The organism is Pseudocitrobacter sp. RIT415 (assembly GCF_003057695.2).
Classification (GTDB): domain Bacteria; phylum Pseudomonadota; class Gammaproteobacteria; order Enterobacterales; family Enterobacteriaceae; genus Pseudocitrobacter; species Pseudocitrobacter faecalis.
Map to the genome: position 1 here is coordinate 57,672 of NZ_QBJC02000015.1, position 56,596 is coordinate 114,267.

The 56,596-nt window shown below is 54.4% G+C and carries 57 protein-coding genes (2 of these 57 only partly in view); 26 read left to right on the forward strand and 31 right to left on the reverse strand.

Annotated features, from left to right (window positions below; genetic code table 11):
- Together DBY68_RS15315 and DBY68_RS15320 are read right to left on the reverse strand one after the other, a co-directional pair.
- Window positions 1-406, reverse strand: partial view of an N-acetylmuramoyl-L-alanine amidase gene (locus tag DBY68_RS15315; RefSeq protein ID WP_108474623.1) — the start only. 425 nt of this gene lie to the left of the window's left edge; 406 of the gene's 831 nt are visible here — the first part of the coding sequence; its start codon is at window positions 404-406; its stop codon lies beyond the left edge, outside the window.
- The gene (locus DBY68_RS15320) at window positions 403-726 is read right to left on the reverse strand and encodes a heavy metal-binding domain-containing protein (RefSeq protein ID WP_108474624.1); all 324 of its coding nucleotides are present in this window, start codon (window positions 724-726) and stop codon (window positions 403-405) included. Before DBY68_RS15320 ends, DBY68_RS15315 begins: the two co-directional genes overlap by 4 nt.
- 306 nt (window positions 727-1,032) lie before the next feature.
- Here DBY68_RS15320 and DBY68_RS15325 point away from each other — a divergent pair, with 306 nt between their 5' ends.
- The 6 genes from DBY68_RS15325 to artJ all read left to right on the forward strand — a co-directional run bounded on the left by DBY68_RS15325 (window position 1,033) and on the right by artJ (window position 5,695).
- Entirely contained in the window at window positions 1,033-1,548 is a 516-nt protein-coding gene (locus DBY68_RS15325) for a lipoprotein (protein WP_108474625.1), read from the forward strand.
- A 362-nt stretch (window positions 1,549-1,910) separates the two neighbouring features.
- A complete protein-coding gene (gene artP / locus DBY68_RS15330; protein ID WP_108474626.1) occupies window positions 1,911-2,639 on the forward strand; it encodes an arginine ABC transporter ATP-binding protein ArtP in 729 nt (242 codons plus the stop codon).
- A gap of 20 nt (window positions 2,640-2,659) precedes the next feature.
- Window positions 2,660-3,391, forward strand: a complete 732-nt coding sequence (artI, locus tag DBY68_RS15335) for an arginine ABC transporter substrate-binding protein ArtI (RefSeq protein WP_041686492.1) — start codon at window positions 2,660-2,662, stop codon at window positions 3,389-3,391.
- Between the two features lie 6 nt (window positions 3,392-3,397).
- Complete coding sequence (gene artQ, locus DBY68_RS15340) at window positions 3,398-4,114, forward strand: arginine ABC transporter permease ArtQ (protein WP_108474627.1); 717 nt, start codon at window positions 3,398-3,400, stop codon at window positions 4,112-4,114.
- Window positions 4,114-4,782, forward strand: coding sequence for an arginine ABC transporter permease ArtM (gene artM, locus DBY68_RS15345; protein WP_108474628.1), 669 nt, complete (start codon window positions 4,114-4,116; stop codon window positions 4,780-4,782). The genes artQ and artM overlap by 1 nt, the downstream gene beginning before the upstream one ends.
- 181 nt (window positions 4,783-4,963) lie before the next feature.
- Complete coding sequence (artJ, locus tag DBY68_RS15350; RefSeq protein ID WP_108474629.1) at window positions 4,964-5,695, forward strand: arginine ABC transporter substrate-binding protein ArtJ; 732 nt, start codon at window positions 4,964-4,966, stop codon at window positions 5,693-5,695.
- A 37-nt stretch (window positions 5,696-5,732) separates the two neighbouring features.
- Here the strand turns inward: artJ and DBY68_RS15355 are convergent, their stop codons facing one another.
- From DBY68_RS15355 to DBY68_RS15410, 12 genes are all read right to left on the reverse strand, one after another.
- Window positions 5,733-7,211, reverse strand: a complete 1,479-nt coding sequence (locus tag DBY68_RS15355) for an ATP-binding protein (protein WP_108474630.1) — start codon at window positions 7,209-7,211, stop codon at window positions 5,733-5,735.
- Window positions 7,208-7,915 carry a response regulator transcription factor gene (locus tag DBY68_RS15360; protein WP_108474631.1) on the reverse strand — a complete coding sequence of 236 codons (708 nt, stop codon included), beginning with the start codon at window positions 7,913-7,915 and terminating at the stop codon, window positions 7,208-7,210. Before DBY68_RS15360 ends, DBY68_RS15355 begins: the two co-directional genes overlap by 4 nt.
- A 73-nt stretch (window positions 7,916-7,988) precedes the next feature.
- On the reverse strand, window positions 7,989-9,122 hold the full coding sequence (gene rlmC, locus DBY68_RS15365; protein WP_108474632.1) for a 23S rRNA (uracil(747)-C(5))-methyltransferase RlmC: 1,134 nt from the start codon (window positions 9,120-9,122) through the stop codon (window positions 7,989-7,991).
- 42 nt (window positions 9,123-9,164) lie between these two features.
- A complete protein-coding gene (locus DBY68_RS15370) occupies window positions 9,165-9,689 on the reverse strand; it encodes a YbjO family protein (protein ID WP_108474633.1) in 525 nt (174 codons plus the stop codon).
- A 21-nt stretch (window positions 9,690-9,710) separates the two neighbouring features.
- Window positions 9,711-10,556: a putrescine ABC transporter permease PotI gene (potI, locus tag DBY68_RS15375; RefSeq protein WP_108474634.1), complete on the reverse strand. Its 846-nt coding sequence runs from the start codon at window positions 10,554-10,556 to the stop codon at window positions 9,711-9,713.
- Window positions 10,553-11,506, reverse strand: coding sequence for a putrescine ABC transporter permease PotH (gene potH / locus DBY68_RS15380; RefSeq protein WP_108474635.1), 954 nt, complete (start codon window positions 11,504-11,506; stop codon window positions 10,553-10,555). The genes potI and potH overlap by 4 nt, the downstream gene beginning before the upstream one ends.
- A gap of 9 nt (window positions 11,507-11,515) precedes the next feature.
- Window positions 11,516-12,649, reverse strand: coding sequence for a putrescine ABC transporter ATP-binding subunit PotG (gene potG / locus DBY68_RS15385; protein WP_108474636.1), 1,134 nt, complete (start codon window positions 12,647-12,649; stop codon window positions 11,516-11,518).
- Window positions 12,650-12,751: 102 nt separating this feature from the next.
- Window positions 12,752-13,864, reverse strand: a complete 1,113-nt coding sequence (gene potF, locus DBY68_RS15390) for a spermidine/putrescine ABC transporter substrate-binding protein PotF (protein ID WP_108474637.1) — start codon at window positions 13,862-13,864, stop codon at window positions 12,752-12,754.
- 406 nt (window positions 13,865-14,270) lie between these two features.
- The gene (locus DBY68_RS15395; protein ID WP_108474638.1) at window positions 14,271-14,753 is read right to left on the reverse strand and encodes a YbjN domain-containing protein; all 483 of its coding nucleotides are present in this window, start codon (window positions 14,751-14,753) and stop codon (window positions 14,271-14,273) included.
- A gap of 118 nt (window positions 14,754-14,871) precedes the next feature.
- Complete coding sequence (gene rimK, locus DBY68_RS15400; RefSeq protein ID WP_108474639.1) at window positions 14,872-15,774, reverse strand: 30S ribosomal protein S6--L-glutamate ligase; 903 nt, start codon at window positions 15,772-15,774, stop codon at window positions 14,872-14,874.
- A 163-nt stretch (window positions 15,775-15,937) separates the two neighbouring features.
- On the reverse strand, window positions 15,938-16,660 hold the full coding sequence (gene nfsA, locus DBY68_RS15405) for an oxygen-insensitive NADPH nitroreductase (protein WP_108474640.1): 723 nt from the start codon (window positions 16,658-16,660) through the stop codon (window positions 15,938-15,940).
- Window positions 16,644-16,934, reverse strand: coding sequence for a DUF1418 family protein (locus DBY68_RS15410; protein ID WP_108474641.1), 291 nt, complete (start codon window positions 16,932-16,934; stop codon window positions 16,644-16,646). The genes nfsA and DBY68_RS15410 overlap by 17 nt, the downstream gene beginning before the upstream one ends.
- A 182-nt stretch (window positions 16,935-17,116) precedes the next feature.
- Here DBY68_RS15410 and DBY68_RS15415 point away from each other — a divergent pair, with 182 nt between their 5' ends.
- Window positions 17,117-17,380, forward strand: a complete 264-nt coding sequence (locus DBY68_RS15415) for a GrxA family glutaredoxin (RefSeq protein ID WP_015965155.1) — start codon at window positions 17,117-17,119, stop codon at window positions 17,378-17,380.
- Here DBY68_RS15415 and DBY68_RS15420 read toward each other — a convergent pair.
- Window positions 17,377-17,784 carry an inner membrane protein YbjM gene (locus DBY68_RS15420; protein WP_108474642.1) on the reverse strand — a complete coding sequence of 136 codons (408 nt, stop codon included), beginning with the start codon at window positions 17,782-17,784 and terminating at the stop codon, window positions 17,377-17,379. The two genes, DBY68_RS15415 and DBY68_RS15420, sit on opposite strands and share 4 nt — an antisense overlap.
- A gap of 274 nt (window positions 17,785-18,058) precedes the next feature.
- Here DBY68_RS15420 and DBY68_RS15425 point away from each other — a divergent pair, with 274 nt between their 5' ends.
- Window positions 18,059-19,744, forward strand: coding sequence for an aspartate:alanine antiporter (locus DBY68_RS15425; RefSeq protein WP_108474643.1), 1,686 nt, complete (start codon window positions 18,059-18,061; stop codon window positions 19,742-19,744).
- Window positions 19,745-19,904: 160 nt separating this feature from the next.
- Here DBY68_RS15425 and DBY68_RS15430 read toward each other — a convergent pair whose 3' ends face one another.
- Entirely contained in the window at window positions 19,905-20,453 is a 549-nt protein-coding gene (locus DBY68_RS15430; RefSeq protein ID WP_108474644.1) for a TetR family transcriptional regulator, read from the reverse strand.
- A 117-nt stretch (window positions 20,454-20,570) separates the two neighbouring features.
- Between DBY68_RS15430 and DBY68_RS15435 the strand changes: the two genes are divergently transcribed.
- Window positions 20,571-21,737: an MFS transporter gene (locus DBY68_RS15435; protein WP_108474681.1), complete on the forward strand. Its 1,167-nt coding sequence runs from the start codon at window positions 20,571-20,573 to the stop codon at window positions 21,735-21,737.
- Entirely contained in the window at window positions 21,734-22,546 is an 813-nt protein-coding gene (locus DBY68_RS15440) for a Cof-type HAD-IIB family hydrolase (RefSeq protein ID WP_108474645.1), read from the forward strand. The genes DBY68_RS15435 and DBY68_RS15440 overlap by 4 nt, the downstream gene beginning before the upstream one ends.
- Window positions 22,547-22,580: 34 nt before the next feature.
- Here the strand turns inward: DBY68_RS15440 and DBY68_RS15445 are convergent, their stop codons facing one another.
- Window positions 22,581-23,816: an MFS transporter gene (locus DBY68_RS15445; protein WP_108474682.1), complete on the reverse strand. Its 1,236-nt coding sequence runs from the start codon at window positions 23,814-23,816 to the stop codon at window positions 22,581-22,583.
- A gap of 267 nt (window positions 23,817-24,083) precedes the next feature.
- Between DBY68_RS15445 and ybjG the strand changes: the two genes are divergently transcribed.
- Window positions 24,084-24,692: an undecaprenyl-diphosphate phosphatase gene (ybjG, locus tag DBY68_RS15450; protein ID WP_108474646.1), complete on the forward strand. Its 609-nt coding sequence runs from the start codon at window positions 24,084-24,086 to the stop codon at window positions 24,690-24,692.
- A 69-nt stretch (window positions 24,693-24,761) separates the two neighbouring features.
- Window positions 24,762-25,520: a DNA-binding transcriptional repressor DeoR gene (gene deoR / locus DBY68_RS15455; RefSeq protein WP_108474647.1), complete on the forward strand. Its 759-nt coding sequence runs from the start codon at window positions 24,762-24,764 to the stop codon at window positions 25,518-25,520.
- Window positions 25,521-25,590: 70 nt separating this feature from the next.
- Here the strand turns inward: deoR and DBY68_RS15460 are convergent, their stop codons facing one another.
- The 3 genes from DBY68_RS15460 to dacC form a co-directional block, all read right to left on the reverse strand.
- Window positions 25,591-25,803: a hypothetical protein gene (locus tag DBY68_RS15460; protein WP_108474648.1), complete on the reverse strand. Its 213-nt coding sequence runs from the start codon at window positions 25,801-25,803 to the stop codon at window positions 25,591-25,593.
- Window positions 25,800-26,012, reverse strand: a complete 213-nt coding sequence (locus DBY68_RS15465; RefSeq protein ID WP_108474649.1) for a DUF4177 domain-containing protein — start codon at window positions 26,010-26,012, stop codon at window positions 25,800-25,802. Before DBY68_RS15465 ends, DBY68_RS15460 begins: the two co-directional genes overlap by 4 nt.
- 279 nt (window positions 26,013-26,291) lie before the next feature.
- The gene (gene dacC, locus DBY68_RS15470) at window positions 26,292-27,494 is read right to left on the reverse strand and encodes a serine-type D-Ala-D-Ala carboxypeptidase (protein WP_108474683.1); all 1,203 of its coding nucleotides are present in this window, start codon (window positions 27,492-27,494) and stop codon (window positions 26,292-26,294) included.
- 240 nt (window positions 27,495-27,734) lie between these two features.
- On the opposite strand from dacC, the gene DBY68_RS15475 reads away from it, so the two are divergent.
- Window positions 27,735-28,361 (forward strand): glutathione S-transferase family protein, encoded by a 627-nt coding sequence (locus tag DBY68_RS15475; protein WP_108474650.1) that lies wholly within the window; start codon window positions 27,735-27,737, stop codon window positions 28,359-28,361.
- 6 nt (window positions 28,362-28,367) lie between these two features.
- Here the strand turns inward: DBY68_RS15475 and DBY68_RS15480 are convergent, their stop codons facing one another.
- Window positions 28,368-29,378 (reverse strand): LacI family DNA-binding transcriptional regulator, encoded by a 1,011-nt coding sequence (locus DBY68_RS15480; RefSeq protein WP_108474651.1) that lies wholly within the window; start codon window positions 29,376-29,378, stop codon window positions 28,368-28,370.
- A 142-nt stretch (window positions 29,379-29,520) separates the two neighbouring features.
- Here DBY68_RS15480 and DBY68_RS15485 point away from each other — a divergent pair, with 142 nt between their 5' ends.
- Window positions 29,521-30,609: a cellulase family glycosylhydrolase gene (locus tag DBY68_RS15485; RefSeq protein WP_108474652.1), complete on the forward strand. Its 1,089-nt coding sequence runs from the start codon at window positions 29,521-29,523 to the stop codon at window positions 30,607-30,609.
- Between the two features lie 24 nt (window positions 30,610-30,633).
- Window positions 30,634-31,923 carry an ABC transporter substrate-binding protein gene (locus tag DBY68_RS15490; RefSeq protein WP_108474653.1) on the forward strand — a complete coding sequence of 430 codons (1,290 nt, stop codon included), beginning with the start codon at window positions 30,634-30,636 and terminating at the stop codon, window positions 31,921-31,923.
- On the opposite strand, the gene DBY68_RS15495 is transcribed toward DBY68_RS15490, so the two are convergent.
- Window positions 31,920-33,032 carry a PQQ-dependent sugar dehydrogenase gene (locus DBY68_RS15495; protein ID WP_108474654.1) on the reverse strand — a complete coding sequence of 371 codons (1,113 nt, stop codon included), beginning with the start codon at window positions 33,030-33,032 and terminating at the stop codon, window positions 31,920-31,922. The two genes, DBY68_RS15490 and DBY68_RS15495, sit on opposite strands and share 4 nt — an antisense overlap.
- Before the next feature lie 107 nt (window positions 33,033-33,139).
- Window positions 33,140-33,514: a biofilm formation regulator BssR gene (locus DBY68_RS15500; protein ID WP_229837678.1), complete on the reverse strand. Its 375-nt coding sequence runs from the start codon at window positions 33,512-33,514 to the stop codon at window positions 33,140-33,142.
- Window positions 33,515-33,751: 237 nt separating this feature from the next.
- On the opposite strand from DBY68_RS15500, the gene rimO reads away from it, so the two are divergent.
- The 3 genes from rimO to DBY68_RS15515 all read left to right on the forward strand — a co-directional run bounded on the left by rimO (window position 33,752) and on the right by DBY68_RS15515 (window position 36,344).
- Window positions 33,752-35,059 carry a 30S ribosomal protein S12 methylthiotransferase RimO gene (gene rimO / locus DBY68_RS15505; RefSeq protein WP_108474656.1) on the forward strand — a complete coding sequence of 436 codons (1,308 nt, stop codon included), beginning with the start codon at window positions 33,752-33,754 and terminating at the stop codon, window positions 35,057-35,059.
- Between the two features lie 217 nt (window positions 35,060-35,276).
- Entirely contained in the window at window positions 35,277-35,759 is a 483-nt protein-coding gene (locus DBY68_RS15510; protein ID WP_108474657.1) for a cold shock domain-containing protein, read from the forward strand.
- Between the two features lie 45 nt (window positions 35,760-35,804).
- Complete coding sequence (locus DBY68_RS15515; RefSeq protein WP_108474658.1) at window positions 35,805-36,344, forward strand: DUF2058 domain-containing protein; 540 nt, start codon at window positions 35,805-35,807, stop codon at window positions 36,342-36,344.
- A gap of 116 nt (window positions 36,345-36,460) precedes the next feature.
- On the opposite strand, the gene DBY68_RS15520 is transcribed toward DBY68_RS15515, so the two are convergent.
- From DBY68_RS15520 to iaaA, 6 genes are all read right to left on the reverse strand, one after another.
- Entirely contained in the window at window positions 36,461-37,696 is a 1,236-nt protein-coding gene (locus DBY68_RS15520) for a hypothetical protein (protein WP_108474659.1), read from the reverse strand.
- A 418-nt stretch (window positions 37,697-38,114) separates the two neighbouring features.
- Complete coding sequence (gene gsiD, locus DBY68_RS15525; RefSeq protein WP_108474660.1) at window positions 38,115-39,026, reverse strand: glutathione ABC transporter permease GsiD; 912 nt, start codon at window positions 39,024-39,026, stop codon at window positions 38,115-38,117.
- Window positions 39,027-39,947, reverse strand: coding sequence for a glutathione ABC transporter permease GsiC (gsiC, locus tag DBY68_RS15530; protein WP_015965178.1), 921 nt, complete (start codon window positions 39,945-39,947; stop codon window positions 39,027-39,029).
- Window positions 39,948-39,987: 40 nt separating this feature from the next.
- A complete protein-coding gene (gsiB, locus tag DBY68_RS15535; RefSeq protein ID WP_108474661.1) occupies window positions 39,988-41,526 on the reverse strand; it encodes a glutathione ABC transporter substrate-binding protein GsiB in 1,539 nt (512 codons plus the stop codon).
- A 32-nt stretch (window positions 41,527-41,558) separates the two neighbouring features.
- Complete coding sequence (gene gsiA / locus DBY68_RS15540; RefSeq protein WP_108474662.1) at window positions 41,559-43,406, reverse strand: glutathione ABC transporter ATP-binding protein GsiA; 1,848 nt, start codon at window positions 43,404-43,406, stop codon at window positions 41,559-41,561.
- An 11-nt stretch (window positions 43,407-43,417) separates the two neighbouring features.
- Window positions 43,418-44,356, reverse strand: a complete 939-nt coding sequence (gene iaaA, locus DBY68_RS15545; protein ID WP_108474663.1) for a beta-aspartyl-peptidase — start codon at window positions 44,354-44,356, stop codon at window positions 43,418-43,420.
- Between the two features lie 163 nt (window positions 44,357-44,519).
- Between iaaA and moeA the strand changes: the two genes are divergently transcribed.
- The gene (moeA, locus tag DBY68_RS15550; RefSeq protein WP_108474664.1) at window positions 44,520-45,755 is read left to right on the forward strand and encodes a molybdopterin molybdotransferase MoeA; all 1,236 of its coding nucleotides are present in this window, start codon (window positions 44,520-44,522) and stop codon (window positions 45,753-45,755) included.
- A complete protein-coding gene (gene moeB / locus DBY68_RS15555) occupies window positions 45,755-46,504 on the forward strand; it encodes a molybdopterin-synthase adenylyltransferase MoeB (RefSeq protein ID WP_108474665.1) in 750 nt (249 codons plus the stop codon). The genes moeA and moeB overlap by 1 nt, the downstream gene beginning before the upstream one ends.
- A gap of 88 nt (window positions 46,505-46,592) precedes the next feature.
- Here moeB and fsa read toward each other — a convergent pair whose 3' ends face one another.
- The gene (gene fsa, locus DBY68_RS15560; RefSeq protein ID WP_108474666.1) at window positions 46,593-47,255 is read right to left on the reverse strand and encodes a fructose-6-phosphate aldolase; all 663 of its coding nucleotides are present in this window, start codon (window positions 47,253-47,255) and stop codon (window positions 46,593-46,595) included.
- A 133-nt stretch (window positions 47,256-47,388) separates the two neighbouring features.
- Between fsa and DBY68_RS15565 the strand changes: the two genes are divergently transcribed.
- From DBY68_RS15565 to DBY68_RS15585, 5 genes are all read left to right on the forward strand, one after another.
- A complete protein-coding gene (locus tag DBY68_RS15565) occupies window positions 47,389-48,288 on the forward strand; it encodes a glycyl-radical enzyme activating protein (protein WP_108474667.1) in 900 nt (299 codons plus the stop codon).
- Window positions 48,289-48,292: 4 nt separating this feature from the next.
- Complete coding sequence (locus DBY68_RS15570; protein ID WP_108474668.1) at window positions 48,293-50,725, forward strand: formate C-acetyltransferase/glycerol dehydratase family glycyl radical enzyme; 2,433 nt, start codon at window positions 48,293-48,295, stop codon at window positions 50,723-50,725.
- Window positions 50,726-50,956: 231 nt separating this feature from the next.
- Window positions 50,957-51,859 carry an Rpn family recombination-promoting nuclease/putative transposase gene (locus tag DBY68_RS15575; protein ID WP_108474669.1) on the forward strand — a complete coding sequence of 301 codons (903 nt, stop codon included), beginning with the start codon at window positions 50,957-50,959 and terminating at the stop codon, window positions 51,857-51,859.
- 96 nt (window positions 51,860-51,955) lie between these two features.
- Window positions 51,956-52,771 (forward strand): Cof-type HAD-IIB family hydrolase, encoded by an 816-nt coding sequence (locus DBY68_RS15580; protein ID WP_108474670.1) that lies wholly within the window; start codon window positions 51,956-51,958, stop codon window positions 52,769-52,771.
- A gap of 161 nt (window positions 52,772-52,932) precedes the next feature.
- Window positions 52,933-54,198 (forward strand): DUF1479 domain-containing protein, encoded by a 1,266-nt coding sequence (locus tag DBY68_RS15585; protein WP_108474671.1) that lies wholly within the window; start codon window positions 52,933-52,935, stop codon window positions 54,196-54,198.
- Here DBY68_RS15585 and DBY68_RS15590 read toward each other — a convergent pair.
- On the reverse strand, window positions 54,165-55,268 hold the full coding sequence (locus tag DBY68_RS15590) for a LacI family DNA-binding transcriptional regulator (RefSeq protein WP_146745467.1): 1,104 nt from the start codon (window positions 55,266-55,268) through the stop codon (window positions 54,165-54,167). The genes DBY68_RS15585 and DBY68_RS15590 overlap by 34 nt on opposite strands.
- 299 nt (window positions 55,269-55,567) lie before the next feature.
- On the opposite strand from DBY68_RS15590, the gene DBY68_RS15595 reads away from it, so the two are divergent.
- Window positions 55,568-56,596: the 5' portion of an MFS transporter gene (locus DBY68_RS15595; RefSeq protein ID WP_108474672.1), read on the forward strand. 273 nt of this gene lie beyond the right edge of the window; only the first 1,029 of its 1,302 coding nucleotides appear in the window; the start codon lies at window positions 55,568-55,570; its stop codon lies off the right edge, out of view.

Genomic DNA, 56,596 nt, shown 5'->3' on the forward strand with positions numbered 1-56,596 from the left:
GCGCAAAATGTTTTACGTTCCCCGTTTTCTGCCAGCCACGATTCTCAAGCTCAATGCCGACAGAAGTGTCGTTTATCCGCGTCGCTCCGCGCCAGAAGCTGATACCGGCATGCCACGCCAGTTTATCTTCCGGCACTAACTGCCAGATGCGCGGTTTGCCGTTGTGAATTGGTGGTACATCAGGAATGAGATAATGCGAACTGACGTGTTTATCCGTGAGCGTCGCCAGCGAGACGTCAAAGTCGTCCGCCGTGTAGTGAATAACCAGCACTTTTACACGCGGATACGCAGCCTGCGCCGGATGGCGGGTATCAAGCTGATACCCGGTTTTATCTATTACGCCCTTTTCGCCCGCACAGCCCACCAGCAGCCCCGCGAGTAAAGCCAGCGTCAGGAAGCGTTTCATCGGCGCGTTTTCACCGCCGTGCCGCTGACGCTCACCATTAACATACTGCTATCTTTGCCGACGGTTTCATAATCAATGTCGATACCTACCACAGCGTCAGCGCCCAGCGCTTTTGCTTGCTCACCGAGCTCCTGAAAGGCGATTTCACGCGCTTTACGCAGCTCTTTTTCATAGGCACCGGAACGACCGCCCACGATGTCGCGAATGCCGGCGAAGAAATCGCGGAAAATATTGGCGCCGAGAATCGCTTCACCAGTGACCACGCCGCAATATTCCACAATGGTCTGGCCTTCCAGCGTCGGGGTGGTTGAGAATTGCATCGTTGTACTCCTTCTTTTAACGTTCAATGCCTTAGCGTCAATCACGCACTGCCATTATCGGGCTGATACGCTATGCTTGGAAAGGGATTATACACGTCATCCTTCACGCTACCTCTGCGTTGGCTGCGGCCGTTCACCCCGGTCACTTACTCATGTAAGCTCCCGGGGATTCACTCCCTTGCCGCCTTGATGTAACTTGAAGGATTTAGTGTAAACATCATAATCGTATACACAAATCCTTCAGACTGCATCGGACAAACGACACGTTTGAAGGAGGATGTGTTGAGCTGCTTAAAAGGAAAAATTATGCGCTACTCCACTCTTGCACTCCTCCTCCCTGGCGTCATGCTGCTGAGCGCCTGTACTACCGTGACGCCAGCCTTTAAAGATATCGGTACACGAAGCGGGCCCTGCGTGGAAGGCGGGCCGGACGCCGTGGCACAAAAGTTTTACGATTATCGCATTCAGCATCGCAATAATGACCTTACGGCGCTTCGCCCGTACCTGAGCGACGATCTGGCGAAATTGCTCAACGACAGCCGCAGCGATGCCAGCCACAGCGCCCTGTTGCAGTCCGATCCGTTCTCAAGCCGCACCACGCCGGCAGACAGTGCTACCGTCGCCAGCGCTTCCACCATTCCGAATACCGATGCGCGCAATATTCCTCTGCGCGTCAGCCTCAAACAGGGTACGCAAAGCTGGCAGGATGAAGTGCTGATGATCCGCGAAGGCCAGTGCTGGGCGGTTGATGATGTGCGTTACCTTGGCGGCAGCGTGCACGCACCAGCCGGAACGCTGCGCCAGTCGCTTGAAAAACGCTAACCTTCCCGGACATCAATCATCACTTGGGTAAATTGTCTGGCATTCCGTGAGGAATGCCGACATTTCTGCCTCCCGCCTCGCCCACCCAACATTTTGTGCTAACTTTAAGTGTAACGCTGGTTTATATTTAAGTTTTAACGCACAAATATTGCATAACTATTCTGTCAAAGGTACTATTTGCGGCCTCAATTGCTGAAAACCTTCGAGAATATAGCAACATTTTCGTTACATAATGAGCGGGCAAAGCCGGGTTGAGCAGAAGGTTATTCTGCCTAAGCCTTTGGATACCGCAGCAACTGAGTGAGCCGCTGAACGAACGTTCAGGGTAAGTACCTACAGCTAACGCATCTTGACGAGTATCGATGAGCATTAAATTAAACGGCATTAACTGCTTCTACGGCGCACACCAGGCGCTGTTCGACATCACGCTTGAGTGCCCGCAGGGTGAAACGCTGGTGCTGCTGGGCCCAAGCGGCGCGGGTAAGAGCTCGCTGCTGCGCGTGCTGAATCTCCTTGAGATGCCGCGCTCCGGCACGCTGAACATCGCCGGTAATCATTTTGATTTCGCCAAAGCGCCGTCGGATAAAGCCATTCGCGAACTGCGCCAAAACGTCGGCATGGTGTTCCAGCAGTACAACCTCTGGCCGCATCTCACTGTCGTGCAAAACCTGATTGAAGCGCCCTGCCGCGTGCTGGGGCTGAGCAAAGAAAGCGCGATGGCGCGCGCCGAGAAACTTCTCGAACGTTTACGCCTGAAGCCGTACAGCGATCGTTATCCGCTGCACCTTTCGGGTGGTCAGCAACAGCGTGTGGCGATTGCCCGTGCGCTGATGATGGAACCGCAGGTTCTGCTGTTTGATGAACCGACCGCGGCTCTCGACCCGGAAATCACCGCCCAGATCGTCAGCATCATTCGCGAACTGGCGGAAACCAACATTACACAGGTGATCGTCACCCACGAAGTGGAAGTGGCGCGTAAAACCGCCAGCCGCGTGGTGTACATGGAAAACGGCCATATCGTCGAACAGGGCGATAACAGCTGCTTTGCCCAGCCACAGACTGAAGCGTTTAAGAATTACCTTTCTCACTGAAGAGACCCGGGACAATGACCATGAAAAAAGTACTGATTGCCGCACTGCTCGCAAGCGTAAGCCTCTCTGCTGGCGCTGCTCAGACTATCCGTTTCGCGACCGAAGCATCCTACCCTCCGTTCGAATCGATGGATGCAAACAACAAGATTGTTGGTTTTGACGTCGACCTGGCGAATGCGCTGTGTAAAGAGATCGATGCTACCTGCACTTTCTCCAACCAGTCCTTCGACAGCCTGATCCCAAGCCTGAAATTCCGCCGCGTTGACGCGGTCATGGCTGGGATGGACATCACGCCAGAACGTGAAAAACAGGTTCTCTTTACCACCCCGTATTACGACAACTCGGCGCTGTTTATCGGCCAGCAGGGTAAAGTCGCCAGCATTGATGCGCTGAAAGGCAAGAAAGTGGGCGTGCAGAATGGCACAACTCACCAGAAATTCATCATGGATAAACACCCGGAAATCACCACCGTGCCGTACGACAGCTATCAGAATGCGAAGCTTGATCTGCAAAACGGTCGTATTGATGCGGTCTTCGGTGACTCTGCCGTCGTAAACGAGTGGCTGAAAGCCAACGACAAACTGGCGGCTATCGGCGATAAAGTGACGGATAAAGACTACTTCGGCACCGGACTTGGCATTGCCGTTCGTCAGGGCAACACCGAGCTGCAGCAGAAATTCAACGCAGCCCTGGAAAAAGTGAAAAAAGATGGCACTTATCAAACCATCTACAGCAAATGGTTCCAGAAGTAAGATCTGATGAACGAATTTTTTCCGTTAGCAAGCGCCGCCGGGATGACCGTCGGCCTTGCCGTTTGTGCACTGGTCATTGGGCTGGCGCTGGCGATGTTCTTCGCAGTATGGGAGTCAGCAAAATGGCGTCCTGTCGCGTGGGTGGGCTCCGCTATCGTGACCATTTTGCGTGGGCTGCCGGAGATTCTGGTGGTTCTGTTTATCTATTTCGGTTCCTCACAGCTACTGCTGATGCTCTCGGATGGCTTCACGCTTAACCTTGGCGTGGTGCAAATTCCGGTGCAGATGCAGATCGAAAATTTCGACGTTAGCCCGTTCCTGTGCGGCGTGATTGCATTGTCGCTGCTTTATGCAGCCTATGCCTCGCAAACCCTGCGCGGTGCGCTGAAAGCGGTGCCGATTGGCCAATGGGAATCGGGCCAGGCGCTGGGGCTGTCGAAAACAGCCATTTTCTTCCGTCTGGTGATGCCGCAGATGTGGCGTCATGCGCTGCCGGGGCTCGGTAACCAGTGGCTGGTGCTGCTGAAAGATACCGCGCTGGTGTCGCTGATTAGCGTGAACGATTTAATGCTGCAAACCAAAAGTATCGCCACGCGTACGCAGGAGCCGTTTACCTGGTACATCGTTGCGGCGGCGATTTATCTGGTGATCACGCTGCTCAGCCAGTACATCCTCAAACGCATTGACCTGCGTACCACTCGCTTCGAACGGAGACCAGGCTAATGCTCGAGTATTTACCGGAACTGATGAAAGGGCTGCACACCAGCCTGACGCTGACCGTAGCGTCAATTGCCGTTGCGCTGATCCTGTCACTGATTTTTACTATCATTCTGACGCTGAAAACGCCGTTGCTGGTCTGGATTGTGCGCGGTTATATCACGCTGTTTACCGGCACGCCGCTGCTGGTGCAGATCTTCCTGATTTACTACGGCCCGGGCCAGTTCCCGTCGTTGCAGGATTATCCGGCCCTGTGGCATTTGCTCTCTGAACCGTGGCTGTGCGCGTTAATCGCCCTGTCGCTGAACAGCGCCGCGTATACCACACAGTTGTTCTACGGGGCGATTCGCGCCATTCCTGATGGGCAGTGGCAATCCTGTAGCGCGCTGGGAATGAGTAAGAAAGATACGCTGGCCATTCTGCTGCCGTACGCGCTGAAACGTGCCCTCTCTTCCTACTCGAACGAAGTGGTGCTGGTCTTCAAAAGTACGTCTCTGGCCTATACCATCACGCTGATGGAAGTGATGGGCCACGGTCAGTTGCTCTATGGCCGCACCTACGATGTAATGGTCTTTGGCGCGGCGGGCGTTGTCTATCTTATCGTCAACGGTCTGTTGACGCTGCTGATGCGTCTGATAGAGCGTAAAGCGCTGGTATTCGAGCGCAGAAACTGATGACGATGATTGCATAAAGGCACAATCATAGAGCGGACAACCTGATAAGTTGTCCGCTTTTTTTTATAACCAATAAAATAAAAAATCATTTTTATTGCATATAAATTCAAGAACAGGCAGGATATATTCATGCCACACGCAGGGCAGCATCTTTTAATTTTGACAGACGGGAGCCTTACCGATGAAAAAGTTAGTTCTGGCCGCATTACTTGCCACCTTCGCCGCTGGCGCCAGCGCCGCAGATAAAATCAACTTTGGCGTTTCCGCAACCTACCCACCGTTTGAGTCGATGGATGCCAGCAATCAGATTGTCGGCTTTGATATCGATCTTGCGAAAGCGTTGTGCAAACAGATGCAGGCAGAGTGCACCTTCACTAACCACGCGTTTGACAGCCTGATCCCGGCGCTAAAATTCAAAAAATATGACGCCGTGATTTCCGGAATGGATATCACCCCGGAACGTAGCAAGCAGGTGGCGTTCACCGAACCATACTACGCTAACTCTGCGCTGGTGATCGCGAAGAAAGATACCTATAAAACCTTCGCTGACCTGAAAGGCAAACGCATCGGGATGGAAAACGGCACCACCCACCAGAAATACCTGATGGATAAGCATCCTGAAGTGAAAACCGTGGCCTATGACAGCTACCAGAACGCGATTATCGACCTGAAAAATGGCCGTATCGATGGCGTATTTGGTGATACCGCGGTAGTGAACGAGTGGCTGAAAACCAACCCGCAACTGGGTGCGGCAACTGAGAAAGTGACCGATCCGCAATACTTTGGCACGGGCCTTGGCATCGCGGTTCGTCCGGATAACAAAGCCCTGCTGGAAAAACTGAACGGCGCGCTGAAAGCGATTAAAGCTGATGGTACCTATCAGAAAATCAGCAATCAGTGGTTCCCTGAGTAAGTGCTCTTCGCCGGATGGCTGCTACGCCATCCGGTAATCACCGCCCACACGGAAGCCAAAAACGAAAACACGCCCCGCCCGTCGATTCCTCCAGCCCGATTCCCCCACCGTGCAGCTCCAGCATTTTTTTGACGATCAGCAAACCTAACCCACCACGCTTCTCGCGCGTCGCCTGCTGACTGAGCGCCGAAGGTCGCACGAAAAGCTGTTCCCGCACCGCTGCGTCGATACCCGGCCCGCTGTCGGCTACTTCCATCTGCAACCGTTCCTCCTGCTGCCAGATCTTCAGGCGGATTGTTCCCCCCGGCGGCGTATGACGAATCGCATTATCGAGCAAATTGGTCACCACACGCTCCACCATCGAGAGATCGGCGTTGATCAGCGGCAAATGCGCAGGGATCTCCGTCTGTAAGGTGATTTTGCGCGTCTCAAGGGAGAGATCGAATTTCTGCACCACATCGGAAACCAGTTCGCTCAGGGCGAAACGCTCCCGCTGGGGTTTAATTGCCCCATGTTCCAGCCGGGCCAGCTCAAACAATTCCTGCGAGAGGTGACGCACTTTGTGCCCCTGACGCAGGGCGATTTCCAGATAATGCCGGGATTCTTCCGACGTCAGCGTAGCGGCTTTCATTGACAGGGTTTCGAGATAACCGAGGAGCGACGTAAGCGGCGTGCGCAGGTCATGGGAAATATTGGCGATAAACTCGCGGCGCTGGCGATCGCTGTCGGCCAGTTCATCCCACTGAGAGGCTATTTTGCGCGCCAGCTCGATGAACGTATTGCGCAGCAACGCCACTTCATCGCCCGGCTCATCGACCGTCGGCTGGGCGGCAAGATGTTTAATCGCGCTAATGCTGTCCTGATCGATGCGGCTGGCCTCGCGCGTTAAGGCATTCACCGGGCGCGTCACCCACTGACGCACCAGCACCGCCACCAGTACTCCAACGGCAGCGACTAACAACATCGCCCACAGCAGCGTGCTCCACAGGGTTTTATGCCAGGCGTTTTCCGCCAGCGCGTTGAGTTCTTCACCCTGCAAAATGATGTACAGATACCCGCGCAGTTCCCCGTCCTGACGGAGCGGTGCGGCGCTGAAGACTTTATGCTTATCAGCACTGCGCGGGTCGTCGCCATACACCGGCATTGCAGCTTGATTCAGGAACTGTTCTACGGGGGCGAGCGCGACGCGCTGGCGCTTGATATGCCCTGGCGGCGCGGCATCGGCCAGAATCTCGCCGTCGGGCGAGATAACATAGAGCTCTACGCTGGGGTTAAAAGTCATCAGGCGATCAAAAAGCGGTTTTAGCGTATTGCGATCCACCCTACCCTGCGCATCCATCAGCGGCTCGCTGCGCACAATTTGTTGCGCCAGATTCGCCGACAGCCGCTGCACCATCGCATTACCAAACTGCATGCTGCTGTAGAGTTGCACTGCCCCGGCGATGGTCGCGCACAATACCAGCAGCAGAATAAACAGTAGCGTTAAGCGCTGGCTCAGGCTCAGTTTCGCTTTCATGCCGGGCCTCCAACAAAACGATACCCTTTACCCCAGACGGTCAGAATGATTTCCGGCTCAGCGGCGTTATGTTCGATTTTGACGCGCAGGCGATTAATGTGTGTATTCACCGTGTGTTCGTAGCCTTCATGCTGATAGCCCCACACCTGCTCGAGCAGATCCAGGCGCGAGAACGTCTCCCCCGGATGGCGGGCGAAGAACCACAATAAATCGAATTCACGCGGGGTGAGATCGACCAGATTACCGCGCAAACGCACGCTGCGCGCCAGCGGGTCGATCACCAGCCCATGGGCGGCAATGGTGCCGCTGGTTTGCTGCACATCCTGCCCCATTGCCTGCTGGCGACGGAACAGCGCTTTAATACGCGCCACCAGCTCCTGCACCGAGAAAGGTTTTGCCAGATAATCATCGGCCCCGGTTTCAAGGCCCAGAATGCGCTCCGTTTCGCTGCTGCGCGCGCTGATAATAATCACCGGCAGATAGCGCCCGCGCTCGCGGATACGCTGGCAAATTGTCAGCCCATCGACGTTAGGCAGCATTAAATCGAGGATCACCATATCCCATTGCGTCTGCTCCAGGCGCTGTAACGCCCTGCCGCCGTCCTCTTCATGGACGATGGTATAGCCTTCATCTTCAAGGTTAAGTTGCAGCAGCGTGGCGATATCGCGATCGTCTTCCACCAGCAGGATCTGTTTTGCCGTCATCAATCAGTGCCTTTTCCAACTCTTCTGAGATAAAGCTTACCTGATTTCCGCCCGGCAAAAGTTCACATTTTGTTTAACTTCCGCTTTTTACCAGCAGCGTAAGCACTTCATAGTGGGCGGTATGGGGGAACATGTCGAATAGCTGAACCCGCGCGATGCGGTAGCCCGGCAGATTGGCTATATCTTTCGCCATCGTCTGGGCGTTACAGCTGGAGTAGATAATATACGGCGGCGCCATCTGGCTTAAGTAATCGCACAGTGCTTTACCGATGCCCCGACGCGGCGGATTGACCAGTACCAGCTCGGGCACGTCACCCTGCGCGGTGGCAAACTGCGTGGAATCAAGCGCCTGAAACTGAAGCTTAGTCAGCCCCAGTTCCGCCGCAGACTGCTTTGCACAGGCGATGGCTTCCGGCGCAATTTCGATACCGGTGAGGGTCATCTCCGGCGTCGCGCAGTGCAGGCCAAAACCGCCAACACCACAGAAGAGATCCCACATGTGCGTGACCGGCAGTGCGCGCACCCAGTCGCGCGCCGTCGCGTACAAAGCGCTGGCAACGGTTGGATTAGTCTGGAAGAAACTTTGCGGACGGATCCACAGCGGCACGCCATTAAACGTTTCCGCCAGCGCCTGCTGTTCGGTCAAGAAAATCTCCTGCTCGCCTTCCATAATCGCCATGTGTACCGGCTGAATATTGGCGGTGATGACTTTCAACTGCGGCAACTGCGCCTGTAACGCGGGCAGCGCGGCGCGAAGCTGTTCCAGCTTGCTTTCAGAGCGCAGCACAAAGCGCAGCATCATGCCGCCATCGCGCTGACTTTCGGTGAGCAGCAGATACTTCAGCTCGCCACGTTTACGCGCGACGTTATAGGGCGTCAGCCCGGCGCGCGCGATGAACGGCTTGATCGCGGCGAAAACCGGCGCGAAAGAGTCGGGATACAGCGGGCAATCGGTCAGGTCAACCGGCGTGCCGTCACGATGCAGCATGCCCAGCAGCGGTTTTTCCACGCTGCCGCTGACCACCATTTTGGCTTTATTACGAAAACCCTGTTCTGGCCCGCTGACGGGTGCGCACCACGCCTCTACCGTCTGCCCGGCCAGCAGCGTGTGGAGATCGTTCATTTTAGCGGCGAGTTGATCGTTTACCGGCTGTTCAATCCACTGACATGAGCGACAGCGACCCGCGTCATAAAGTGCGCACTGCATACAAAGACCTTCAGAAATTCAGGGGCGGCGATTGTATCACCGTTACTGGAAGCGGAAAAACCGTCGACTGTGTGCCGGGACAAAAAGCAGGAACAGAACCAGCATATCCGGCATTTTCTGCATCACCAGCGAACGGAATATTTCCCGTTTTGACTCTCCGGCGATGCTGAACAATTCCGGGTAGCCATAGCCCAACGACGCCGCCCACAAATAGCCAGCGGCGATAATTTGCGTCAACAGATAGAGCCAGCGCGCCCAGTTGCGCCCTTTTACTACGGAAAACGCACACCAGATTTCAACGAACACCAGCATCAGACTCGCCAGAAACACCAACGTCAGACTCCAGGTTTGCACGCTACGATGAATAAAATCGAGGAGCCCGCGCAGACCCAGCAGATTGAAGATCATTAGCAGATCGAGACAACGAATCAAAATAATGGCGAGCGCCGCCACCTGCACCAGAGCAGGAACGTTTAAGCTGGCATGTGAACGGCTGGTTTTAGCAAAGAATCCCAAGATGTCGTCTTCCGTGAAATCGGTTCCCCACCGGCAGGGAACCGAATACAACCTTCCTTAATTTTAAGAGGATTATCCTTGTCTTGCACGCTGGATATCACGCGTACGCTGTTTTTCTGCGCGCGCCATCAGGTACCAGGCGATAAATCCGACAATTCCGACTACCGCGAGAATGAGCGTCGCCAGGGCGTTAATTTCCGGGTTCACGCCCATACGCACGTTGGAGAAGACCAGCATTGGCAGCGTGGTCGCGCCGGGCCCGGAGACGAAGCTGGCAATCACCAGATCGTCGAGCGAGAGCGTAAACGCCAGCAGCCAGCCTGAGATCACTGCCGGCATAATCATCGGCAAGGTAATGATAAAGAACACTTTCAGCGGCGTCGCCCCGAGATCCATCGCCGCTTCTTCAATCGAGCGGTCCAGTTCGCGCAGGCGCGATGAAATCACCACCGCCACATACGCGGTACAGAAAGTGACGTGCGCCAGCCAAATGGTGAGCATGCCGCGGTCGGACGGCCAGCCGATGGCGTGACCGAGTGAAACGAACAGCAGCAATAACGATAACCCGGTGATCACATCAGGCATTACCAGCGGCGCGGTTATCATAAAGGCAAAGCCGTTGGAGCCGCGAAAACGGCCAAAACGCACCATCACCACCGCCGCAATGGTGCCCAGAATTGCCGCCATGGTTGCCGCGCAGGCGGCAATGGTCAGGCTGAGCCCCACCGCGCTCATCATTGCCTCATCGCGAAACAATTCTCCGTACCAGCGCGTTGACCACCCCGCCCACACCGTCACCAGCTTTGAGCTGTTGAAGGAGTAAATCACCAGCATCAGCATCGGCGCATACAGAAATGTAAAACCGAGCACCAGAATCAGTATTCTCCACGGTGAGCGGACGACCGGTAAGTTGTTCATCCGTGTTCTCCCATCTGTTTTTGCTGATGTTTGTGGAACCACATGATCGGCACAATCAGCAGCAGGAGCATGACAATTGCCACCGCCGACGCGACCGGCCAGTCGCGGTTGTTAAAGAACTCCTGCCACAGCACGCGGCCAATCATGATGCTGTCCGGGCCGCCGAGCAGTTCAGGTATCACAAACTCCCCCACCGCCGGAATAAATACCAGCATTGATCCCGCAATAATCCCGCCTTGAGTTAACGGTACAATCACGCTGAAAAAGGTTTTCAGCGGCCTTGCGCCTAAATCCAGCGAGGCTTCCACCAGCGAGTAATCAATGCGCGTCAACGCGGTGTAGATAGGCAGCACCATAAATGGCAGATAGGCATAGACGATGCCAATATATACAGCGAGGTTGGTGTGCAGGATCTCCAGCGGCTGGTCGATAATGCCCGCCCATTGCAGAAAATTACTCAGCACACCGTTGCCTTTCAGGATGCCCATCCAGGCATAAACGCGAATCAAAAACGACGTCCACGACGGCAGGATCACCAGCAATAACAGAATATTGCGCGTCGACGGTTTACTGTGCGCAATCGCCCACGCCAGCGGGTAACCTAACAGCAGACAGAAGATCGTCGAAATAGCCGCCACCTGCAACGACTGAAAATAGGCCTCAATGTACAGGGGATCGTCGGTCAATTGCAGGAAATTGCCGAAATTCAGCGACAGTGTAAGCTGCCCGTCGTCCCACGACATGAGATCCGTATACGGCGGGATCGCGCGCGCCATTTCGGCCAGGCTGATTTTAAATACCGTCAAAAAGGGCAGCAAAAACAGCAAAATTAGCCAGATAAACGGCAGCGCGATAACCAATTTACGCCCGTGCGCGACCTTCACACGCGTGAGCCACTGGGCAAAGCCCGCCGGTTTCGCGGCGTGGGTTGGCGATTCTAAAGCACGCATTCGCCCTCCTTACACCGTCAGAACGACGCAGCTATCAGCATCCCAGCACAGACGCACTTCATCGCCCCAGGTGGGTAATCCTTTCCGGTAGCGATGTGCATTCTGTAGCTGGGCGCTGAGCATCTGCCCGCTTTTTAAGCGCACGTGATAAATCGACAAGTCGCCGAGATACGCAATATGTACCACTTCGCCCACGGCAAAGTTATAGCCATTCTCAGGCGGCGCGTCGCAAAGCATGATTTTTTCCGGACGCAGCGCAACGTATACCGGAACGTTATCCACCACCGACGCATCGGCATCGACTTTCAGGGGATGCACCAGCCCCGGAGCCTCAATCACCAGCCCATCCTCTTCGCGCGACTTCAGCAGCCCTTCAAAGACATTGACTGAGCCAATAAACTCCGCGCTGTAGCGGGTGGTCGGGTGCTCGTAAATCTCTTCCGGCTCACCAATCTGCACAAACTTACCGCGATTCATAATGGCAATGCGCCCGGCCATGGTCATCGCCTCTTCCTGGTCGTGCGTCACCATCACGCAGGTCGCGCCGACACGCTCCAGAATATCGACCACTTCCAGCTGCATCCGGTCGCGCAGTTTCTTATCCAGCGCGCCCATCGGCTCATCCAGCAGCAGCAGTTTTGGCCGCTTCGCCAGGCTTCTGGCAAGCGCTACGCGCTGACGCTGGCCGCCGGAAAGCTGATGCGGTTTCCGTTTGGCAAATTCCTGCATATGCACCAGCGCCAGCATTTCAGCAACTCGGGCGCTAATTTCCGCTTTTGGCAACTTGTCCTGCTTCAGGCCAAAAGCGATGTTCTGCTCCACGGTCATATGGGGAAACAGTGCGTAGGACTGAAACATCATGTTGATCGGACGCTGATAGGGCGGAACGTGCGCCAGGTCGACACCATCGAGCATAATTTGCCCGGTACTGGGCTGCTCAAAGCCCGCCAGCATCCGCAGCAGCGTTGATTTTCCGCAGCCGGATGCGCCAAGCAGCGCAAAAATTTCGCCTTTATAAATGGTAAGGCTGACGTCATCCACGGCATGCTGGCCGTCGTAAGATTTGGTCAGGTTACGGATCTCCAGCAGCGGGGTGAGCGCTTTACGGATTTTCGCCTGCGGGCGGGGGGTCGCGTCGTTCAATAGGGTGCTCTCCGGCAAAAAAAACACTCGTTATGGCCCGGTTGCCATACGAAAAACTGCGCGGCTAATCCGCCCGGTAGCGCGCCGGGCGGAGTGCGTCAGTTATTTACCGCTTTTTACTTTGGTCCACGCACGGGTACGCACGCGATCAATCTTTGGCTCCTGCACTTTCAGGGTGAAGAGTTTGGCAAAGACATCCGGCGGCGGATAAATACCCGGGTTATTGCGAATCGCCTCACTCACTAATGGGGTTGAGGCTTTATTGCCGTTGGCATAGAAGATATGGTCGCTGATATGCGCCACCACCTCGGGTTTCATCAGGTAGTTGAGGAACTGATAAGCTTCATCTTTGTTTTTCGCATCAGCAGGCATGGCAAAGACATCAAAGAACGCCATAGCCCCCTCCTTTGGAATGCTGAAGGAAACATTCACGCCGTTTTTCGCCTCTTTCGCGCGATTCGCCGCCTGCCATACATCACCCGCCCAACCGATAGCCACGCAGATGTCACCGTTCGCCAGGTCGTTGATATATTGTGAGGAGTGGAAGTAGCGCACGTTCGGGCGCAGCTTCAGTAGCAGCTCCGTTGCCGGGCCGGTGTAATCATCCGCTTTACTGCTGTTCGGGTCTTTACCCAGATAATTCAACACAGTGGCGAAGACTTCTTCCGGGGCATCAAGGAAGGAAACGCCGCAGCTTTTCAGCTTCTCCAGATTTTCAGGTTTGAAGATAAGATCCCAGCTTTTCACAGGCGCATCATCGCCGAGCACCGCTTTCACTTTATCAACGTTGTAGCCAATCCCGGTCGTTGCCCACATATAAGGCATGGCGTATTTATTATCGGGATCGTGTTTCGCCACCAGCTTTAGCACTTCCGGGTCGAGATTTTTCCAGTTTGGCAGTTTGCTTTTATCCAGCGGCTGGAACACGCCCGCTGTTAACTGGCGCTCCAGGAAGCTCGCCGAGGGCACGACAAGGTCAAACCCGGTGCTGCCCGCCATCAGTTTACCTTCCAGCACTTCGTTGGAATCGAAAACGTCATACACCACTTTTATGCCGGTCTCTTTTTCAAAATTCGCCACCGTATCCGGCGCGATATAATCAGACCAGTTATAGATATGCAGCGTCTTTTGCTCCGCAGCGAGCGCGCTTGCCGAGGTGGCCATCAGCACACCTGTCACCAGACCTGTTAACCATTTTTTACTGAAAGCGGCCATATCTCTTTTCCTTCTCAACGTCCGTTAACATTTGGACCAAATATACGCAGTCGGAGGTATGCAATAGTCATGCATATTTTTGTCGTACCGCATTGAAGAAGAAAAAGTTCCTCTCGCCGCAGTCTTCGCTCGCTTAACGGATGCAAAAACCTCGCCAAATCTGCGAAAGGTCTGGCTGCTGAGGGGGGATCATCCGGGCATCGCAAGAATAACTGTAGCCAGAGATAGAGGCTATAGCTCAGCGTTAAAAACGCCTTTTATCAATTTTTTATGCAAGATCACTCTATCTGATAGGCCAAAAGGGTCTTTCAGGTAGTGAATGAATCTTTAAAAATAGGTTAAATGCAAAATAAACGAACGTGATAGGCAGCCGCTCTGGCAGTGGCTGCGCTATTCCGGGGGAGGATCAGTGAAGAAAGTGGTATTGAATCTCTTCAGTTGGCTGTTCTTCCTCTTCTTCCGCTTTAAACAGCAGCTGCTGTGCGAAAGCCTCCAGAATCACCATCGACACCTGCTCTTCGCTTTGACGCATAAAAGCCACAAACTGCTCGTAAGCCACGCCAACAGAGGCAGATAAAGACTGGCAAACCACCAGTTTTGGCAGATTATCATCCTGTATGTCGATGAACGCCTTGACGGTCAGTGAACTGGCATTAATGGCAGAGAGATCCGCCGCTATCGCTAGCAGTGCGGTCGGCCGAATTTCCGCCAACGCAGAGAAGAGAATGGTGTTATCAATAAGGTCGATTTTGGCGTCAAACACGCCATCAAAATTCTGCATATGCGGCAGGTGCAACGCCTGACAGGTATCGCACTCATAGAAGCTGATGCCTGATTCGTCGAGCCACTGACGTAACGTATCCAGACTCGGGACGACGAGTGAATCCATATGACCTATGACCTCATGAGGGTTAAAACAGAACAAAACCGGGCAATGAGCCCGGCAGTCGATCGCTATAGCTTACGCAAAATTGCACGCGTATACCACGAAAGCCGAAAAAACAGTCTCAGCCGCCGATTTTCAGACAAAAACCAGGGTGTGCCTGACGTTCAATCCACTCGATCATTTTGCCTGCGATATCAATACCGGTGGTTTTTTCAATCCCTTCCAGCCCCGGCGAGGCATTCACTTCCATCACCAGCGGGCCACGCGTGGCGCGCAGAATATCCACGCCAGCGACATCCAGCCCCAACGTTTGCGCGGCCTGTACGGCGATTTCGCGCTCGCGCAGCGTAATTTCCGCCACCGTCGCCACGCCGCCGCGATGTAAGTTAGAGCGGAAATCACCCTCTTTCGCTCGCCGCTCAATCGCCGCTACCACGCGATCGCCGACCACCAGGCAGCGAATGTCACATCCCTTCGCCTCTTCAATATATTCCTGCACGAGGATATGCGCGTTTAAGCCGCGAAAGGCGTCAATCACGCTTTCCGCCGCCTGACGCGTCTCGGCAAGCACAACACCAATACCTTGTGTGCCTTCCACCAGCTTTACCACCAGCGGCGCGCCGCCCACCATATCGATTAAATCGCTGGTGTCATCGGGCGAATGGGCGATACCGGTTACCGGCAGGTCGATGCCCTGCCGCGCCAGCAGTTGCAGCGATCGCAGCTTGTCGCGCGCGCGGGTAATGGCGACGGATTCATTAAGTGGATAGCTACCCAGCAGCTCAAACTGACGCAGCGCCGCCGTGCCATAAAAGGTGATCGCCGAGCCGATACGCGGGATCACCGCGTCATAATGCGGGAGCTTGCGACCTTTATAGTGGATGGACGACGCCGAAGGGCTGATGTTCATATAGCAGGAGAGCGGGTCAAGAATTTCGACGATATGACCACGGCGCATCGCCGCTTCACGCAGACGCTTACAGGAGTAGAGCGTTCCATCCCGGGACAAAATGGCAATTTTCACCCTTTACCTCGCTAAAAAACCTGAAAAAAGCCTGCGTATCATACACGCACCGCCGGAATAAAAATGGCGTCCGGCGGCCTTTTTTTCTATCTAATAATCAAAATTATTCGAATCGTCTCAAGGCGTGCAGCCAACGCAGAGACCATTCGAAAGATGAAGATTATTAGCGGGTCGCCCAGCCCTGCTTGTGCAGATAATCGAGAATAAACGGACGATTCTCTTTAATGATGGTGCGGCGAATGTGATCGCTCCAGGTATCACGACGATTATTGCTTCCGCGAGAGAGGTAATATTGCGCAAGCTGTTCATCATATTTCGCCAGTTCATCGGCATCCAGCGGCTGATAATGGTTTTCATGCACCACGATAGACGACGGCAGGCGCGGCTTAAGATCCGGGTTACTGTCCGGCCAGCCCAGGCACAGACCAAACAGCGGCAGCACGTGTTTAGGCAGCTTCAGCAGTTCGGTCACCGCCTCAATACTGTTGCGAATCCCGCCAATGTAAACGCCTCCGAGCCCGAGGGATTCTGCGGCGGTAAAGGCATTCTGCCCCATCAACGCCGTATCGACCACGCCCAGCAGCAGTTGCTCCGCAAGGCCAAGCTGCGCCTCCGGGCAAATTTGCAGATGGCGATTAAAATCGGCGCAGAAAACCCAGAACTCCGCCGCCTGCGCCACATGCTGCTGGCCGCCAGTCATTTCAACCAGTTGCGCGCGCATCGCTTTATCGGTGATGCGGATAATCGAACTGCACTGTAGAAAACTCGAACTGGATGCCGCCTGCGCGCTGGCGATAATCGCTGCACGTTGCTCGTCACTGATGGGCTTATCGGTAAACTGGCGAATAGAACGATGGCTGAGAAGCAGATCAATGGTCGGCGTCATCATGTTTTTCCTTATCTTGCTTAGGGGGCGTTTTGGCACTACGCCCCATCAATTGTGGTGCAACGGTCTGCGCCATGCCCCAAAACAGGGCAAAGGCGGCGGGGAGCATCAGGATTATCCCGGCGAAAATCATCACCGCCGCCGCCCCCTGGCTGGCGACCGGCTCAGGCAACGTGACATAGCCGTTGAGTGAGAGCCAGGCGGCCCCCAACAACACCATACCTATTGCTTCAAGAATCAAAACGCTTTTGGGTAACGACCCGAGCGAACGCATGCGTCCTCCGCTTAACCGTGCTGCTTTATCAGACCACAAGTCTATCTCACACGAAGCGATTGTTGCAGGGCAATTCGCCACACATAGCCAGAATGAATCGAAGCAACAGGCAGAACCTTCTTTCACGCCAGACGTAATAAGGTCATGATGAGCGCCTTATTTTAAGGTTGAGGAGAGAAACGATGTTCACCGTAATTTTTGGTCGCCCGGGGTGCCCGTACTGTGTGCGTGCAAAAGAACTGGCTGAGAAACTGACGCAAGAACGCGACGACTTCAACTATCGCTACGTTGATATCCACGCGGAAGGCATCAGCAAAGCCGATCTGGAAAAAACAGTGGGTAAGCCGGTTGAGACGGTGCCGCAGATTTTTGTCGATCAGCAACACATCGGCGGCTGCACGGATTTTGAAGCCTGGGCAAAAGAGACCCTCGGCCTGTACGCTTAATCCTTTTGATGCCCATCCAGCGGGTGGGCGTCGGCATCACGGTTTTTGAGCCGTAATAACGTGGTAACAAACAAGAAGCACAACGCCCCCAGCGCACACCAGAATACCGCACTAAACAGCCACGCCAGCTCCTGCCAGAACGAACGCTCAGAATAGAAAAACAGCCGCATCAGCACCATACATAAGGGTGCCGCCATAATCGCGCCGACCAGTGGCCGTAACACGCGACGTCCTGGCGAGATGAAGCTGGCGACCGCACCGGGAATCAAAAAGAACAATAATCCCAGTTCAGGTGCGCCAGACGCGCGAAATGCGCCCTTCATATGCAGCAGCAATGAAAAGAAAACCACGATAAAAAGCAGGAAACAGCAGATCACGCCGGTCCAGCCGCGTTCAGATCTCAAAGGATCCTCCTGAAAAATTCTCTATCAAACTCAACATTTCACCCATTGGGCGCCCAGTCAGATAAAGCATCTGGCCATCCGTGCCAAAACACTTAAGTACAAAAAGCGATTGTTGCTAGCCGAAGCGATAAGGAACGATTAAACTAACGGCTTCAATTTTTTGGTTATTTTGTAGGTACAGAACAGAGGCAACTACGCGGCTGTCTGAACCAAAACATTAGACTAAATAACCAACTCTTTCAACAAGTTACTGGTAAACAAGAAGTTAGTCTCCGTGAATATAAACGTCGCAGATTTGTTAAATGGGAATTACATCCTGTTATTATTCGTGGTGCTGGCACTTGGCCTTTGCCTGGGAAAATTACGTCTGGGTTCCGTTCAACTCGGTAATTCTATTGGCGTTTTAGTCGTCTCCCTGTTATTAGGCCAGCAGCATTTCAGTATTAACACGGAGGCGCTCAATCTCGGCTTTATGCTGTTTATTTTCTGCGTGGGCGTGGAAGCCGGGCCTAACTTTTTTTCAATTTTCTTTCGCGACGGCAAAAATTACCTGATGCTGGCGCTGGTGATGGTGGGCAGCGCCCTGCTGATTGCCCTGGGCCTCGGTAAGCTGTTCGGCTGGGACATCGGTCTGACGGCCGGTATGCTCGCAGGCTCGATGACCTCCACCCCGGTACTGGTTGGCGCGGGTGATACCCTCCGCCATTCGGGAATGGAACCGGGATTGTTAGCTATCGCTCAGGATCACTTAAGCCTCGGCTATGCCCTCACCTATTTGATTGGTCTGGTCAGCCTGATTGTCGGCGCGCGCTATCTGCCAAAACTGCAACATCAGGATCTGCAAACCAGCGCCCAGCAAATCGCCCGCGAACGTGGTCTGGATACGGACACCAATCGTAAAGTCTATCTGCCGGTTATCCGCGCCTATCGCGTCGGCCCGGAACTGGTGGCGTGGGCCGACGGTAAAAACCTGCGCGAGCTGGGCATCTATCGCCAGACCGGTTGCTACATTGAACGTATTCGCCGTAACGGCATTCTGGCGAACCCGGACGGCGACGCGGTGCTGCAGATGGGCGATGAGATTGCGCTGGTGGGATATCCGGACGCGCACGCCCGTCTCGACCCAAGCTTCCGCAACGGTAAAGAAGTGTTCGATCGTGATCTGCTCGACATGCGTATCGTCACCGAAGAAATCGTGGTCAAAAACCACAATGCGGTGGGCCGCCGCCTGGCACAGCTGAAACTCACCGACCACGGCTGTTTCCTTAACCGCGTCATTCGCAGCCAGATCGAAATGCCTATCGATGACAACGTGGTGCTCAACAAAGGTGATGTGCTTCAGGTCAGCGGTGACGCACGACGCGTGAAGACCGTCGCCGATCGTATCGGCTTCGTCTCTATTCACAGCCAGGTTACCGATCTGCTGGCCTTCTGCGCCTTCTTTATTGTCGGCCTGATGATCGGTATGATCACCTTCCAGTTCAGCAACTTTAGCTTTGGCGTGGGTAACGCGGCAGGTCTGCTGTTCGCGGGCATCATGCTCGGCTTCCTGCGTGCCAACCACCCGACCTTCGGTTACATCCCGCAGGGCGCGCTGAATATGGTGAAAGAGTTCGGCCTGATGGTCTTTATGGCAGGCGTCGGTTTAAGCGCGGGCAGCGGCATCGGCAACAGCCTCGGCGCGGTCGGCGGCCAGATGCTGGTCGCGGGGCTGATTGTCAGCCTGGTGCCGGTGGTGATTAGCTTCCTCTTTGGCGCGTACATTCTGCGCATGAACCGCGCGCTGCTCTTCGGCGCTATTATGGGCGCACGTACCTGTGCACCGGCTATGGAAATCATTAGCGACACTGCACGAAGCAACATTCCAGCGCTGGGCTACGCAGGCACCTACGCGATTGCTAACGTATTGTTAACATTGGCTGGTACACTGATTATCATTATTTGGCCTGGGCTAGGATAATTCTTAGTCTTAACGGTTTAGAAAAATTTTTAGGGATACAGAGAACTTTTCGCATAAGCGTCAGTCATAACTTATGCCACTGCTTTTCTTTGATGTCCCCATTTTGTGGAGCCCATCAACCCCGCCAGATTTGGTTCAAGGTTGATGGGTTTTTTGTTTTCTACAGCCCCTCACCCGCAATCCTCCCCACTGTTTCCCGTATCTGCCCCTTTGTTAGCGGCTGGCGGTCGGTGACAAAATGCAGTGTCATCCCTTCGATAAACGCATCCAGTGCGCGGGCGGTTGCCGGATCAAACCACTGCTCCAGCGTTTGCTGGCTGCGCTGCATCCAGTTTTGCATCACGCCTTTCAGCGCCGGGCGAGTCCCCGCGAAGGCGTACAGCTGATACATCAGCGTCATATTACGTGGCGTGGTGACTTCGCTGCTAAAGATAAGCTGAGTGATGGCATCACAGGCGGCTACAGGGTTTTCAACCGCACAAAAGAAGTCACGATACTCCTGAGACATCCGTTCGGTGAATACTGTGAACGCTTCCACCAGTAACGCTTCTATACCTTCAAAGTAATAGGTCATCGAGCCAAGCGGAACATCCGCGCAGCTGGCGATTTTGCGGTGCGTGACAGCGCTGATGCCATGAGCGGCAATGGTTTCCAGCGTGGCGTCAAGGATGCGCTCCCGGCGCTGCGGATCGTTGGGTCGACGGGCCATATTTCTCCTCGTTTGTTTGTGTACAAATGTACACAGCCTTGCTAGTGTTGTCGCATCATTTCGTCAACTTCGCTAAGGGATAACAACGTGACGCCCCGCAAAGCCCTTCAGTTGCGCATGTATGCGCTGTTTATGTTCTTCTTTTTACCGGGCTTGCTGATGGCCTCCTGGGCGACACGTACGCCTGCAATCCGCGATATTTTATCGGTATCAACGGCGGAGATGGGCATTGTGCTGTTCGGGCTATCGGTGGGCTCAATGAGCGGGATTCTTTGTTCGGCTCCGCTAGTGAAACGTTTTGGCACGCGCAAAGTTATTCGCACCACCATGTCATGCGCCGTCATCGGAATGCTGATTTTAAGCATCGCGCTCTGGTTCAGTTCAGCGTGGATTTTTGCCGCCGGGCTGGCGGTGTTTGGCGGCAGCTTTGGCGCGGCGGAAGTGGCTATTAACGTTGAAGGCGCCGCCGTAGAACAAGAGATGAAAAAAACCGTACTACCGATGATGCATGGTTTTTACAGTTTCGGCACGCTGGTGGGCGCGGGCGTTGGGATGGCGTTAACCGCCTTTGGTCTACCCGCTATGTGGCATATCGCCCTGGCGGCGCTGGTGGGCATTGCGCCTATCGCTATCGCCATTCGGGCGATCCCCGAAGGAACCGGTAAAAACGCCGCAGAAGGCACCGAACATAGTGAGAAAGGGGTACCTTTCTGGCGCGATATGCAACTGATGCTGATCGGCGTTGTGGTGCTGGCGATGGCATTTGCTGAAGGCTCAGCGAATGACTGGTTACCGCTGCTGATGGTTGACGGCCACGGGTTTAGCCCGAAGTCCGGTGCCTTGATTTACGCCGGTTTCACCCTGGGCATGACCATTGGCCGCTTTACCGGAGGCTGGTTCATTGACCGCTATAGCCGCGTGACGGTGGTGCGCGCCAGTGCGCTGATGGGCGCGCTGGGTATTGCGCTGATCATCTTTGTCGATGTTGATTGGGTGGCCGGTGTATCCGTTATTTTATGGGGGCTGGGCGCGTCGTTGGGCTTCCCGCTGACCATTTCCGCCGCCAGCGATACCGGCCCGGATGCGCCGACGCGCGTTAGCGTGGTCGCCACCACCGGTTACCTTGCTTTTCTCGTCGGGCCGCCGCTGCTGGGCTTCCTCGGCGAACATTATGGTCTGCGCAGCGCCATGCTCGCCGTACTGGCGCTGGTACTGATCGCCGCGCTGGTGGCGCGCGCGGTGGCGAAACCTGAACCCCACGTTGTGATGGAGAGTAATGGATGAGTATCAAACTGATTGCAGTCGACATGGATGGCACCTTCCTCAGCGATGCGAAAACCTATAATCGCGAGCGTTTCCTGGCTCAATATCAGCGCATGAAACAGCAAGGTATCCGCTTCGCGGTCGCCAGCGGTAACCAGTATTATCAGCTCATCTCCTTCTTCCCGGAGATTGCTGATGAAATCGCGTTTGTTGCCGAAAATGGTGGCTGGGTAGTGGATGCCGGAGAAGATATTTTCAACTGCAGTATTCCGAAGCCGCATTTTCAGGACGTGGTGCGTTATCTGCAAACCCGGACTGAACTGGAGATTATCGCCTGCGGGAAACAGAGCGCTTACACGCTAAAACGCTACGATCAGGCATTCAAAGATATTGCCATCCGCTACTATCATCGTCTGGAAGAAGTGGATAACTTCGACAACATTGACGATACCTTCCTCAAGTTTGGTCTTAACGTCCCGGATACTCTGGTTCCCGAGATGCAAAAACTGATTCATGAAGAAGTGGGCGATATGCTCACCGCCGTCACCACCGGACATGGCAGTATCGACCTCATCGTTCCAGGCGTTCATAAAGCGAACGGTCTGCGTCTGCTCCAGACACGTTGGGGTATTGATGACAGCGAAGTTCTCGCCTTCGGCGACAGTGGTAATGATATCGAAATGCTGCAACAGGCAGGCTATGGTTTTGCGATGGCGAATGCTTCTGATGTGGTGAAATCAGTCGCGAAATACCGCGCGCCGCATAATAACGAGGAAGGCGTGCTGGAGATTATTGAGAAAGCGCTAAACGGGGAAGCCCCGTTCGCCTGAATGACTGCCCGGCAGCGCTTGCCGGGCACACACATTATTGCGGTTGGTTACTGCTGCCGACCGTTTTATCTTTCAGGAAGAAGACAACCGCCACCAGCCACAGCACGCCATTTGCCAGGTTGAAGAGGCTAAACAGCCCATTCCCCCCTTGCAGGTACATGTGTTTGCTGACTTCGATGCCAACGGTAAAAATCAGCATCTGCAACATCCCCATCGCCGCCGAAACGGTGCCTTTACTCATCTCACTGGCAAACAGCGTCAGACGCACCAGGCCGGCATTCGCCACACCAATACCAAACGCGTAAACGCTCAATCCTGCCGTCATCCACAGATACGCGTGTGAAGACACAACCGTCGCAGCCGCAGCCAGCACTAAACCGGCCATTATTGGCCAACCGCCCATGATAATCAGCGAACGCACGGAACGCCGAGAGGTCAGGCGCGCCAGCGTCAGGTTACCGGCAATCAGCGCGCCGAAGATAGGTACCTGTAGCAGTCCATATTCATAGCTGCTTGCCTGCTCACCGCTGATAATAATCACTGGCGACTGGGCAATCCACGCCAGCAACGGCAGGCTAACAAACCCCGTCGCCAGCGCACCCGCCAGGAAACGTCCATTTTTGAGCACCAGCGCGTAATCTCGACCCAGCTCACCGAGAGAAAGCTTTTCACCAATACGCGTGGCGGTTTCCGGCATCGCACGGAACAAACCGCCAAAAGCGACAACCGAGAGCCCCGCGAACAGCACAAACATGCCTTCCCACGGCGCAACGTGCACCCAGGCCGCACCGACCAGTGGGCCAAGCAATGGCGCAATCAGCGCAACGTTCGCCATCAGTGCGGTAATTTTAATGCAGGTGGCTTCGTCGAAAGATTCCTGAATTGCCGCATAGCCTACCGCGCCGATAAAACACAGGCTGACCCCTTGCAGAAAACGCAGGAAAATAAACTGCTCAATATTCTGCACCAGCAGCGTGGCGAGACAGGTAACGATAAACCACACCACGCCGGTCAACATCACCGGACGGCGGCCAATACGGTCAGAAAGCGGCCCCAGCAGCCACTGTAAAAACATGCCGCCTGCCATATACGCCGTCATTGAGGTGGGAACCCACTCGTTGCCCGCGTTGAATTGTTCTACCACCGCCAGCATTCCCGGCTGAATCATATCGTTACCGATATAGGTGGAGAATTCGTACAGCACCAGACAGAGCGGAAAAAGCAGCGCCTGACGGCCCAGACGTTTGCCGGAAACAGAGGGATGACTCATGACCAAAACTAACTCAGTGTAAAAACGCGCAAGTTTAATCCACACATCGTAGTGACGATAGTAAATTATCGCCTGGATGTAATATTTCCGCACAATTTTACTCGTTTAAGGTTTGCTTAACGTTGAGCAGGTATAGTGTGCTGAATTCAACGAGTTAGCCTGATTAGCACGTGCATGTGAAAGCGGAATTAAGACTATCCCTCTTTACCGCTACGGTTAAGCTTTTTAAGGTATCGGTCATTAATCTGTCATAAAAGTCTGGATGTTATGCTGGAAACCCTGAACCACCAACTCTTCGCACTATTGAATGCCACACCCGCTTCGGCGCAGTGGTTAATCTCCCTGGCGACCTTTATCGCCCGTGACCTGATTTCAATCGTGCCCTTCCTGGCGGCTGCGCTCTGGCTATGGGGGCCGAAACAGCAGGTTTGCGCCCAGCGTCAGTTGGTGGTCAAAACCGCGCTGGCGATTGTCGTCGCCCTGACGCTTTCATGGGTGGTGGGCCATCTGTTCCCGCACGATCGTCCATTTGTCGACGGCGTGGGCTACAACTTCCTGCCGCATGCCGCAGACGACTCTTTCCCAAGCGATCACGGCACGGTGATTTTCACCTTCGCCCTCGCCTTCCTGTTCTGGCACCGTTTGTGGTCCGGCGCTGTGTTAATGGTTATCGCCGGTGCAATTGCCTGGTCACGCGTTTATCTTGGCGTGCACTGGCCTATCGATATGCTCGGTGGTTTCCTGAGCGGGCTTATCGGCTGCCTGACCTCACAGATGCTGTGGCACCACTTTGGTAGCCAGATTTATCAGCGCCTGCAATCCCTTTACCGCATGCTGTTCTCGCTGCCAATCCGCAAAGGTTGGGTGCGTGACTAAGCTGTCAGGCACAGGTAATATGACAGGCTGACTCCGGTGCCCTGCCGGAGCTGGCCCGGTAGAGGAAACATGGAAACACGACGCGACGAGCGGATTGGTCAACTCATTCAGGCATTAAAACGTAGCGATAAACTGCACCTTAAAGAAGCGGCGGCGCTATTGGGTGTCTCAGAAATGACGGTTCGCCGTGACCTGAATAGCCAGGGCGGGCCAGTGGTGCTGCTCGGCGGCTACATCGTCCTCGAACCGCGAAGTGCCTCGCATTATCTCTTAAGCGATCAAAAAACACGCCTGGTGGAGGAGAAGAAACGTGCGGCACAGCATGCTGCGCAGTTGCTTAAAGCCCACCAGATGGCCTTTTTCGACTGCGGGACAACAACGCCGTGGATCATCGATGCGATTGATAATGACCTGCCTTTTACCGGCGTTTGCTATTCACTGAACACCTTTCTGGCGTTGCAGGAAAAACCCAACTGCAAAGTGATCCTCTGCGGAGGGGAATTTCATGCCAGCAACGCCATCTTTAAACCGCTGAGCGAGCACGACACGCTCGCCCATCTTTGCCCGGATATCGCCTTCTATTCCGCGGCAGGCATCGATATGATTCAGGGCGCAACCTGCTTTAATCTTGAAGAGCTGCCGGTAAAACACTGGGCGATGCGTCAGGCTCGTTATCACGTACTTGTGGCGGATCACAGTAAATTTGGCAAGGTACGCCCGGCCAGAATGGGCGCGCTGGAAAAATTTGATGTGCTCGTCAGTGATGCAGCACCTGAGCGTCCATTGCAGGACTACTGCAAAAGCAAGAAGATTGAATTGCTGTGGTAAGTGTGAGAATTAACATCATACGAATAATTTCCGTATGATGTTAATCACTCTTCCTGCGACAAATATATATTTAGTCTATATATCCATCGTCCTTCATTTTGGTGTTTTCGCAATATTCTCGCCGACATAAACCGACAATCAATACGACGAAATCCAGTACGCCAGCGGTGATGGATATTTTAATAAACGTCCAGCCATTGAGCGGGACAAACCATAGCTGAATCAGCGCCAGACATGACCATGCCACCAGGATTATCAGACAGACAATGATGGTTGTTTTCATACTTCCCTTTCAAGAACAATGACATAGGCTTCGCGCATAAAAAACAGCAGCATACGGCGATAATCCTTTTCCATTGTCACGACCCGCCAGCCCTCTTTGGCATTTTTATTGAGAAAATCACTTAACTTAACAGGGTTGACTTTTGACCCGCCCAAGAGCAGGCTCCCCAGCATACCTTCCTTATAGATAACAGCTTTATATTCCTTCAAGAGGGTCTCTCTAATAAAAATAAATAATAGTTAGATATTTTCTTATTCACCAAAAATAAGAATATGCCAACGGTGCAGCCATACTATTATCGGGGGTCGTCAACGAGAGACAATTTAGGAAATCTTAATGATATATTAAGAAAATACGGGCAAAGAGTTGCGTCTGCTTTGTTCTTGCCGGATGCGGCATAAACGCCTTATCCGGCCTACAAGGTTTTGCACTCTTTTGTAGGCCTGATAAGCGTAGCGCATCAGGCAATTTCGCCCGTGGTGAATGGATTAAGAGAACCAGCCACCAAACCATTCATGGAATTTCATCAGCACGAAATCGAGCATCCGGTTAAAGAACCCGCCCTCTTCCACGGCTTCCATCACGATCAACGGACGCTGTTCGATGGTTTTATCATTCAGTTTAAAGTCGATAGTCCCGACAACCTGACCTTTCTTCAGCGGCGCGGTAAGTTGCGGCTGAGTCAGGGAGTAGCTGGCCTTCAGGTTTTTCAGTTGCCCTTTCGGTATGGTAATTGAGCCCGCTTCGCCTGCGCCCAGTTTCGCTTCGCTGGTATTACCAAACCAGACGCGCTGCGTCACAAAGGTGGCGTCTGGCTTAATTGGCGTCACCGTTTCAAAGAAGCGGAAGCCCCAGGTCAGCAGTTTCTCTGATTCACCAAAACGGATGCGGTCTGTTTTGGTGCCGAGTACCACGGAGATCAGGCGCATTTCACCCTGGCTGGCGGACGCTACGAGGTTATAGCCAGCACCGGCGGTGGTACCGGTTTTCACGCCATCGACGTTCAGGCTTGAGCTCCATAACAGACGGTTACGGTTTGGCTGGCGAATGTTATTAAAGGTGAATTCTTTCTCTTTGTGGATCGCGTACTCTTCGGGCACATCGTGGATCATGGCTTTAGTCAGCAAGGCCATATCGCGCGCAGTACTGAACTGCCCCGGCGCATCAAGGCCGTGGACGGTTTTAAAGGTGGTATTGGTCAGGCCAATCTTCTGCGCGTAGCCGTTCATCAGGCTCACGAAAGAGTCCTGGCTGCCCGCGACGTAATCCGCAATAGCGATACTGGCGTCGTTACCGGACTGGATAATCACCCCTTTATTCAGGTTCTCAACGGAAACCTGCTCGCCCGGTTTGAGGAACATGACGGAAGAGCCGCGCAGCACCGGGTTACCGGTCGCCCACGCATCTTTCCCGATAGTCACCATGTCGGTCGGCTTAATTTTGCCCGCTTTCAGCGCCTGTCCGACGACGTAGCTGGTCATAATTTTGGTCAGGCTGGCCGGGTCCAGTTTTTCGTCCGCATTCCCTTCGGTTAACACTTTACCGCTGGAGTAATCCATCAGGATCCACGCGCGTGCGTCAATCGACGGCGCATCAGGAAGTTGTTCCGCCGCCTGCACAGCAGGTGCGACAAGAAGTAAAAGAGCAGAGCCCGTCACCAGGCCACGAAGGGAAAAAGCATCACGCGTCATAAAAGCCACCCAAGTATCCATTCCAAAAAAACACGCCACTACCGTAACCGTGCTGCACCAGGCGGTGAGTAATAACGTATAAACTCTCTTAAAGAAACAGTGAGTTGGTAAAGTTTTTTAAGTTTACGCAAGATCCTCTGGATGTGCGAAAAACCTGAACAATTTTTTGATCGAGATTGCCTAAAGACTAAGATTGAATCACCATGCAAAAACGTACTGATACGAAACACTGGAGTGGTTATGATTACGCTGTGGGGCAGAAATAACTCAACGAACGTGAAAAAAGTCCGCTGGACGCTGGAAGAGCTGGAATTACCTTATCAGCAGATTATGGCGGGCATGGAGTTTGGTGTGAATCACGATGCCGAATTCCTTGCACTTAATCCCAATGGGCTGGTGCCGCTGCTAAAGGACGACGAAGCCGGTATCGTGCTGTGGGAATCCAACACCATCGTGCGTTATCTGGTGGCCCAGTACGGCCAGGGGCGCTTGTGGCAGGAGTCACCTGCTAAGCGCGCACTGGGCGAGAAGTGGATGGACTGGGCCAATGACACTTTAGCCGCCACTCACCGCCTGATCCTGATGGGGCTGGTCAGAACGCCGCCGGAAAAACGCGATCACGCAGCGATTGATAAAGCCATTGCCCAGTGCGAACCCCTGCTGGCGATTCTTGATGCCGAACTGGCGAAACAACGTTGGTTATCGGGCGAGGAATTTGGCCCTGGCGATATTGCCGTCGCGCCGTTCGTCTACAACCTGCTGGAAACGGTGAAAACCTGGCAACCGCATCCGCATCTCGCGCGCTGGTATCAGCAGCTTGCGGAGCGCCCTGCCTTCCAGAGCGTAGTGATGATCCCCGTTTCCTGATGTTCCTCAGGTACGCTGGCTGCTGCCGCGTACCTGCAATTTCCCGACCAGCCGCACGTGCGTCGCAACATCATCGCCATCGCATAAATACGCCACCGCCATTCGGCCCAGCTCACTGTAGGCTAACTGCACGCTGGTAAGCATGGGCGTCAGCTGATGCGCAATCCGTTGATCGTCATAACCGCACACCAGAATGTCTTCCGGCACCTTAATATTGAGCGTCGCCAGCGCCTGATAACAGCCGAGCGTCATCCAGTCGCTGGCGCAAAAGATGGCCTGCGGCGGCTGCGGTAATTTCATTAATTCCAGCGTGGCGTTAAAGGTCGCATTCAACGACCAGTCTGTCGGCTTAATTAACGCGTTATCAATCGTGATACCCGCCTGCTCAAGCGTCTGGCGATAACCCTCAAGACGCAGGACGCTGGCATCCATCCACTCATCCCCCGTAATGTGCGCGATACGCGTTACCCCCTGATCCAGCAGGTGACTCACGATCTGGCAAGCATTCGCGCGATCGTCTGGCAGGAACGTGGGCAATAAAGGCCGCGCGGGATCGTACTGATTCAGCAGTACAACCGGCACATTCAGCAAAGGTTCAAAAGGCGAAAAATCGAATGCGCGTGTGGTTGGACTCGCCAGAATTACCCCGGCACAATTTCGACCAGCCAGTTGCTGGATAATCTGCCGCGCCATCTCAAAATCATCGCCATAGTCGTAAACGGTCAGCAGCGTGTCACGCTGCCAGGCCGTGCTGCTGGCTTCACTCAGCGCGTCAATAAAGGGGTCGTAACCGTCCATTCCGCATAACAGTAATGCAATCTCTTCCTGCCCTTCCTGGCGGTGCGACACGGCGATTTTCTTATAGCCCAGCTTCTGCGCTGCAATCACGACGCGCTCGCGCGTATCTTCGCTCAAACGCACTGCCCGGCTATTGTTTAATACCAGTGACACGGTGGCCTGTGAAACCCCCGCTTCTCTGGCAATATCGCTCATGGTTATCTTATTTTTCTTTTGCATTTCGGCTCCTTATCGCTGCCGACTATAGCACAAAACTTCTACGCCTTTTTTGTGAACAACCCGGCAAATTACCAGGATTTTTATTGCCCAGACCACGAGGGTAATAAATATTAGCTAATATTATTACTAATGGAGAATACTCATGCAATCTCAGTGGAGTAAGTCACAGGCGCAGGAGTGGTACAACGAGCATGGATGGGCCTGTGGATTTAACTATTTACCGCGTACCGCAGTCAACTGGACGGAAATGTGGCAGGCCGAAACCTTCGACGCCCATACTATCGATCAAGAGCTGGAATGGGCGCATAACTATGGCTACAACGCTCTGCGCACCAACCTGCCGTTTATTGTCTGGGAAGACGATCGTGATGGGCTGCTGGCGCGTATCGATACGTTCCTGGCGATAGCCGCAAAACATCATATTCAGGTCATGCTGACCCTGATGGATGACTGTGGTTTCTCCGGCGACGAACCTTATCTTGGCCCGCAAAAAGATCCCGTACCTAATCTGCACAACAGCCAGGCGGCAGCCAGCCCGGGACGTGCTATTGTCATGAGCCCAAGCCTGTGGCCGCGCGTCGAAGCCTACGTGCGCGACGTCTTAACCCGCTTTAAAAATGACGAACGTGTGGCTATCTGGGATCTCTACAATGAACCCGGCAACCGTGGCGTGTTTGTCGGCCCCGGCGAATCATCAGATATAGACGACGCCCTGGAGGAATTTGCATTAACACTGATGGTCTCAGCGTTTAGTTGGGCACACGATGTTCGTCCAAGCCAGCCGCTTACTGTTGGTGCGTGGCATGTTGAACATGACGATTATGCGACTTTTGAACATCCCATTGATGCCACTGCGCTCGCACTGTCAGATATCGTCAGTTATCACAACTACAACACCGTCGCATGCCAGCTTGAAATTCTCGACAAACTGTCTCAGCGTGGACGTCCTGTGCTCTGCACCGAGTGGCTCGCTCGCCATCTTGATTGCAATTTGACAGAACAGCTTCCCCTCTTCAGCGCATTCGATACTGGATGTTATCACTGGGGGTTGGTGGAAGGCAGAACACAAACCTGGATCCCCTGGCCCGTAGTACAGCGTTCACAGCCAGACTGGCAATCACGTTGGTATCACGATGTGCTTCACGCCGACGGCAAACCGTGGTGTGAACAAGAAATGAAGATGGTGAAAGCGCTATCCACTTACCATCAACAGCGCAGAGATCGCCGCTGATCCTTTTACACGGAGGGTTATTCAATGAAAAAATCATTACTCCTGATGCTGGCCTGCTGCGGTTTCATCGCCATGCCCATTCTTGCGCACAGCGCCGAACAGGTTGAACTACGCTTTGCCTGGTGGGGCGGCAAAGCCCGTAACCAGGCCACCATGAAAGCGCTGGAAGCTTTCCAGGCAAAATATCCAAACATCAAGGTGAAAGCCGAATATACCGGCTGGGACGGTTTTTACCCGCGCCTCACCACTCAGATGAACAGTAATACCGAAGCCGACGTTATCCAGACCAACTGGAACTGGCTGACGCTGCTGTCGAAGAAAGGTGATGGTTTTTACGATCTCAATAAACTGAGTCAACCTTTAGGTCTGGATCAATATCCGCCTGAAGCGCTGGCAACCACCACCGTGAATGGCAAAATCAACGCCATTCCTATCTCCTCTAACGTCATGCTGTTCTTCTACAATGCCGCCACCTGGAAAAAAGCAGGCGTTGAGTTTCCAAAAACCTGGGATGAACTGCTGGCGACCGGCCCGGTATTTAAAGAGAAACTGGGCGATAACTATTACCCGCTGATTCTCTCCGAGCAGGATGCCTTGTTGATGCTGCGTTCTTATATGTATCAGAAGAACCAGAAAGAGATGATCGACGAGAAAACGAAGAAGATCGCCTGGTCACATGAAGAACTGGTCGAGGCGTTAACCTTCTATCGCAAGCTGGCGGATAACCACGTCATTCCGGACACCAAAGCGATGGCCTCGTTTGGTAAAGGCGTGAATTATGAAATGAAACCGTGGATCAACGGCGAATGGGGCGGCGTTTATAACTGGAACGTGCTCTACACCGCCGAATCGCAAAACCTGAAGAATCCGTCAGACCTGGTGATGGGCCCCTATCCAATGCATAAAGACGCAAAAGACGCCGGGCAGTTTAGGAAAACCGCACTGATGTACTCCATCAGCCGCAACACCAGGCATCCGCAGGAGGCCGCGCAATTACTGCATTTCCTGATGAGCGAATCTGAGGGTGTGCTTCCGGTTGGCCTTGAACGCGGCGCGCCGCTGAGCCGGGACGGTGAAAAAATCCTCCGCGACGCGGGTATTCTGAAAGATGAAGATCCGGTGATCGCGGGTCTGATTCAATCGACGTCAATGCCAAACAAATCAACGGCCTCGCCCTACCTGGAAGATCCGCAATTTGGCGCGCTGTTCACCGCCGCCCGCGAAAGCATCGACCACGGTAAAGCCTCCATCGACGAAGCCGCAACCACCTTCGAAGAGCAGGCAAACCGTATTTTACGTCGGATTATGCGTTAATTTTTAGGGCTAACCTTCAACAATTCGCCGTCGGACTCATCGGTTAAGACATACAGATAACCGTCGGGCCCGACGCGTACATCGCGGATACGCTGTTTGCGATCGCCGAGGATTCTCGACTCTTCCGTCACCTTATCGCCCTCCACCTGCATCACAATGACCGATTCATCCTTCAACGCGCCGATAAACAGTTTGTGTTGCCACTGTGGAAAGGTTTTCGCATCGTAAAATGCCATACCACTCAACGCCGGGGATTTTTTCCACACATAAAGCGGTGGCTCGGTGCCAGGCGCGGTTTCCCCTTTCGCTTCGGGGATCGGCAGCCCGCTGTAGTTAATGCCGTGCGTCGCCAGCGGCCAGCCATAGTTTTTGCCCGCTTGCGGAATGTTGATTTCATCACCGCCGCGCGGGCCGTGCTCGTTCAGCCACAATGTACCGCTCCAGGGATTCATTGCCATCCCCTGCGGGTTACGAATACCGTAAGACCAGATTTCCGGGCGAACGCCTGATTTATTTACCCACGGGTTATCTCCCGGCACCTTACCGTCATCGGTCAGGCGTACGACTTTGCCCTGAAGTTTATCGAGATCCTGCGCGGTGCTGCGCTGGTTGTTTTCACCGAGTCCAATATAGAGATGACCTTTGCCATCAAACACCAGTCTGCCGCCAAAGTGGTTACCGGTAGAGAGCTTCGGCATCTGCCGGAACACCACGCTGAAATCACTCAGCGTTTGGTTATCGTCACTTAATGTCCCATAACCGACCGCTGTTCCGGCTTTACCGTCATCGCCCGCTTCCGCAAAGCTCAGCCACACACGGCGCGACTTCGCAAAATCCGGGGCCAGCGCGACATCCAGCAAACCACCCTGCCCGTTTGCCCATACCTTTGGCACGCCCGAAATGGGCGCTGAGAGCCCTTTACCTTGTTGCCAGTGACGCAGTTCGCCGCTACGAAGGGTAATCAGCATCCCGCGATCATCCGGCAAAAAAGCCAACGCCCAGGGATGATCGAGCCTATCCTGCAACACCTGAACGTTGACCTCCGCCGATTGAGCGGAAGCGACATACAGCAGAGAACTTAAGGTAAGGGTAAGAAAAGTACGACGCATAGCCCACTCCGGTAACCGCCATTGTTTGGCTTAAGGGTAGTCAACGTCATTGATAATGCGGGGGATTTTACAAAACCTTTAACAGGGGGAGTTAACTCCCCCTGAGGTCAGGCGTGCAAAGTGTCGATGTGGGCATTCATACTATAAATGCTTTCACTCAACGTCGTCAGACAGCGTTCGAGCGATGCCACGTTAACGGCGATGGAGGTCGGGCAGTCATGGTGCCCGGTCATCAAACACACAGCCGCAGAAGCGATTGCTTCGCCTGCCTGCCGCAAAGCGTCCCTTTCTTTCGGCGTTGCGGACTGTATCAGCTGTGGCGCATTACGACGTAATTCACCACATAAATCAAACAAATTAGTACGCAGATGCTCGTTATCGCTGACCGACATATATCCCTTCGCTTTTCTGAGTTGCAGATAAGCGTCGAGATCGATGCGCGCATTGATGATTTTATTCATCATGTTGCGTTTCAGCGTCATTCCACTCATGCGATTTCCTCCCTCCTCATCCATTTGGCACATTTATTATAAGGTCATTTTTTGTACAGAATGATGCGTGAGGTCAATAATTCAACAACTGAAACGAACCAGAAACACTTTTTCTACACTGGCAGAAATCCCCGGCCTCCGGCCCGAAAAATGGTGAATAACGTATCTGGCTGTCGTGGCGCGCCGTATGTATAATCTCCCGATTCCGAGCAATGAATAGTATATAAAATGAGCAAAATTGGTTTTGTATCGTTGGGCTGCCCGAAAAACCTGGTGGACTCCGAACGTATTTTAACGGAGCTGCGTACAGAAGGTTACGACGTGGTCCCGAGCTACGATGATGCCGATATGGTTATCGTCAACACCTGCGGATTTATCGACAGCGCCGTCCAGGAATCCCTGGAAGCGATTGGCGAAGCCTTAAAAGAAAACGGCAAGGTGATTGTCACCGGCTGCCTGGGTGCCAAAGAAGATCAGATTCGCGAAGTACACCCAAAAGTGCTGGAAATTACCGGCCCGCATAGCTACGAGCAGGTGCTGGAACACGTCCATCACTATGCGCCGAAGCCGCAGCACAACCCGTTTACCAGCCTGGTGCCGGAACAGGGTGTGAAGCTGACGCCGCGTCATTACGCCTATTTAAAAATTTCCGAAGGCTGCAACCACCGCTGCACCTTCTGCATCATTCCGTCCATGCGTGGCGACCTCGACAGCCGCCCGATTGGCGATGTGCTCTCTGAAGCAAAACGTCTGGCCGACGCAGGCGTAAAAGAGCTGCTGGTTATCTCGCAGGATACCTCCGCTTATGGCGTCGACGTAAAACACCGCACCGGTTTCCATAACGGTTCCCCGGTTAAAACCAGCATGGTCAGCCTGTGTGAAGAACTGGCAAAACTGGGCGTCTGGGTGCGTCTGCACTACGTCTATCCGTATCCGCATGTCGATGACGTTATTCCGCTGATGGCGGAAGGCAAAATTCTGCCGTATCTCGACATCCCGATGCAGCATGCCAGCCCGCGTATTCTGAAACTGATGAAACGCCCAGGCTCCGTTGACCGCCAGCTGGCACGCATCAAACAGTGGCGTGAAATTTGCCCGGATCTCACCCTGCGCTCGACCTTTATTGTCGGCTTCCCGGGCGAAACGGAAGAAGATTTCCAGATGCTGCTCGATTTCCTGAAAGAAGCGCGTCTCGATCGCGTCGGTTGTTTCCAGTACAGCCCGGTTGAAGGCGCCAGCGCCAACGATCTGCCGGATCAGGTACCGGACGACGTGAAAGAAGATCGCTGGAACCGCTTCATGCAGCTGCAACAGCAGATCTCCGCCGAGCGCTTGCAGGAGAAAGTGGGCCGCGAAGTGATGGTCATCATCGATGAAGTGGATGAAGAAGGCGCGATTGGCCGCAGCATGGCCGATGCCCCGGAAATCGACGGCGCGGTGTATCTGAATGGCGAAACCAACGTCAAGCCGGGCGACATTATCCGCGTGAAGGTGGATAACGCCGACGAGTATGACCTGTGGGGCAGCCGGGTTTAAAAACTCGCGTTTAAAACTGAGCGGCGTTAACTCTGAATGAGTAAGCATGAGGAAGGAATCTCAGCGCCGCATTAACCTCTTCCATCAGTTGACTCCTCTCCCTCGCAAACCCACACTTTCTCACCCAAACTTAAGTCAAAGGCATGGTCTGCGCAGGCATTGTGCATTAAACTGCGCGCTGCAAAAACTGAGTAGATAAACGATTAATCAGGCGGTAATGGCGATGAACGGAACAATCACAACGTGGTTTCAAGATAAAGGTTTTGGATTTATCAAAGACGAGAACGGCGACAATCGCTATTTTCATGTGATTAAGGTCGCCAATCCTGATCTTATCAAGAAAGATGCAGCTGTAACCTTTGAGCCCACGACTAACAACAAAGGGCTCTCGGCGTATGCGGTAAAAGTGCTGCCAGAAAGCAAATATATCTACATTGCGGGCGAGCGTCTGAAACTTACCTCAATTAAATCTTACGTGGTGTTCAGCGAAGATGTGCCTGCCGATACGCGTATCGATAAAGAGAACGCGGTACTTTCAGTCGGCGTGCTGATGAACAGTATTCGCCCCAAAAGTGAGGCCAAACCGGGCGCGACGCGCACGCTGAAAAAACTGGCGATCACTACCTTCCAGGGGACAACGCATATCTTCTCGGAAGATGAAATTGATATCGATGCCACGGTGAAAATGCTCAAGGTTTAAGCCTGACATTCTCCCCCTGACACTCTTAACGGACTGACAAGCAAGATGACAAAACTTACCTTACAAGAGCAGATGCTCAAAGCGGGCTTAGTGACCAGCAAAAAAATGGCCAAAGTCCAGAGAACAGCGAAGAAATCACGCGTGCAGGCACGCGAGGCGCGCGAAGCGGTTGAAGAAAACAAAAAAGCGCAGCTTGAGCGCGATAAGCAACTGAGCGAGCAGCAAAAACAGGCCGTATTATCGAAAGAGCTGAAAGCGCAGGTTAAACAGCTGATTGAGATGAATCGCATCACCATCAGCAAAGGCAATATCGATTTTAACTTTACCGACAATAACCTCATCAAAAAAGTGGTGGTCGATAAAGTGACCCAAACTCAGCTGATTAATGGCCGCCTGGCGATTGCCCGTTTGCTGGTCGATGCGAATGGCGAGGCACAATACGCTATTATCCCGGCAAGCGTGGCAGATAAAATCGCCCAGCGTGATGCGGACAGCATTGTACTAAACAGTGCATTAAGTCAGGAAGAGCAGGACGAAGACGATCCGTACGCTGATTTTAAAGTGCCGGATGATTTGATGTGGTGATGGCGCAGTGAATGAAAGCCCTTTCGGGCTTTCATACGAAAATATCACGAATTCAATATATTGCAGAAACCTTGTAGGCCTGATAAGCGTAGCGCATCAGGCACTCAGTCCCCGAATCAGAATGAACGGTGGAAGTTAACCAGCGGTAACACCGGCACCGTGGCGTTCATCGCAACGTTAATCACACCAATCTGCAAACCTTCCAGGTGTTTAGTGGCGTTAATCAGGCCAAACTGGAAGTTGGTGGTATCGGCATAGTTAAAGGCACCAAAGTCGCTGGAGCTGCTGCCAGACGTTACGTTGATCGCCCCGATGTTTGAACCGGTAACATTTTCAGAGGTTACGTTCACCGCCCCCATGTTCAGGCCCTCAACGCTCCCACCGTTGAAGTTAACCGCGCCCAGGTTCATACCGGTGACATTATTCGCCACGTTGAAACCGCCCAGGTTGAAACCGGTCATGTCGTTCGTGCGGTTAAACGCCGCCATATTAAAACCGGTGGTGTTTTCAGACCAGTTGAATGCAGAAATATTGGCACCCACCGTCTCTTTTGATTTGTTAAATGGGGCAACGTTCAGACCGGTCATATTTTCGGAAACGTTGACGACCGCCACGTTCATGCCTTTAATATCACCTTCACTCCAGTTCGCAATAGCGCCAACGTTCAGACCCTCAACGTTACGGCTATGGTTAGCAACGGTAACGTTAGCACCGGTAATATCTTTCTCAATCCAGTTGAACGGGCTAACGTTGAAGCCTTTCATGTCACCGCCAATATAGTTACCAATGCCCGCCACGTTCATGCCACGCATCGTACCTTCGGTGTAGTTACCCAGACCGGCAACATTCAAACCGTACATCCGGCCTTTGTTATAATTGCCCAGACCCGCAACGTTCATACCATTAATATCGCCGGTACCATTCAGATTACCGACAGCAGTGGCCGCGCCAATATTCAGGCCATTAAGTTCGTCTGCTGCGCTGTAAATACCGAGGCTGGCACCGTTCATGACGCCAACCTGGTTTGCCAGGCTGATGTTCAGGCCGTTGTCTTCACCACCGTGCCAGTTGAACAGGCCAATCGCCGCCCCGTTGACGCCGTTACGCACGTGGGAACCGGCTGCCGCACCAAGCTGGAAACCATTAACCTGGTCCATTTCTGTATAGCCAAGAATCGGGAGATCAAAACCGTTTACCGTGCCGGTATCGCTGTAAAACAGGGAGCTCTGGAAGCCGTTGACTTCCTTATCGGTAGAGAGATTTTTTACCGAGGCTAATTGTACCGGCGTAGCAAAGCTCGCCGCGGAAAACATTGCGCATGAAATGAATAGAGCGAGTGTTGAACGTTTCATTTTGTACTTCCTTTTTTCAACGTAAAAGCCGCTTAGCGACATCATAATTCAGATAATACTTAGTCTTGATATAATGGTGGCTTAGCGAGACGAGGAAATATTTGCGAAACGTGCTTAAAAATAGGCAATTAATGCTCTATTACTTGTAACAACATATTAATAAAAAATACAATTTATATATCTGGAAATTCGTATATTCAGGCATTCTTCGCAAAAGATGCGAATTAAAATCAAAACAACAAAAACTTTAATATATATCAATTGTGGAACAGTCCTGTATTGAGCGCGCTGCGGGTGAATATACGCATTCAAATAATAACCTGGCGCGCCTCATTCCGGGTGGTAATTATCACGAAGGAATAATATTCCCCCCTCTGTTTGCGTGTTTCATGCAACGCTAAAACACGCAAACAGACAATTACCCTTTAATTTTCGGATCCAACGCATCACGCAGCCCGTCGCCCAGCAGGTTAAACGCCAGTACCGTCAGGAATATCGCGATTGCCGGGAAGAGCGCGACGTGCGGCGACATCACCATATCCGCGCGCGCTTCATTGAGCATGGCGCCCCACTCCGGCGTGGGGGGTTGTGCGCCCAGGCCGAGGAAAGAGAGGCTGGCCGCGGAGATAATCGACACCCCGATACGCATGGTGAAATAGACCACTATCGACGACACAGTTCCAGGCAAAATATGGTGAAAAATAATCGTGATATCGTTCGCGCCAATGCTGCGGGCCGACTCAACGAAGGTTTGCTGCTTGAGCACCAGCGTATTCCCGCGCACCAGGCGTGCGAATGCCGGCACCGAGAAAATCGCGACCGCGATAATCACGTTGGTCATACCGCTGCCCATCACCGCCACCACGGCAATCGCCAGCAGGATCCCGGGAAAGGCAAATAACACATCGCAGATGCGCATGATGATGCGATCCCACCAACCTTCATAGTATCCCGCCAGCAACCCCAGCACCGTGCCGATCGCTGCCCCAATCAGCACGGCAAAGACGCCCGCGGCCAGTGAGATTTGCGCGCCCACCAGCACGCGGCTAAAAATGTCGCGGCCCAGCGAATCGACACCAAACCAATGTATTAATGACGGCCCCTCATTAAGACGGTCATAGTCGAAATAGTTTTCCGCATCGAATGGTGCAATCCACGGCGCGACCAGCGCCACAGCAATCAGCAGCAGAATGAATATCCCCGCCGCCATCGCCACCGGTTGATGACGGAATCGACGCCAGAACTCGCGCCACGGCGTGCGCGGTTGCGTACTGTGAATCGTCGGCAGCGCATTGAGAGCGGCCTGGCGTCGCCAGTTAAGTAGTCGCACTTATTTATACCTGATAGCCGGGTTAATGGCGGCGTAGAGCACATCCACCACTAAGTTGATAAGAATAAACTCCAGCGAAAAGAGCAGCACTTCCGCCTGAATCACCGGATAATCGCGCATCTCCACCGAATCGACCAGTAAACGGCCCAGCCCCGGCCAGTTGAACACTTTCTCCACCACAATCGAGCCGCCCAGCAGAAAGCCAAACTGTAAGCCCATCATGGTGACAACCGGGATCATCGCGTTGCGCAGACCGTGCTTGAGCACCACCAGGCGCTCGCTGACACCTTTTGCCCGCGCGGTACGCATATAGTCTTCGTTGAGCACATCGACAAACGACGCGCGAGTGAAGCGCGCCATCACCGCAGCCACCGCCGCGCCCAGCGTCAGCGACGGCAAAATGTAGTGCTTCCAGCTATCCGCGCCCACCGTGGGCAGCCAGCCGAGTTCAACGGAGAAAACCTGCATCAGCAGCATGCCCAGTGCAAACGCCGGGAAGGAAATACCGGTAACGGCAATTGCCATGCCGAGCCTGTCTGGCCAGCGATTACGCCAGACAGCGGCGACAATCCCCATCGCCATACCGAAAATCACCGCCCAAACCATGCTGGCAAGCGTCAGCCACAGGGTTGGCATAAAGCGGCTGGCGATCTCTTCCGAAACCGGGCGACGCGAGACCATCGACAGGCCGAAATCTCCCTGAATCGCATTGGTAATATAGTGCCAGAACTGCACATATAGCGGCTGATCGAGCCCCAGTTGCTGACGCACCAGCGCGATCACTTCTGCGTCAGCCTCCGGCCCGGCAATCAGGCGCGCCGGATCGCCCGGCAGCATATGGACAAACAGAAACACCAGCACCGCCACAATCAGCAGCGTCGGGATAAGCCCCAGCAGGCGTTTAATAACATAGTTGAGCATGACTCTCCTTGTGTTCAGCCCCCGCGCAGGGGGCAGAACCTTACTTCAGATCCGCCTCGTCGAAGCTAAAACCGGTATCCGGCATGATATAGAAGCCCGTCAGTTTTTTGCTGTGTGCGGAAACCAGTTTCTCAACCACCAGCGGCACCCATGGCGACTCTTTCCAGAGTGTATCCTGCGCGGCTTTATAGAGGCTGGCTTTCTGTTTACTGTCAGTGGTTTTCAGCGCATCCGTCAGGTCTTTATCCACCTGCGGGTTGCTGTAAAACGCGGTGTTAAACAGGGTTGGCGGCCAGTTCTGCGAGGCAAACAGCGGCGACAGCGCCCAGTCCGCTTCGCCCGTTGAAGCAGACCAGCCGGTATAGAACATGCGCACACCGCTCTCTTTCTGCCCTTTACCCTCAACTTCCGCCGCTCGCTGCCCGGCATCCATCGCCGTCACCTGCGCTTTAATGCCCACCTGCGCCAGCTGCTGCTGAGTAAACTGCAACACTTTCTGCGCGGTGCTGTGATTATGCGATGACCACAGCGTGGTGCTGAAGCCGTTCGGGTAGCCCGCTTCTTTCAAGAGTTCGCGCGCTTTCGCCGGGTCGTACTTCCACGCCGGGTAACTTTGCGCATAGGCAATCGACGGCGGGACGATGCCCGTCGCCGGCGTGGCATAACCGGCAAATGCGACCTTCACCAGCGCCTGGCGGTTGATGGCGTAGTTAATCGCTTCCCTTACTTTCGGGTTGTCGAACGGCTTTTGCGTCACGTTCATGCTGATATAACGCTGCATGATTGATGGGCTGGCGACCAGTTCCAGGTTGGTATTTTTCTCGAGCAACGGTGCTTGCTCATAAGGGATCGGGAAGGCAAACTGCGCTTCTCCCGTTTGCAGCATCGCCGCACGGGTATTGTTATCGACAACCGGACGCCAGGTGATGGTATCCAGCTTCGGCAGCCCTTTTTGCCAGTAACCGTCAAACTTCTTCACCTTCACAAAATCGGTCTGATTCCAGGTTTCGAGGGTATACGGCCCGGTTCCCACCGGATGGAAGCCGATTTCATTGCCATATTTTTTCAGCGCCGCCGGGGAGATCATCGCCGTCGCCGGGTGAGCCAGAATATTGATAAACGCCGAGAACGGCTGTTTCAGGGTGATTTTGACGGTGTTGGCATCCACCGCCTCGGTTTTAGCGATATTTTTATACAGGTTATAACGCTTGAGATGATTTTCCGGATTGCTGGCGCGGTCGAGGTTGGCCTTCACCGCTTCGGCGTTGAAATCGGTGCCGTCCTGGAATTTCACACCTTCACGTAGCCTGATCGTATAGTTCAGCCCATCGTCAGAAACCGTGTAGCTCTCCGCCAGCACGTTCTGCAATTTCATCTCTTTATCAAGGCCAAACAGCCCCTGATAGAACGACTTCGCCACCGCCTGCGACAGGGTGTCGTTGGCGTCATACGGGTCGAGCGTGGTGAAGTTCGAGCCGACCGCCACCACCACATCTTTGGCGGCAAACGCCGGGGACGCCGCCAGCGCGGAGGCCACGCCCAGCGCCAGAAGCCATTTACCTGATACGCGTTGTCTCATGTTGTTCTCCTGAAGTACCCTGCCTGTCATTATTATTCTCGCGAGAGCGCATTTGCCATCGGTTCGCGGGCCACGTAATGCCCCGGTGAAACCTGCTGCAACGGGACGCTCACCACCGCTTCTCCCCGCTTATAAATATTGCCCGGCAGTTCGTCAGAGAGCAGCACGCGCTGCGGCCGACGATGCGTGGGATCGGCTACCGGTACGGCATCCAGTAATTTGCGGGTGTAAGGGTGTTGCGGGTTTTCAAAGACGGCGCGCCGGGGGCCAATTTCAACTATTCGCCCACGGTACATCACCGCCACGCGGTGGCTGATGCGCTCCACCACCGCCATATCGTGTGAAATAAACAGAAACGCAATGCCCATCTCCCGCTGTAAGGAAAGCAGAAGATTAATAATTTGCGCGCGAATCGACACATCCAGTGCCGATACCGATTCATCGGCAATCACCACTTTCGGCTCCAGCGCCAGTGCGCGGGCAATGCAGATGCGCTGACGCTGGCCGCCGGAAAACTCATGCGGATAACGCCAGGCGTGCTCCGGCTGCAAGCCCACGCGCTCCAGCAGCCAGGCCACGCGCTGCTGCGCGGCCTCGCCTTCCAGCTTCTTGTGGATACGCAGCGGCTCCATAATCGAGTAACCCACCGTATGGCGCGGGTCGAGCGACGCGTAAGGATCCTGAAAGATAAACTGAATATCGCGGCGCAGGGGTTGAAGCTGATGCGCCGAGAGCGTATCAATACGCGCGCCGTTAAAGGTGATGGTGCCGCTCTGCGCCTCGACCAGACGCAGTAGTGCGCGCCCGGTGGTCGATTTTCCACAGCCCGATTCCCCCACCAGCGCCAGCGTTTCGCCGGGCCAGAGATCAAAGCTGACATCTTCCACGGCGTGAACTTCGCGCGTCACGCGATTCAACCAGCCGCTGCGTATATCGAAACGCGCAACCAGATTGCGCACCTGAAGCACGGGCTCGCCGGCAACCACGGTATTTTGTTCTTCAATGGCAGACGCGGGCGAATCAAATTCCGGGAAGTGGCGCGGGAGATCGCTGCCGCGCATTTCGCCAAGCGTCGGTACCGCCGCCAGCAGTTTGCGGGTGTATGGATGTTGAGGATCGCGGAAAATCGTCTCGACGCTGCCCGTCTCGACCGCTTCGCCCTGATACATCACCAGCACGCGATCGGCAATTTCCGCCACCACGCCCATATCGTGGGTAATGAAAATCACGCCCATCGACATCTCTTTTTGCAGCACGTCGATAAGCTGTAAGATTTGCGCCTGAATAGTGACATCCAGCGCCGTTGTGGGTTCATCGGCAATCAGCACCGCCGGGCGACAGGAGAGCGCCATCGCGATCATCACCCGCTGACGCATACCGCCGGAAAGCTGATGCGGATAACGCGCCAGCATCGCCTGCGCTTCAGGAATGCGCACGCGCTCCAGCATTTTCTTCGCTTCCGTCAGCGCCTCTTCGCGGCCCATTCCCTGATGCAGACGAATAGATTCCGCAATTTGCTCGCCGATGGTAAATACCGGGTTCAGCGAGGTCATCGGCTCCTGAAAAATCATCGCGATATCCGCACCGCGAACTTTGCGCATCTGCGTGGACGACTGCTCTGTTATCTCGATGACGTCGCGGCTGCGGCGGCGCAGCAGCATCTGTTTACTGCGCACGCGGGCGTTTTCCAGCTCCAGCAGGCGCATCAGCGCCAATGCGGTCACGGATTTCCCGGATCCCGATTCGCCGACGATCGCCAGCGTCTCGCCCCGTTTAAGGTTAAAGCTGAGCTGGCGAACGGCCTGCTGTTGGCCGAAGGTCACGCAGAGATCCTGAACGCTCAGGACATTCTGTGCATCGAGGTGTTCAGCGTGCGGCAAGCAATGCCTCCTTATTCCCGATAAATGCCGATGGTTGGCGTGTCGCCCGCATAGGCCCAGGCGCGATACATTCCTTCGCTGTTAAACGGCAGCGCCACGTTGCCTTCGCTGTCGATGGCAATCAGGCCGCCGCTACCCCCCAATGCGGGCAATTTTTCCATCACCACGCGTTCGCAGGCTTCGTGCAGGCTCAGGTGACCATACTCCATCAGCGCCGCGATATCGTAAGCCGCCAGCGCACGGATAAACACTTCCCCCGTGCCGGTACACGAGACCGCGACGTTGGCGTTATTCGCGTAGCATCCTGCGCCAACCAGTGGGCTATCGCCGACGCGACCTGGCAGCTTGTTGGTCATGCCGCCCGTGGAGGTCGCCGCCGCCAGATTGCCGTGCTTGTCCAGCGCCACCGCGCCAACGGTGCCCATTTTGGTGCGTTCGTCGAGCGGTGCATCATGATCAAGACGAATCGAACGCTGAGATTTTGCTTCCTGAAGTTGCTGGAAGCGATCGGGCGTCGAGAAGATGTTGTTATTGACCAACTCAATACCCTGCTGCTGTGCAAAGGTTTCAGCGCCATCGCCAATCAACAACACGTGCGGGCTGTTTTCCAGCACCTGCCGCGCCGCCAGCACCGGGTTACGCAGATGTTTTACCCCTGCTACCGCACCCGCGTTCAGCGAATAACCGTCCATCACGCAGGCGTCCAGTTCATGGGTTTCATCGGCGGTAAACACCGAGCCAATACCGGCGTTGAACAGCGGGCACTCTTCCAGCAGGCGCACCGCTTCGGTAACAACGTCGAGCGCGCTCGCGCCCTCCTCCAGCCTGTGCTGCGCCTGTTCAACAATCGTAGAAAGCGCCTCAACATACTCCAGTTCCTTCTGTGCCGAGAGCTGCGTGCGGGAGATTGCCCCCGCCCCGCCATGAATCGCAATCACTGCTTTTCCCATGGATTCTTCATTGCCTATCATTAAATAACTTTATCTATAAATATCATTATCGTGGCGTCAAACCTATTCGATTTTTGAATAAAGATACGCCTCTGGTGGAATACAGCGGGCGGCGCTTTTCTGCCATAATGGGCGGATTCGATGTTTTCCCAGGAGTTTACCCATGGATTTTACCGCCGGCCTGATCCCGCTTGATGATGCGCTGAGCCAGATGCTCGGAAGAATCACCCCGCTTAATACTTCAGAATCTGTTCCGCTTGTTCAGGCGTTTGGTCGTATCACGGCGCGCGATGTGGTTTCGCCGCTGGATGTCCCCGGTTTTGATAACTCGGCGATGGACGGTTACGCCGTACGCCTGAGCGATATCGCCACCGACGCACCGCTGATGGTCGCGGGGAAAGCCTTTGCCGGTCAGCCGTATCACGGCGAATGGCCTGCCGGAAGCTGTATCCGCATTATGACCGGTGCGCCGGTTCCCGCGGGCTGCGACGCGGTCGTGATGCAGGAAGAAACCGAACACACTGACGCCGGCGTGCGCTTTATTGCCCCGGTAAAAGCGGGCCAGAACATCCGCCGTCGCGGGGAAGATATCGCCAACGGCGCGGTGGTTTTCCCGGCCGGTACACGCCTGACGGTCGCTGAACTGCCGGTGCTGGCCTCACTGGGCATTCCTGAGGTTGAGGTGGTGCGCAAGATCCGCGTGGCGCTGTTCTCCACCGGTGACGAGCTGCAACTGCCTGGGCAGCCGCTGGGTGACGGTCAGATTTACGATACCAACCGCCTGGCGGTGCATCTGATGCTGGAACAACTGGGCTGTGAGGTGATTAACCTTGGCATTATTCGCGATGACCCGGAACAGCTGCGCCAGACGTTTATTAAAGCGGATAGCGAAGCCGATGTGGTTATCAGCTCCGGCGGCGTCTCCGTTGGCGAAGCGGACTACACCAAAACCATTCTTGATGAACTGGGCGAAATCGGCTTCTGGAAGCTGGCGATTAAACCGGGCAAACCGTTCGCGTTTGGCAAACTGAGCGACAGCTGGTTCTGCGGCCTGCCGGGTAACCCGGTCTCTGCGGCGCTCACCTTCTACCAACTGGTGCAGCCGCTGCTGGCGAAACTGAGCGGTTCCACCGGCGCCACACAAGCGCCGCGGCTGCGCGTGCGTGCCGCCTCGCGCCTGAAAAAATCGCCGGGCCGCCTCGATTTTCAGCGCGGCATTTTGCAGCGAGACGCTAACGGCGAACTGACCGTCAGCACCACCGGCCATCAGGGCTCGCATATTTTCAGTTCCTTCAGCCAGGGCAACTGCTTTATCGTGCTGGAACGCGAACGCGGTCACGTAGAAGCAGGTGAATGGGTTGAAGTGGAACCGTTTAATCATCTGCTGGGAGGCCTGTGATGGCAGCGGAACTCAGCGATGCGGAGATGATGCGCTACAACCGGCAAATCATTCTGCGCGGCTTTGATTTCGACGGGCAGGAACGGCTGAAAGAAGCGAAAGTGCTGGTCGTCGGCCTCGGCGGGCTGGGCTGCGCGGCGACGCAGTATCTGGCTGCCGCCGGTATCGGGCAATTAACGCTGGTTGATTTCGACACCGTGGCGCTCTCCAACCTTCAGCGCCAGACGCTGCACAGCGACGCCACCATTGGTCAGCCAAAGGTCGATTCAGCGCGTGATGCGCTGGCGCGGATAAACCCGCATACGCATCTGGTGACGCATAACGCGATCCTCGACGACGACGCGCTGTGGGCGTTGATCGCACAGCACGATCTGGTGCTCGATTGCACCGACAATGTCGCGGTGCGCAATCAGCTTAATGCCGGCTGCTTCCGCCATAAAACACCGCTGGTTTCCGGTGCCGCCATTCGTATGGAGGGGCAAATCAGCGTCTTCACCTGGCAGGACGGCGAACCGTGTTACCGTTGCCTGAGCCGCCTGTTCGGCGAAAATGCCCTGACCTGTGTAGAAGCGGGCGTGATGTCGCCGCTGATTGGCGTGATTGGCTCCTTACAGGCGATGGAAGCGATTAAAGTGCTCGCCCACTACGGTACGCCTGCCGCCGGGAAAATTGTGATGTATGACGCGATGACCTGTCAATTCCGCGAAATGAAGCTGATGCGCCATCCGGGGTGTGAGGTTTGCGGGTAACAGGGTGCGATCTGTTTGCCGGGTGGCGGCTACGCCTTACCCGGCCTACAAAGCGCAGCGCCATCAGGCATTTACACCGCACATACGCTTATAGTGAAGTACGACCAAACGCCGTTTGCCAGTCCTGCTCGAATTTCGCCACCGCAGCGTCCACCGCCGGGTAGCTAATTAGCTGCTGCGCGACATCAAGCGGCAATGTAATCGATTTACAACCCGCCAACAGGCAATCCAGCGCCTGACGCGGCGTCTTGAAGCTTGCGGCCAGCACGTTGGCACGCGGCGCATGTAGCGTCAGCAGTTCCTGTAACTCACAGACGGTCTGAATACCGTTGCCGCCCTGCGCGTCAACGCGGTTCACGTAAGGCGCAACGTACTCCGCCCCCGCCAGCGCCGACAACAAGCCTTGCGCTGCGCCGTAAACCGCGGTGCCGAGCGTGGGAATACCTTCCTCTTTCAACATCTTGATGGCCGCCAGACCTTCTGCCGTAACCGGAATTTTCACCACCAGATCGGGAATAATCGCGCGCAGGGTGTGGGCATCCTTCACCATTCCATCAGCGGTGGTCGCCATCACCTGCGCAAACAGACGGCCTTTCCCGCCCATCGCTTCGTACAGTTCCGGCAGTAAAACGTCGAGACGTTTCTTTCCTGCGGCAACGATGCTTGGGTTGGTGGTCACGCCCGCCAGTGGGAAAATCCGCGCCAGTTTTTTTACTGCCGCTACATCAGATGTGTCGAGATAGAGTTCCATCGCCGTTCCTTAAACCGTGAGATTGAGCATGCTTTAACACTACCACGGGCAAACCTCACGTTTGCTTGATTTGCGTCAAAATAACTTTCATTCGAAAGTATTTAAATCTTTATACGAAAGATGAGGGCAACCTATGATTTTTAATATTCAGCGCTATTCCACCCATGATGGCCCGGGCATCCGCACCGTAGTGTTTCTTAAAGGCTGCTCGCTCGGTTGTCGCTGGTGCCAGAACCCGGAAAGCCGATCCCGCGAGCAGGATCTGCTGTTCGATCCGCGTCTGTGCCTTGAAGGATGCGATCTTTGTCATCAGGCGGCGCCTGAGGTGATTGAACGCGCGCTGAATGGCTTGATTATCCACCGTGAGAAGCTTAACCAAACGCATCTCGCCGCACTAAGCGATTGTTGCCCCACTCAGGCGCTTACCGTCTGCGGTGAGGAGAAAAGCGTCGATGAGATTATGGCAACCGTCCTGCGCGATAAACCCTTTTACGATCGCAGCGGCGGCGGGCTGACGCTCTCCGGCGGCGAGCCGTTTATGAACCCAGAACTGGCGCTGGCGCTGCTGAAAAACGCTCACCAACAAGGCATTCATACGGCGGTCGAAACCTGCCTGCACGTGCCGTGGCGCTATCTGGAACCTGCGCTGCCCTACATCGATCTCTTTCTGGCTGACCTGAAACATGTTGACGACGCGCGTTTCAAAACCTGGACCGATGGCTCCGCCAAACGCGTGCTCGATAATCTGCAACGTATTGCCGTGGCAGGTAAAAAAATGACCATTCGCGTGCCGCTGATTCAAGGGTTTAACGCGGATGTAGATTCCATCAAAGCCATTACCGAATTTGCTGCCGACAAACTGGGCGCGCAGGAGATTCACTTTTTGCCGTATCACACGCTGGGCATCAATAAATATTCGCTGCTTGGCCAACCCTACAATGCCCCCGACAAGCCGCTCGATGACCCGGCATTGCTGGATTTTGCCCAGCAGTATGCCCGCGAAAAAGGCTTAACGGCGACCCTACGAGGATAAACTGATGACCACTCTGACGCTCGACAAATTAACCGACCGCATCAAAGCGCATAAATCCGCGCTGGTAAACATCGTCAAGCCGCCGGTATGTACCGAACGCGCCCGTCACTACACCGAAGCCTACCAACAGCATCTGGATAAACCCATTCCGGTTCGCCGCGCGCTGGCGCTGGCACATCATCTGGCAGAGCGCACTATCTGGATCAAACACGACGAGCTGATCATCGGTAACCAGGCAAGCGAAGTACGCGCTGCACCTATCTTCCCGGAATATACCGTGAGCTGGATTGAGAAAGAGATTGACGATCTGGCGGATCGCCCGGGTGCTGGTTTCGCGGTGAGCGAAGAGAACAAACGCGTGCTGCACGAAGTGTGCCCATGGTGGCGCGGCCAGACCGTGCAGGATCGCTGCTACGGTATGTTTACCGATGAGCAAAAAGCACTGCTGGCCACGGGAATTATCAAAGCCGAAGGCAATATGACCTCTGGCGACGCGCACCTGGCGGTGAACTTCCCGCTGCTGCTGGAAAAAGGCCTCGACGGTATGCGTGCCAAAGTGGCCGAGCGCCGCACGCGCATTAACCTGACCGTGCTGGACGATCTGCACGGCGAGCAGTTCCTGAAAGCGATTGATATTGTTCTTGAAGCCGTCAGCCTGCACATCGTGCGTTTTGCTGAACTGGCACGCAAAATGGCGTCTGAAGAGACGCGCGAGAGCCGTCGCGACGAACTGCTGGCGATGGCGGAAAACTGCGACATCATCGCCCACCAGCCACCGAAAACCTTCTGGCAGGCGCTGCAACTGTGCTATTTCATTCAGCTGATTCTGCAAATTGAGTCCAACGGGCACTCGGTTTCCTTCGCCCGGATGGACCAGTATCTCTATCCGTATTATCGCCGCGACGTCGAACTGGAACAGACGCTGGACCGCGAGCACGCCATTGAGCTGCTGCACAGCTGCTGGCTGAAACTGCTGGAAGTGAACAAAATTCGTTCCGGCTCGCACTCCAAAGCCTCTGCCGGTAGCCCGCTGTATCAGAACGTGACCATCGGTGGGCAGAAACTGGTGAATGGTGAAGCGCAGGATGCGGTCAACCCGCTCTCTTACGCCATTCTCGAATCCTGCGGACGCCTGCGTTCCACTCAGCCGAACCTGAGCGTGCGTTACCACGCGGGCATGAGCAACGATTTCCTTGATGCCTGCGTACAGGTGATTCGCTGCGGCTTCGGTATGCCGGCATTTAACAACGATGAAATCGTTATTCCGGAATTTATTAAACTCGGCGTCGAAAAGGAGGATGCTTACGACTATGCGGCTATCGGCTGCATCGAAACCGCCGTCGGCGGGAAATGGGGCTATCGCTGCACCGGCATGAGTTTTATCAACTTCGCCCGCGTGATGCTGGCGGCAATGGAAGGTGGCCGCGACGCCACCAGCCAGCAGGTATTCCATGCACAGGAAAAAGCGCTTTCTGCGGGTAACTTCAATAACTTCGATGAAGTGATGGAAGCCTGGGATACACAAATTCGCTACTACACGCGTAAGTCGATCGAAATTGAGTACGTCGTCGATACGATGCTGGAAGAGAACGTCCACGATATTCTCTGCTCGGCGCTGGTTGATGACTGTATCGAGCGCGCGAAAAGCATCAAGCAAGGCGGCGCAAAATATGACTGGGTTTCCGGGCTTCAGGTCGGTATCGCAAACCTCGGCAACAGCCTGGCAGCCGTGAAAAAACTGGTCTTCGATCAGGGGCTGATTGGCCAGCAGGAACTGGCGAAAGCGCTGGCGGAAGATTACGAGGGGCTGACGCATGAACAGCTTCGTCAACGCCTGATCAACGGCGCACCGAAGTACGGCAACGACGACGATAGCGTTGATACCTTGCTGGCACGCGCTTACCAGACCTATATCGACGAACTGAAGCAGTATCATAACCCGCGCTACGGCCGTGGCCCGATTGGCGGTAACTACTACGCCGGCACATCGTCTATCTCGGCCAACGTGCCGTTTGGTGCCCAAACCATGGCAACGCCGGATGGCCGTAAAGCCAAAACCCCGCTGGCGGAAGGCGCAAGCCCGGCATCGGGTACTGACCATCTGGGGCCAACCGCCGTGATTAGCTCCGTAGGCAAGCTGCCGACCGCCGCAATACTTGGCGGTGTGCTGCTAAACCAGAAGCTGAACCCGGCGACGCTGGATAACGACAGCGATAAGCAAAAACTGATGATGCTGCTACGTACCTTCTTTGAGGTGCACAAAGGCTGGCATATTCAGTACAACATCGTCTCCCGCGACACGCTGCTGGAAGCGAAAAAACATCCGGATCAATATCGCGACCTGGTGGTGCGCGTGGCAGGTTACTCGGCGTTCTTCACCGCTCTGTCGCCGGATGCGCAGGACGATATCATCGCGCGTACGGAGCATACGCTGTAAGCCCTTCCCGGGTTGGCGTAAACGCCTTATCCGGCCTACAAATCATGGCACAAGTCATGTAGGCCTGATAAGCGCAGCGCATCAGGCAATATTTCAAGCCGGGGAAACCCGGCTTTTTTACGTCTTACAGTGCCGTTTTCCGAGTCGCTTCGCAGGATAATCACGCCAAAAACACACAACATTTCGCGAGTGCTACAGTCCGCCTATCTTAAACAACCGGCACGGATAGCCATGAAAACCAAATTTCCCGCCACGCCCCATGATGCGATTTTCAAAACGTTTTTGCGCCACGGTGAAACCGCGCGCGACTTTCTTGAAGCGCATCTCCCCCCCTTTTTACGCCCGCACTGCAACCTCGATACACTTAAGCTTGAGCCCGAAAGTTTTCTCGACGAAAAACTGAGATCCCGCTACTCCGATGTACTCTACTCCCTACAAACCGGGAACGGCGCCGGCTATATTTACGTCATCATCGAGCATCAAAGCTCGCCGGACGATCATATGGCTTTTCGCCTGATGCGCTACGCCATCGCGGCGATGCAACGTCATCTGGATATCGGCCATAAAACCATTCCACTTGTCATTCCGATTCTGTTTTATCACGGCGTGGAAAGCCCTTATCCCCATTCAATGGACTGGATTGACGAATTTGACGATCCCGACCTGGCCCGCCAGGTTTTCTACAATGCTTTCCCGCTGGTGGATATCACCGTCACGCCGGATGACGACATCATGCAGCACCGTCGAATGGCGCTGCTCGAGCTGCTACAAAAACATATTCGTCAGCGCGACCTCTCAGGTTTGCTTGAGCAACTGGTGACCCTTTTACTGTTGGGATACACTACGGAAACGCAGTTAAAAGCGTTAGTGAGCTATATGTTCGTAGAAGGCAACACCGAGAACTGTAGCGCATTGCTGGAGAAACTGGCGCAGCGCGCGCCAAAGCACAGGGAGACTCTGATGACTATTGCGGAACAGTTACATCAAAAGGGGCGCGAAGAAGGTTTATCAGAAGGCCAGCGTATCGCCGCGCAACGCATCGCACAAACGTTGCTCAAAGAAGGCCTTGATCGTGAAAAAGTCAGCGCGATAACCGGCGTGGCGGTGGAGGAATTGCAACAGCAAGCACATTAACCCACGCCCTCATACTTTCATATGAAATAAATTTGTGGTTTCGGTCACATTGTAATTAGAATGTTTCTGGTCGCAGTTACATCAGGAGCACTGAGTATGACCGTTAAAGTTATCGTCACCGATATGGACGGAACTTTTCTTAATGACGCCAAAAAGTACGATCGTGACCGTTTTCTGGCGCAGTTTGAACAGCTTCAACAGCGTGGCATTGAGTTCGTCGTTGCCAGCGGTAATCAGTATTACCAGCTCATCACCTTCTTTCCGGAAATCCAGAACCGCATCTCCTTCGTCGCTGAAAACGGCGCGCTGGTGTATGAGCACGGTCAACAGCTTTTCCACGGTGAACTGACCCATCATGAATCGCAAATAGTGATTGGCGAGCTACTGAAGGATAAAACGCTCAACTTTGTGGCCTGCGGTCTGGACAGCGCGTATGTCAGCGAAAACGCGCCCGATGAGTTTGTGGCGCTGATGTCAAAGCACTACTACCGCCTGAAGCGCGTCGCCAGCTACGCGGATATCGACGATAAGCTGTTTAAATTCTCGCTCAATTTGCCCGATGAACAGATTCCTCTGCTGATTGATAAACTGCGTGTCTCTCTCGATGGCGTGATGAAACCGGTCACCAGCGGCTTTGGTTTTATCGATTTAATCATTCCCGGCCTGCACAAAGCCAACGGCATCAGTCGTCTGCTTAAGCGCTGGGATATCTCACCGCAGGCGTGCGTGGCGATTGGCGACAGCGGCAACGATGCCGAAATGCTGAAGCTGGTGAAATACGCGTTTGCGATGGAAAATGCTGCCGAGAGTATTAAATCGATTGCCGATTATCAAACGGATGATAACAACCATCACGGCGCGTTAAATGTTATTCAGGCCGTGCTGGACAAAACTGGCCCCTTCCGGGCGTAAGCCTGCCCCCCCGTATATTGCCGGATGCGGCTTTGCCTTATCCGGCTTACCGATCTCTGCCGAATCAGCCAGCAACATTTTAAACTTGCATTAACTTATTTTTAACTTAAAGTATCACATGTAATAATTTTTACTTTCGAATGAAAGATTGCGAGGTTGATATGGCTCTTACCTTTACCCACGACACGCTGCCTGCCGATCCAAAATTAGCAATTCGCCAGATGAAGGCCGCACTGCGTGCACAACTCGGCGATGTACAGCAGGTTTTCGATAAGCTGGCGGCGAAAATTGAAGCGCGTGTCACCGAAATTGAAGCTCGAAAAACAAAGGGCCTGCCGGTGTGGCCAGAGCTCCCTTACGCTGACATTGCTTCCGGTGCCATCAGCGAGGCAACGCGTGACGAGATCAAACGTCGCGGTTGTACGGTGATCAAAGGTCATTTCCCGCGTGAGCAGGCGCTGGCGTGGGATCGCGCCATGCTGGATTATCTGGATGCCAACCACTTTGATGATGTCTACAAAGGCCCTGGCGACAGCTTCTTTGGCTCGCTGGAGGCATCGCGCCCTGAGATCTACCCTATCTACTGGTCGCAGGCGCAAATGCAGGCCCGCCAGAGCGACAACATGGCCGCTGTACAGTCGTTTCTGAACCGTCTGTGGCAGGTTGAGAGTGACGGCAAACCGTGGTTTAACCCGGACGTCAGCGTGATTTATCCAGATCGTATTCGCCGCCGCCCGCCGGGCACCACCTCGAAAGGGCTTGGCGCACATACGGATTCCGGCGCGCTGGAACGCTGGCTGCTGCCCGCCTATCAACAGGTGTTTGCCAATGTGTTTAATGGCAGGATTGATGAATACGATCCCTGGAACGCGGCGCACCGTACCGAGGTGGAGGAATACACCGTCGATAACACCACCAAATGCTCCGTCTTCCGCACCTTCCAGGGCTGGGTCGCGCTCTCGGATATGATTGCGGATCAAGGCCTGCTCCACGTGGTGCCGATCCCGGAAGCGATGGCTTACGTTCTGTTGCGTCCGCTGCTCGATGATGTGCCAGAAGATGAACTGTGCGGCGTCGCGCCAGGCAAAGTATTGCCGATTTCCGAAAAGTGGCATCCGTTGCTTATCAAGGCGCTGACCTCAATTCCGGCAGTGGAAGCCGGTGATTCCGTATGGTGGCACTGCGACGTGATTCACGCCGTCGCGCCGGTGGAAAATCAGCAAGGCTGGGGCAACGTGATGTATATCCCTGCCGCGCCAATGTGTGAGAAAAACCTCGCCTACGCGCACAAAGTGCGGGCTGCGCTGGAGAAAGGCGCATCGCCGGGCGACTTTCCGCGCGAGGACTACGAGGTTGACTGGGAAGGCCGCTTTACGCTTAACGACCTGAATCTTCATGGCAGACGCGCGCTCGGTATGGAAGAGTGATTGTCATAAAGCCCTTCACGTTCGACGGCGGTGTGCCCTTTGCCGGGGCGCACTCGCCGCACCGATTCCCGCACAGCTAATCGCCCATGCAGGAGTAGCGAACCAACCGGCGCATCCGGGCGAATCAGCCGTTGTTGCAGCATCTGCACCGCTTCACTGCCCAGCTCGTCACGGGGAACATGTACTGCGGTCAGCGGAACATCCTCGATAGCCGCAAGATTAAAGCCATCAATGCTCATCACCGAGATATCCTGTGGCACACGCAGACCGCGCAGACGCAGCGCGTTTATGGCACCCGCCGCCATAAAATCACTTCCCACCAAAAACGCCGTCGGCAGGTTTTGCCCTTTATGCGCATCCAGCCACTCACTCACGCGTTCTTCCGTGGCTTTGGCACTGAAACTGTTGATATTCAGCAGATCTTTATCGTGCTGGAAGCGCAAATTATGCTGGGCCCAGGACTCACGGATGCCCGCCAACCGCTGTTCCATGGTGTAACGGCGCAGGCACATAATATTCAACACTTCCCGATGCCCCATTTCAAACAAATAGCGGGCCGCAAAGGCACCAATCATGCGGTGATCCGGGGAGATCGCCGGCAAACGCATACGTTCATCGCGGCAGTTGATGAGCACGCAAGGCTTACCCAGATCAGCCGCTAAATCATGGATATGCGGATCGTCGATACCCAACAGGACGGCCGCCTGCGTTTCCGCTTCGTTCATCCTTGAAAGAAACAGCGTTGGGTCACTGTCATTTTCTTCCAGCGGACAGTAACGCAGACGTACCTCGTGCGGAGCAAGCGCTTTGTTGATGCTCTGGATCACGCGGTAGTAGAAGACATCTGAACGTTCGTCGAAAGCGCGTGGGGGTGCAAAGATCATCAGGCTGTTAAGCAACAAACGCCCCGCGGCCATTCCGTCCATCACCCCTAATTCGCGCGCCGCTTTCAATACCTGTTCACGCGCGCGCGGGCTGGTGTTGGCTTTGCCCGCCAGCACGCGCGAAACGGTGCTGGCAGAGAGCCCGGTGCGCCGGGCAATTTCAGCGATTTTCAGCTTCTTTTCCATTTTGTGATCCGATTCAAATTCACGAATGAAAGAATTTTCATTAGGCAAACACCCTATGTCATAAGGCCTAAAGCAGGCATTGATAATGTATCTCAGCCATTCATGAAAAAACGTGCACAAAACCCGCTTTCCCTGCCTTTTTGTAACTCTTAGTCTGAATTGGTAGAACAACTTCCATACAAGAATAGCGGAAGTATCTTACAGCAAATAATAAAGATATCAGAAGGTTAATGAGATTGGTGTGACAACTCTCCACGGAGTTGCCTCACCTTACCCTACAAAATTCTGTGGAGATCCCCATGAGTCAGGGCATCAATAATGATATGACCGTCAGCAAAACCCGCCGGGTGGTGAAGAACCTGCGCTGGTGGATGCTGGTTCTGTTTTTGCTTGGCGTAACCGTCAACTACATTACCCGTAACTCGCTGGGTATTCTGGCACCTGAACTAAAAACCAGCCTCGGCATTACCACCGAGCAGTACTCCTGGATCGTCGGCGCGTTTCAGATTGCCTACACCCTTTTCCAGCCCCTTTGCGGATGGTTAATCGACGTTATCGGCCTGAAGCTTGGCTTTATGATTTGTGCCACCCTGTGGGGGCTGGCTTGTCTGCTGCACGCGGGGGCCGGGAGCTGGCTGCATCTGGCGATTTTGCGCTTCTTTATGGGGGGGGCGGAAGCCGCAGCCACGCCCGCCAACGCCAAAACGATTGGCGAATGGTTCCCGAAAACTGAGCGCCCGATTGCCTCTGGCTGGGCAGGCGTAGGGTTCTCTGTTGGCGCCATGCTGGCACCACCGATTATCTATTTTGCACATGCTTCCTTTGGCTGGCAGGGCGCGTTTATGTTTACCGGCGTGCTGGCGATGCTGTGGGTTGTGCTGTGGTGGGCCTTCTACCACAACCCGGAAAAACACCCCAATCTGAGCAAACGCGAGCTGGAGTACATCCGTCAGGATAACGAAGCACCGCCGGTCAAACTGCCGTTCTTTACCGCACTGAAAACTGTCGGCAAAAACAAACGCTTTTATGGTATTGCCATACCGGCATTTATGGCCGAACCGGCCTGGGCCGTGTTCAGCTTCTGGATGCCGCTCTACTTCGCAAAACAGTACAACATGGATCTCAAGCAAATCGCCCTCTTTGCCTGGCTGCCGTTCCTGGCGGCAGACCTCGGCAGTGTAGCAAGCGGTTACTTGACCCGGCTTTATACGCGTTTGTTTGGCTGTTCACGCGTCAACTCCACCGTCGCCAGCTCAGTCACCGGCGCCTTCATGATGATTTCACTGGCGGTCGTCGCCATCACTAAAGATCCGGTGGTAGCCGTGATA

What these genes read in the sequence shown, in the direction of transcription:
- DBY68_RS15320 (WP_108474624.1), bottom strand. Translation starts at nt 726, where the DNA reads ATGCAATTCTCAACCACCCCGACGCTGGAAGGCCAGACCATTGTGGAA.
- DBY68_RS15325 (WP_108474625.1), top strand. Translation starts at nt 1,033, where the DNA reads ATGCGCTACTCCACTCTTGCACTCCTCCTCCCTGGCGTCATGCTGCTG.
- artP (WP_108474626.1), top strand. Translation starts at nt 1,911, where the DNA reads ATGAGCATTAAATTAAACGGCATTAACTGCTTCTACGGCGCACACCAG.
- artI (WP_041686492.1), top strand. Translation starts at nt 2,660, where the DNA reads ATGAAAAAAGTACTGATTGCCGCACTGCTCGCAAGCGTAAGCCTCTCT.
- artQ (WP_108474627.1), top strand. Translation starts at nt 3,398, where the DNA reads ATGAACGAATTTTTTCCGTTAGCAAGCGCCGCCGGGATGACCGTCGGC.
- artM (WP_108474628.1), top strand. Translation starts at nt 4,114, where the DNA reads ATGCTCGAGTATTTACCGGAACTGATGAAAGGGCTGCACACCAGCCTG.
- artJ (WP_108474629.1), top strand. Translation starts at nt 4,964, where the DNA reads ATGAAAAAGTTAGTTCTGGCCGCATTACTTGCCACCTTCGCCGCTGGC.
- DBY68_RS15355 (WP_108474630.1), bottom strand. Translation starts at nt 7,211, where the DNA reads ATGAAAGCGAAACTGAGCCTGAGCCAGCGCTTAACGCTACTGTTTATT.
- DBY68_RS15360 (WP_108474631.1), bottom strand. Translation starts at nt 7,915, where the DNA reads ATGACGGCAAAACAGATCCTGCTGGTGGAAGACGATCGCGATATCGCC.
- rlmC (WP_108474632.1), bottom strand. Translation starts at nt 9,122, where the DNA reads ATGCAGTGCGCACTTTATGACGCGGGTCGCTGTCGCTCATGTCAGTGG.
- potI (WP_108474634.1), bottom strand. Translation starts at nt 10,556, where the DNA reads ATGAACAACTTACCGGTCGTCCGCTCACCGTGGAGAATACTGATTCTG.
- potH (WP_108474635.1), bottom strand. Translation starts at nt 11,506, where the DNA reads ATGCGTGCTTTAGAATCGCCAACCCACGCCGCGAAACCGGCGGGCTTT.
- potF (WP_108474637.1), bottom strand. Translation starts at nt 13,864, where the DNA reads ATGGCCGCTTTCAGTAAAAAATGGTTAACAGGTCTGGTGACAGGTGTG.
- DBY68_RS15395 (WP_108474638.1), bottom strand. Translation starts at nt 14,753, where the DNA reads ATGGATTCACTCGTCGTCCCGAGTCTGGATACGTTACGTCAGTGGCTC.
- nfsA (WP_108474640.1), bottom strand. Translation starts at nt 16,660, where the DNA reads ATGACGCCGACCATTGATCTGCTTCTCAGCCATCGTTCTATTCGCCAG.
- DBY68_RS15410 (WP_108474641.1), bottom strand. Translation starts at nt 16,934, where the DNA reads ATGCGTTCGCTCGGGTCGTTACCCAAAAGCGTTTTGATTCTTGAAGCA.
- DBY68_RS15415 (WP_015965155.1), top strand. Translation starts at nt 17,117, where the DNA reads ATGTTCACCGTAATTTTTGGTCGCCCGGGGTGCCCGTACTGTGTGCGT.
- DBY68_RS15430 (WP_108474644.1), bottom strand. Translation starts at nt 20,453, where the DNA reads ATGGCCCGTCGACCCAACGATCCGCAGCGCCGGGAGCGCATCCTTGAC.
- DBY68_RS15435 (WP_108474681.1), top strand. Translation starts at nt 20,571, where the DNA reads ATGTATGCGCTGTTTATGTTCTTCTTTTTACCGGGCTTGCTGATGGCC.
- DBY68_RS15440 (WP_108474645.1), top strand. Translation starts at nt 21,734, where the DNA reads ATGAGTATCAAACTGATTGCAGTCGACATGGATGGCACCTTCCTCAGC.
- DBY68_RS15445 (WP_108474682.1), bottom strand. Translation starts at nt 23,816, where the DNA reads ATGAGTCATCCCTCTGTTTCCGGCAAACGTCTGGGCCGTCAGGCGCTG.
- ybjG (WP_108474646.1), top strand. Translation starts at nt 24,084, where the DNA reads ATGCTGGAAACCCTGAACCACCAACTCTTCGCACTATTGAATGCCACA.
- deoR (WP_108474647.1), top strand. Translation starts at nt 24,762, where the DNA reads ATGGAAACACGACGCGACGAGCGGATTGGTCAACTCATTCAGGCATTA.
- DBY68_RS15460 (WP_108474648.1), bottom strand. Translation starts at nt 25,803, where the DNA reads ATGAAAACAACCATCATTGTCTGTCTGATAATCCTGGTGGCATGGTCA.
- dacC (WP_108474683.1), bottom strand. Translation starts at nt 27,494, where the DNA reads ATGACGCGTGATGCTTTTTCCCTTCGTGGCCTGGTGACGGGCTCTGCT.
- DBY68_RS15475 (WP_108474650.1), top strand. Translation starts at nt 27,735, where the DNA reads ATGATTACGCTGTGGGGCAGAAATAACTCAACGAACGTGAAAAAAGTC.
- DBY68_RS15480 (WP_108474651.1), bottom strand. Translation starts at nt 29,378, where the DNA reads ATGCAAAAGAAAAATAAGATAACCATGAGCGATATTGCCAGAGAAGCG.
- DBY68_RS15485 (WP_108474652.1), top strand. Translation starts at nt 29,521, where the DNA reads ATGCAATCTCAGTGGAGTAAGTCACAGGCGCAGGAGTGGTACAACGAG.
- DBY68_RS15490 (WP_108474653.1), top strand. Translation starts at nt 30,634, where the DNA reads ATGAAAAAATCATTACTCCTGATGCTGGCCTGCTGCGGTTTCATCGCC.
- DBY68_RS15495 (WP_108474654.1), bottom strand. Translation starts at nt 33,032, where the DNA reads ATGCGTCGTACTTTTCTTACCCTTACCTTAAGTTCTCTGCTGTATGTC.
- DBY68_RS15500 (WP_229837678.1), bottom strand. Translation starts at nt 33,514, where the DNA reads ATGACGCTGAAACGCAACATGATGAATAAAATCATCAATGCGCGCATC.
- rimO (WP_108474656.1), top strand. Translation starts at nt 33,752, where the DNA reads ATGAGCAAAATTGGTTTTGTATCGTTGGGCTGCCCGAAAAACCTGGTG.
- DBY68_RS15510 (WP_108474657.1), top strand. Translation starts at nt 35,277, where the DNA reads ATGGCGATGAACGGAACAATCACAACGTGGTTTCAAGATAAAGGTTTT.
- DBY68_RS15515 (WP_108474658.1), top strand. Translation starts at nt 35,805, where the DNA reads ATGACAAAACTTACCTTACAAGAGCAGATGCTCAAAGCGGGCTTAGTG.
- DBY68_RS15520 (WP_108474659.1), bottom strand. Translation starts at nt 37,696, where the DNA reads ATGAAACGTTCAACACTCGCTCTATTCATTTCATGCGCAATGTTTTCC.
- gsiC (WP_015965178.1), bottom strand. Translation starts at nt 39,947, where the DNA reads ATGCTCAACTATGTTATTAAACGCCTGCTGGGGCTTATCCCGACGCTG.
- gsiB (WP_108474661.1), bottom strand. Translation starts at nt 41,526, where the DNA reads ATGAGACAACGCGTATCAGGTAAATGGCTTCTGGCGCTGGGCGTGGCC.
- iaaA (WP_108474663.1), bottom strand. Translation starts at nt 44,356, where the DNA reads ATGGGAAAAGCAGTGATTGCGATTCATGGCGGGGCGGGGGCAATCTCC.
- moeA (WP_108474664.1), top strand. Translation starts at nt 44,520, where the DNA reads ATGGATTTTACCGCCGGCCTGATCCCGCTTGATGATGCGCTGAGCCAG.
- moeB (WP_108474665.1), top strand. Translation starts at nt 45,755, where the DNA reads ATGGCAGCGGAACTCAGCGATGCGGAGATGATGCGCTACAACCGGCAA.
- fsa (WP_108474666.1), bottom strand. Translation starts at nt 47,255, where the DNA reads ATGGAACTCTATCTCGACACATCTGATGTAGCGGCAGTAAAAAAACTG.
- DBY68_RS15565 (WP_108474667.1), top strand. Translation starts at nt 47,389, where the DNA reads ATGATTTTTAATATTCAGCGCTATTCCACCCATGATGGCCCGGGCATC.
- DBY68_RS15570 (WP_108474668.1), top strand. Translation starts at nt 48,293, where the DNA reads ATGACCACTCTGACGCTCGACAAATTAACCGACCGCATCAAAGCGCAT.
- DBY68_RS15575 (WP_108474669.1), top strand. Translation starts at nt 50,957, where the DNA reads ATGAAAACCAAATTTCCCGCCACGCCCCATGATGCGATTTTCAAAACG.
- DBY68_RS15580 (WP_108474670.1), top strand. Translation starts at nt 51,956, where the DNA reads ATGACCGTTAAAGTTATCGTCACCGATATGGACGGAACTTTTCTTAAT.
- DBY68_RS15585 (WP_108474671.1), top strand. Translation starts at nt 52,933, where the DNA reads ATGGCTCTTACCTTTACCCACGACACGCTGCCTGCCGATCCAAAATTA.
- DBY68_RS15590 (WP_146745467.1), bottom strand. Translation starts at nt 55,268, where the DNA reads ATGGAAAAGAAGCTGAAAATCGCTGAAATTGCCCGGCGCACCGGGCTC.